The 57,671-nt window shown below is 34.7% G+C and carries 45 protein-coding genes (1 of these 45 running past the window's edge); 11 read left to right on the forward strand and 34 right to left on the reverse strand.

Features of this window, described 5'->3' with window-relative positions:
* Positions 1-347: 347 nt before the first annotated feature.
* On the forward strand, positions 348-959 hold the full coding sequence (locus CLV62_RS09160; protein WP_110310485.1) for a SagB/ThcOx family dehydrogenase: 612 nt from the start codon (positions 348-350) through the stop codon (positions 957-959).
* A gap of 87 nt (positions 960-1,046) precedes the next feature.
* Here the strand turns inward: CLV62_RS09160 and CLV62_RS09165 are convergent, their stop codons facing one another.
* The 4 genes from CLV62_RS09165 to CLV62_RS09180 all read right to left on the reverse strand — a co-directional run bounded on the left by CLV62_RS09165 (position 1,047) and on the right by CLV62_RS09180 (position 7,302).
* Positions 1,047-1,958: a dihydroorotate dehydrogenase gene (locus CLV62_RS09165; protein ID WP_110310486.1), complete on the reverse strand. Its 912-nt coding sequence runs from the start codon at positions 1,956-1,958 to the stop codon at positions 1,047-1,049.
* Complete coding sequence (locus CLV62_RS09170) at positions 1,946-2,725, reverse strand: dihydroorotate dehydrogenase electron transfer subunit (RefSeq protein WP_110310487.1); 780 nt, start codon at positions 2,723-2,725, stop codon at positions 1,946-1,948. Before CLV62_RS09170 ends, CLV62_RS09165 begins: the two co-directional genes overlap by 13 nt.
* A gap of 130 nt (positions 2,726-2,855) precedes the next feature.
* A complete protein-coding gene (locus CLV62_RS09175; RefSeq protein WP_110310488.1) occupies positions 2,856-3,341 on the reverse strand; it encodes a helix-turn-helix domain-containing protein in 486 nt (161 codons plus the stop codon).
* Between the two features lie 586 nt (positions 3,342-3,927).
* On the reverse strand, positions 3,928-7,302 hold the full coding sequence (locus CLV62_RS09180; RefSeq protein WP_110310489.1) for an AAA domain-containing protein: 3,375 nt from the start codon (positions 7,300-7,302) through the stop codon (positions 3,928-3,930).
* A 228-nt stretch (positions 7,303-7,530) separates the two neighbouring features.
* Between CLV62_RS09180 and CLV62_RS09185 the strand changes: the two genes are divergently transcribed.
* The 3 genes from CLV62_RS09185 to CLV62_RS09195 all read left to right on the forward strand — a co-directional run bounded on the left by CLV62_RS09185 (position 7,531) and on the right by CLV62_RS09195 (position 10,887).
* Entirely contained in the window at positions 7,531-8,133 is a 603-nt protein-coding gene (locus tag CLV62_RS09185) for a TetR/AcrR family transcriptional regulator (RefSeq protein ID WP_245904064.1), read from the forward strand.
* Positions 8,134-8,362: 229 nt separating this feature from the next.
* Positions 8,363-10,390 carry a TonB-dependent receptor plug domain-containing protein gene (locus CLV62_RS09190; RefSeq protein ID WP_110310490.1) on the forward strand — a complete coding sequence of 676 codons (2,028 nt, stop codon included), beginning with the start codon at positions 8,363-8,365 and terminating at the stop codon, positions 10,388-10,390.
* A gap of 98 nt (positions 10,391-10,488) precedes the next feature.
* Positions 10,489-10,887 carry an acyl-CoA thioesterase gene (locus CLV62_RS09195; protein WP_110310491.1) on the forward strand — a complete coding sequence of 133 codons (399 nt, stop codon included), beginning with the start codon at positions 10,489-10,491 and terminating at the stop codon, positions 10,885-10,887.
* A gap of 57 nt (positions 10,888-10,944) precedes the next feature.
* Here the strand turns inward: CLV62_RS09195 and CLV62_RS09200 are convergent, their stop codons facing one another.
* The 4 genes from CLV62_RS09200 to CLV62_RS09215 form a co-directional block, all read right to left on the reverse strand.
* Complete coding sequence (locus tag CLV62_RS09200; RefSeq protein ID WP_110310492.1) at positions 10,945-11,775, reverse strand: energy transducer TonB; 831 nt, start codon at positions 11,773-11,775, stop codon at positions 10,945-10,947.
* A gap of 496 nt (positions 11,776-12,271) precedes the next feature.
* Positions 12,272-12,799, reverse strand: a complete 528-nt coding sequence (gene rimM / locus CLV62_RS09205; protein ID WP_110310493.1) for a ribosome maturation factor RimM — start codon at positions 12,797-12,799, stop codon at positions 12,272-12,274.
* A 3-nt stretch (positions 12,800-12,802) separates the two neighbouring features.
* The gene (locus tag CLV62_RS09210) at positions 12,803-13,399 is read right to left on the reverse strand and encodes a DUF4290 domain-containing protein (protein WP_110310494.1); all 597 of its coding nucleotides are present in this window, start codon (positions 13,397-13,399) and stop codon (positions 12,803-12,805) included.
* Positions 13,400-13,556: 157 nt separating this feature from the next.
* Positions 13,557-15,323 (reverse strand): S41 family peptidase, encoded by a 1,767-nt coding sequence (locus CLV62_RS09215; protein WP_110310495.1) that lies wholly within the window; start codon positions 15,321-15,323, stop codon positions 13,557-13,559.
* Positions 15,324-15,569: 246 nt separating this feature from the next.
* Between CLV62_RS09215 and CLV62_RS09220 the strand changes: the two genes are divergently transcribed.
* From CLV62_RS09220 to CLV62_RS09230, 3 genes are all read left to right on the forward strand, one after another.
* On the forward strand, positions 15,570-17,414 hold the full coding sequence (locus CLV62_RS09220; RefSeq protein WP_110310496.1) for a 2-oxoacid:acceptor oxidoreductase subunit alpha: 1,845 nt from the start codon (positions 15,570-15,572) through the stop codon (positions 17,412-17,414).
* Between the two features lie 103 nt (positions 17,415-17,517).
* Positions 17,518-18,546: a 2-oxoacid:ferredoxin oxidoreductase subunit beta gene (locus CLV62_RS09225; RefSeq protein WP_110310497.1), complete on the forward strand. Its 1,029-nt coding sequence runs from the start codon at positions 17,518-17,520 to the stop codon at positions 18,544-18,546.
* A 195-nt stretch (positions 18,547-18,741) separates the two neighbouring features.
* The gene (locus tag CLV62_RS09230) at positions 18,742-19,575 is read left to right on the forward strand and encodes an energy transducer TonB (protein ID WP_170120042.1); all 834 of its coding nucleotides are present in this window, start codon (positions 18,742-18,744) and stop codon (positions 19,573-19,575) included.
* Between the two features lie 105 nt (positions 19,576-19,680).
* Here CLV62_RS09230 and purL read toward each other — a convergent pair whose 3' ends face one another.
* Positions 19,681-23,367 carry a phosphoribosylformylglycinamidine synthase gene (purL, locus tag CLV62_RS09235; protein WP_110310499.1) on the reverse strand — a complete coding sequence of 1,229 codons (3,687 nt, stop codon included), beginning with the start codon at positions 23,365-23,367 and terminating at the stop codon, positions 19,681-19,683.
* 235 nt (positions 23,368-23,602) lie between these two features.
* Positions 23,603-23,917 (reverse strand): hypothetical protein, encoded by a 315-nt coding sequence (locus tag CLV62_RS09240; RefSeq protein ID WP_050710906.1) that lies wholly within the window; start codon positions 23,915-23,917, stop codon positions 23,603-23,605.
* Positions 23,918-24,058: 141 nt separating this feature from the next.
* Here CLV62_RS09240 and CLV62_RS09245 point away from each other — a divergent pair, with 141 nt between their 5' ends.
* A complete protein-coding gene (locus CLV62_RS09245) occupies positions 24,059-24,412 on the forward strand; it encodes a cupin domain-containing protein (RefSeq protein WP_110310500.1) in 354 nt (117 codons plus the stop codon).
* Positions 24,413-24,578: 166 nt separating this feature from the next.
* Here CLV62_RS09245 and CLV62_RS09250 read toward each other — a convergent pair whose 3' ends face one another.
* From CLV62_RS09250 to tsaD, 16 genes are all read right to left on the reverse strand, one after another.
* Complete coding sequence (locus CLV62_RS09250; protein WP_110310501.1) at positions 24,579-25,865, reverse strand: solute carrier family 23 protein; 1,287 nt, start codon at positions 25,863-25,865, stop codon at positions 24,579-24,581.
* 78 nt (positions 25,866-25,943) lie between these two features.
* Positions 25,944-27,065, reverse strand: coding sequence for an aspartate aminotransferase family protein (locus CLV62_RS09255; RefSeq protein WP_110310502.1), 1,122 nt, complete (start codon positions 27,063-27,065; stop codon positions 25,944-25,946).
* Positions 27,066-27,135: 70 nt separating this feature from the next.
* Positions 27,136-28,512: a MutS-related protein gene (locus tag CLV62_RS09260; RefSeq protein WP_185144253.1), complete on the reverse strand. Its 1,377-nt coding sequence runs from the start codon at positions 28,510-28,512 to the stop codon at positions 27,136-27,138.
* 17 nt (positions 28,513-28,529) lie between these two features.
* Entirely contained in the window at positions 28,530-28,940 is a 411-nt protein-coding gene (locus tag CLV62_RS09265) for a GNAT family N-acetyltransferase (RefSeq protein WP_110310504.1), read from the reverse strand.
* 33 nt (positions 28,941-28,973) lie between these two features.
* On the reverse strand, positions 28,974-29,942 hold the full coding sequence (gene argC / locus CLV62_RS09270) for an N-acetyl-gamma-glutamyl-phosphate reductase (protein ID WP_110310505.1): 969 nt from the start codon (positions 29,940-29,942) through the stop codon (positions 28,974-28,976).
* A 121-nt stretch (positions 29,943-30,063) separates the two neighbouring features.
* Positions 30,064-30,405 (reverse strand): cupin domain-containing protein, encoded by a 342-nt coding sequence (locus tag CLV62_RS09275; RefSeq protein ID WP_110310506.1) that lies wholly within the window; start codon positions 30,403-30,405, stop codon positions 30,064-30,066.
* Positions 30,406-30,418: 13 nt separating this feature from the next.
* Entirely contained in the window at positions 30,419-31,618 is a 1,200-nt protein-coding gene (gene argG, locus CLV62_RS09280) for an argininosuccinate synthase (RefSeq protein WP_110310507.1), read from the reverse strand.
* On the reverse strand, positions 31,615-32,220 hold the full coding sequence (locus tag CLV62_RS09285) for a GNAT family N-acetyltransferase (protein WP_185144254.1): 606 nt from the start codon (positions 32,218-32,220) through the stop codon (positions 31,615-31,617). Before CLV62_RS09285 ends, argG begins: the two co-directional genes overlap by 4 nt.
* Positions 32,221-32,249: 29 nt before the next feature.
* Positions 32,250-32,708 carry an arginine repressor gene (locus tag CLV62_RS09290; protein WP_110310508.1) on the reverse strand — a complete coding sequence of 153 codons (459 nt, stop codon included), beginning with the start codon at positions 32,706-32,708 and terminating at the stop codon, positions 32,250-32,252.
* 123 nt (positions 32,709-32,831) lie between these two features.
* A complete protein-coding gene (locus CLV62_RS09295) occupies positions 32,832-33,971 on the reverse strand; it encodes a glycerate kinase family protein (protein WP_110310509.1) in 1,140 nt (379 codons plus the stop codon).
* A 166-nt stretch (positions 33,972-34,137) separates the two neighbouring features.
* Entirely contained in the window at positions 34,138-36,474 is a 2,337-nt protein-coding gene (locus tag CLV62_RS09300; RefSeq protein WP_110310510.1) for a glycoside hydrolase family 3 N-terminal domain-containing protein, read from the reverse strand.
* Positions 36,475-36,636: 162 nt separating this feature from the next.
* Positions 36,637-37,674 carry an acyltransferase family protein gene (locus tag CLV62_RS09305; RefSeq protein WP_110310511.1) on the reverse strand — a complete coding sequence of 346 codons (1,038 nt, stop codon included), beginning with the start codon at positions 37,672-37,674 and terminating at the stop codon, positions 36,637-36,639.
* Between the two features lie 21 nt (positions 37,675-37,695).
* Complete coding sequence (locus CLV62_RS09310; RefSeq protein WP_110310512.1) at positions 37,696-38,916, reverse strand: M48 family metallopeptidase; 1,221 nt, start codon at positions 38,914-38,916, stop codon at positions 37,696-37,698.
* Between the two features lie 55 nt (positions 38,917-38,971).
* Positions 38,972-39,649 carry a cell division FtsX domain-containing protein gene (locus tag CLV62_RS09315; RefSeq protein WP_110310513.1) on the reverse strand — a complete coding sequence of 226 codons (678 nt, stop codon included), beginning with the start codon at positions 39,647-39,649 and terminating at the stop codon, positions 38,972-38,974.
* 18 nt (positions 39,650-39,667) lie between these two features.
* Complete coding sequence (locus CLV62_RS09320; RefSeq protein WP_110310514.1) at positions 39,668-39,958, reverse strand: YciI family protein; 291 nt, start codon at positions 39,956-39,958, stop codon at positions 39,668-39,670.
* Positions 39,959-39,976: 18 nt separating this feature from the next.
* Positions 39,977-40,993, reverse strand: a complete 1,017-nt coding sequence (gene tsaD, locus CLV62_RS09325; protein ID WP_110310515.1) for a tRNA (adenosine(37)-N6)-threonylcarbamoyltransferase complex transferase subunit TsaD — start codon at positions 40,991-40,993, stop codon at positions 39,977-39,979.
* A gap of 233 nt (positions 40,994-41,226) precedes the next feature.
* Here tsaD and gldB point away from each other — a divergent pair, with 233 nt between their 5' ends.
* Both gldB and dnaB read left to right on the forward strand, forming a co-directional pair.
* Positions 41,227-42,243, forward strand: coding sequence for a gliding motility lipoprotein GldB (gene gldB / locus CLV62_RS09330; RefSeq protein WP_110310516.1), 1,017 nt, complete (start codon positions 41,227-41,229; stop codon positions 42,241-42,243).
* A gap of 273 nt (positions 42,244-42,516) precedes the next feature.
* Positions 42,517-43,971 (forward strand): replicative DNA helicase, encoded by a 1,455-nt coding sequence (gene dnaB, locus CLV62_RS09335; RefSeq protein ID WP_110310607.1) that lies wholly within the window; start codon positions 42,517-42,519, stop codon positions 43,969-43,971.
* Here dnaB and CLV62_RS09340 read toward each other — a convergent pair.
* From CLV62_RS09340 to asnB, 8 genes are all read right to left on the reverse strand, one after another.
* Positions 43,913-44,542 (reverse strand): GNAT family N-acetyltransferase, encoded by a 630-nt coding sequence (locus tag CLV62_RS09340; RefSeq protein WP_110310517.1) that lies wholly within the window; start codon positions 44,540-44,542, stop codon positions 43,913-43,915. The two genes, dnaB and CLV62_RS09340, sit on opposite strands and share 59 nt — an antisense overlap.
* Positions 44,543-44,600: 58 nt before the next feature.
* Positions 44,601-45,359, reverse strand: coding sequence for an N-acetyltransferase (locus tag CLV62_RS09345; protein WP_110310518.1), 759 nt, complete (start codon positions 45,357-45,359; stop codon positions 44,601-44,603).
* 207 nt (positions 45,360-45,566) lie between these two features.
* Positions 45,567-47,753, reverse strand: a complete 2,187-nt coding sequence (locus CLV62_RS09350; RefSeq protein WP_110310519.1) for a glutamine synthetase III family protein — start codon at positions 47,751-47,753, stop codon at positions 45,567-45,569.
* Positions 47,754-47,783: 30 nt separating this feature from the next.
* Positions 47,784-49,016 carry an LL-diaminopimelate aminotransferase gene (locus CLV62_RS09355; protein WP_110310520.1) on the reverse strand — a complete coding sequence of 411 codons (1,233 nt, stop codon included), beginning with the start codon at positions 49,014-49,016 and terminating at the stop codon, positions 47,784-47,786.
* Positions 49,017-49,078: 62 nt separating this feature from the next.
* On the reverse strand, positions 49,079-49,918 hold the full coding sequence (gene dapF / locus CLV62_RS09360; RefSeq protein ID WP_110310521.1) for a diaminopimelate epimerase: 840 nt from the start codon (positions 49,916-49,918) through the stop codon (positions 49,079-49,081).
* A 481-nt stretch (positions 49,919-50,399) separates the two neighbouring features.
* Positions 50,400-50,933 carry an O-acetyl-ADP-ribose deacetylase gene (locus CLV62_RS09365; protein WP_110310522.1) on the reverse strand — a complete coding sequence of 178 codons (534 nt, stop codon included), beginning with the start codon at positions 50,931-50,933 and terminating at the stop codon, positions 50,400-50,402.
* A 16-nt stretch (positions 50,934-50,949) separates the two neighbouring features.
* The gene (locus CLV62_RS09370) at positions 50,950-51,588 is read right to left on the reverse strand and encodes a hypothetical protein (protein ID WP_110310523.1); all 639 of its coding nucleotides are present in this window, start codon (positions 51,586-51,588) and stop codon (positions 50,950-50,952) included.
* A 118-nt stretch (positions 51,589-51,706) separates the two neighbouring features.
* Complete coding sequence (asnB, locus tag CLV62_RS09375) at positions 51,707-53,377, reverse strand: asparagine synthase B (protein ID WP_110310524.1); 1,671 nt, start codon at positions 53,375-53,377, stop codon at positions 51,707-51,709.
* 287 nt (positions 53,378-53,664) lie between these two features.
* Here asnB and gltB point away from each other — a divergent pair, with 287 nt between their 5' ends.
* On the forward strand, positions 53,665-57,671 hold the 5' portion of the coding sequence (gene gltB / locus CLV62_RS09380; protein ID WP_110310525.1) for a glutamate synthase large subunit. The gene runs 496 nt beyond the window's last position; only the first 4,007 of its 4,503 coding nucleotides appear in the window; the start codon lies at positions 53,665-53,667; its stop codon lies off the right edge, out of view.

Below are 57,671 nucleotides of genomic sequence, written 5' to 3' on the forward strand. Positions count from 1 at the left end.
TCTTTAAGTATGGACTAGACAATATAGCACAATGGTTGTTAAACCCTTATTGTCAGATAAATACAAATCCTATAAAATTTTTGTCATGTACTTAGACTTTTGTCACCTTTTTAGTCTTTAATTGTTGAATTGTAGGGTTTTATGGAAACGAGAAAAGTAACACTCAATAGTCACCTTTGTAACTTTATTGATTACCTTTTGAAACTTTTGTCACTAGTGTCACCTTAGCAATAAAAATGTCAGAGACCTTAATTATATAAAAAATGCCTACGAAAAAATAGCAAAAAGAAATATTCTTATTAATAAAAGCATATTTTTGTATATATAATTTATAAAACAGAATTAACATGAAACAATTACTCATTGCCGTTTGCTTATTTGCATCCGCTTTATTTGCTTATGCTCAACAAGAAACCATAGAATTACCGGCACCTACAAAAACCGGTGGAAAGCCTTTGTTGGAGGCACTAAACGAAAGACAGTCTTTGAAAGATTTTACAGGAAAGGAATTTGATAATCAAACATTATCCAATTTACTTTGGGCTACATACGGATTTAACCGTCCTGATAAAAGAACAGTTCCTTCGTCACAAAACCGTCAGGAGATTGATGTGTATGTAATGTTTAAGGATGGGGTGTATTTTTATGATGCTAAAGAAAACAAATTGAAATTGCATGTTAAAGGCGATTTTAGAGATGGTCTTGGTTCACAGGCTTATGTGAATGATGCTGCTATAAATTTAGTATTTGTGGCCAATTTAGATAAAGCATCTAATAGAGAAGCTGCATTTATTGATACAGGTTACATCTCTCAGAATGTATATCTATTTTGCGCTTCAGAGGGTAATCTGGGAACAGTTGCCAGAGGTTCATTTAGCAGAACAAAACTTCCTCCGGCTTTAAAGTTGACTGATAAACAAGAAGTTACTCTGGTACAAGCTGTTGGCTATGTTAAGTGATTGATATATAAATGTATATAATAAAGAAAGGGTTGCAAATTTGCAACCCTTTCTTTATTATATCGTAAATTACTTATTTACAAATGTTTATACTTTCAATTGTCCTACCAGATCTTTAATATCTGCGATATTGTATTGATCCATATAGTTTTTTATGCCTTCTAAAACTTTAATTGATATAGTTGGGTCAATAAAGTTATATGTACCAATTTGGATGGCAGATGATCCGGCAAGTATAAATTCGATAGCGTCCTGCCACGATGATATACCTCCCATGCCTATCACGGGGATTTTTACGGCATTATATGTCTGCCAAACCATCCGTAGTGCTATTGGCTTCACACAAGGTCCTGATAAGCCCCCTGTGACTGTCGACAAGATTGGTTTTTGCTTATTAATATCAATAGCCATGCCTAGGAGAGTATTAATCAGAGAAACAGCGTCGGCTCCTTCTGATTCTGCTGCACGGGCTATCTCGGTAATATCTGTTACATTTGGTGATAACTTAACTATCAGTGTTTTATCATATACCTTTCTAACAGCCCTTACTACATCTGCTGCCGAACAAGCAGATGTTCCGAATGCCATACCACCTTCTTTTACATTGGGGCACGAGATATTTAATTCTATTCCGGGAACTTTATCTAAATGGTTAAGCCTTGAAGCACATTCTGCATAGTCTTCTATTGTTGAACCTGATACATTTACAATGATATGAGTATCAAAGTCTTTAATTTCAGGATATATATCTGATACAAAGTAATCAACACCTTTATTTTGTAGTCCTACAGCATTAAGCATTCCCGCAGGAGTTTCTGCCATGCGAGGATAATCATTGCCTTGACGATCGTGCAAAGTAGTTCCTTTTACACAAATTCCGCCCAGTTGAGATAGATCGATAAAATCTACATATTCTTTGCCATAGCCAAAAGTTCCCGAAGCAGTCATCACGGGATTTTTTAAACTGAGGTTACCTATATTTATTTTTAATTTATCCATTTCAGTTCTTTAATATTAAATACCGGTCCTTCTGTACACACACATATATTACCTCGTTTTGTATTTTCTATACAGCAGAGGCATACACCAAAGCCACAAGCCATTGTATTCTCTAATGAAACCTCACAATTTATTTGCTTTTTATGAGCATAGTTTGCTACAGCCATCATCATGGGTTTAGGGCCACAAGTAAATATGTGGGAAAAATTCTTTTCCTCTAAAACCGAATGATTGGTTACATATCCTTGCTCTCCATGGCTGCCATCCTCGGTAGTAGTATATACTTCTCCATATTTTGCGAATTCATCTAGTTGAAGAAGATCCGCAGAAGAGCGTGCTCCTAATAAAAAGTTAGGCTTGAAGCCTTTCTCTTTTAATTCAGCACCCAGATATAACATAGGGGCAGTACCTACGCCGCCACCAATAAGTAAAACTTCACTATCGGTATGTTCAGGAGTGGTAAATGAATTACCTAATGGCAGTAAAAGATTTACAATATCTCCTTTTTTATATTCAGCCATACGTCTGGTACCATCTCCAATTTTTTGGATTAATAGCCAAAGTTCGTTTTTAGATTTATCTATATAATTTACAGATATAGGCCGTCTAAGGAAAGTGGTAGGAGAATCAGCTACATGAACCTCGACAAATTGTCCCGGATACATATCGGGGAGTATAGTGCCATCAGTAGTTGATAGTTTTAAGAGGATGTAATTTTGATTTAGCTGATCATTGTCGACGATAATCAAATCAAGCATTTTTTTCATTTGCACAAATTTTCTAAGGTCATAGACCTTTTTATTGCTTTGGTTAGTATAATAAGCTTATATAGATAGTTTATCATACAAAGTTAATCAAAACTTATGCTTTTTCAGAATAAACGGTTTAAGAAAATTGTCACTGACCGGGAGTAAAAGCCTCAAAAGTATTATCCGTATAATAAATTATTATTTGTTTAACTTTCTTAGATGGCGCTTCTTTGTATATAACTCTTTCTTTTATAGTTTCTTGTGCCTCTGATTGATGTAGATCAACTATATTCTCTTTACGATATTTATTATCTTCTGTCTCTTTGGTCGAATATATTGGATTGTCATTCTCTTGAGATAGTTGAGAAAATAAATCTGGAAAGCTGCTTTGATTTTTTGTGTCTGTACTATGATTGCTTATTTCGCTTTTATACATAGTACCTGTACCCGTCAATAACCATTGAGAGTCTATGTCTGGCATTTGAGTCAGGATGCGTGTTATCACATCTAAACTAGGGTTGTTCCTTCCGTTTAGAATATGAGAAATAACAGCTCTGCCTATTTGCAAACTATCGGCAAATCTGGCAGGAGTCATATTTTCAGAGTCCATTATCTTTTTTATGCGCTCTTTCATACCTCATTTTTATCTATAAAATGTAAACATATGTGACAATACAAATGTATAACAAATATTTCACAAATCTAAATAGTTATAATGTATATTTGTATACGTTTACGGTATTCAATTGTATATCAGTAATCATATATAATTGTATACATAATTAAATTGTGATAAAGTGTATATTTATATTATACATATAAAATATTAGTTATTATATTAATAAGTTATATAAAATATATGTAATTTTCTGTATCCCGTCATTAATGCATGAATGGCTGGCTTTTATTAAATCTTTAGTTTATAATATATAAGTTAAACTACTTATATATAGTTACATATATTAATAATATTTATATTTATTAGTCATTTACATAAGTAAAATATACAGATGTTTAACAGATGTATCTTGTAAATTTATGAATCATATTTATATATAAAACAAATATAATATACAAATGTGTTGATATATTATTTGTATACAGATGTTATTTTAATTCTAAAACATACATATGTATACTGATATATTATATTGTGAAAAAAAATAGTATCTACATTAGATGCAAATACTATTTATATATTGAAAATAAAGAGAAGATTATTATTGTAGTGATTTAATATATTCTATTAGTTTTTTGTAAATAGGATTTTGAACTAATATATATTCATTGCCAATAAGGAAAAGTTGCTGTCTGGCACGGGTGATTGCAACATTTAGCTTTCTATCAACTGTTTCATCATTATTCAAATTACAGAAAAAATCTAATTGATATGGTTTATTAATACAGAATGATAAAATTATAATTTCGCGTTGACTACCTTGAAAGCGCTCAACAGTATCTATCATTATATTCTGAAGCTCCGGAATTCCGGTTTCGTGTAATTTGTGCTTAATCAAGGCAATCTGATTTCTATAAGGTGTTATAATACCTAAGGTTTTAAGTGGATCAAAATACTGATTATTTGCCTTGTAGGTTTTGAGTATAGTCTTTGATAATTCAGCTACGATTTCAGCTTCTTTATAATTAACCTTATCACTAACGGTATTAGAATTATCATTGTAATTAATGAATTCTAAACGTTTTTTACTAACTATTTTTTCATAAATATTCTGATAATCAGTTATTTCTAAAGATAGTTGTTCTTTTTGCCATTCATTAGCAGGCAAAAGTATATTATCATAAAATAGCTTATTAGGGAACTCCGCTAATGTCTGGTGCATTCGTCCTTGATAAACTAGAGTATCATAAGCTTGCTCCCATTTATTCGATTGACAGACTCTATATAGACGTTCAAATAGTGATTCTCCGCAATCATATAACTTTATTATGTTTAATAATTCATTATTAGATCTTGCTTTGTCTTTGCTCTGTAATGTGATAGTTGATAATTGCTTGTGATCTCCTATCATAATAAATTTGTCAACCTTAGGAAGAATACCTATTATCTGTGGTTCAAGTATTTGAGATGCTTCATCTATTATTGATAAATTAAATTTCTTAATATCAAATATCTCAGGCTTACCAACAATAGATGCTAATGTACCTATAAAGATTCGATGCTTAGCTAATGTTTCTCGAAGTTCTTCCCTACTTTTTGCCTTGTCAGCTATATTTTGTAACAATCTGTGTCTATAATGATGGTCACAAGATAATTCTGTGCCTATCCGGATATATGCGTCACATTCCTTGTTATTACAGCTAAATGCTTGATTTATAGATTCACATAATTCATCTACAGCTCTATTTGTGTATGCAATTATGAGAATATTATCTTGTGTATTGTTGTAATAATGCTCAATTAGTCGACGAGCAAATATGGATGTTTTACCTGTTCCGGGAGGTCCTACAATTAAGAAATAATCTTTAGATTTGATTGCTTTATTGATTATTACATCCTGCTTATGCTCTTTAGTATATTGTTTATCTGATGTTTGACTGTATAATGATTGAGGTTCTTTGAGGCCTAATAATGTTTCTCGTTTATCCGCAGGAGAAGATAAAAATGTATATAAACTTTTGTACATATTGGTATAAGCATGATCTAATTTGTCATGCTCAATAGCCCAGGAAGAGTATTTTTCGAAGAATATTTTATTTTTTTGTTTATATCGAAATCTCAGAACGATATGTGTAGGGGAAATTTCGGCTATTGTCCCTTTTAATATTTGGTTGGTAAGTACAGAATCTGTTATTTCTTCGTGTGGGTATAGTATACAGATTTCACCTTCTCTGAAATTTATAAAATCTGAAGAGGTGTTTCTTTCAAAGAGAATCTTCATATCCCGCTCGGTATCATCAATCTCTTTGATTTTGAGATCTGATATTAAATCGAAAGATTCTAATCTATCACTAAATTCTGTATTCCAAAGACTAGCAGTAGATCGGCTAGATTCGAAATAGTCATCTCCTACTTTTTGAATATATAATTCTCTAGCCAGAAATATTATATATCTAAAGAAATATTGTTTTTCAATTTCAGTAATATTTGAAATCGTTTTGTGAAAATCAGCTATTCGATTAATGAAAAAATTAGGAGTCCTCCCGTAGTTCTCCAAATTGCATATATCAGAAAATAATTTTTCTACAGTTTGTGAATTACCCAAATATAAATCGTGTTCAGTAGTAACAATTAGATTCCTTATATTAATAATATCTTTCTCTAAAGTCTTATAGACAGCTGCCAGTCGGAGATTTTCTCCGCTATTTTCGGCTGCTGAATACAGTATGGCAGAGGTAATTTTCTTTTCATCGTATCCGAAAACACTTTGAATTATTAGTCGATAGATTGCTGTTTGCACTTCATGGTTTATCGCTATTTTACCGCTATCCTCTTTGGGATAAGGCAAACCTCCTGACTTTAATTCTATTATTTTACTATTATTGTTTTCATCAGGAGATAGTTGAAGTAGGTCTAATCGTCCTTGAAATCCAAATTTTTCACTAAAAAAAGAAGGCTCTAAAGTACATTGATGAGTATCTATATTGTTTAAAGGAAAGTCATGGGTTATTACCCGCTGTATATTAGCAAATTGAGTTCGGGCTTTTACCATAAAAGCTCTAAAATCTGTGGTTTGTTTTATATCATTACAACTTGTAAATTCGAAAGGTTTGTCTTTGAAAGCTTTAAGGAATACATCATTGAATTCGAGTAGTTCAGGTGTGTCGGAAAAAATAAGTTCATCCAGAAAAAAGTTTGCTAAATTTCCAAGAAGTATATGTTGAGAATTAGCTGTTTGTTCAAACTTGCGACGGAAATAATGTAAATGGGATCTTCCGTAATTCTGAAAACATTCTGCCAATGCGGATGCATCAATCAGATAATCGGGCTCTAAAACTATAAACTTAGGAATGTAGTTTTCGTTTTTGTCAATCTTACATTCCAATAAATTGAGCTGTGCTCCTATCCACAACCGTTCAATGGTTTGATTGAAAGCATCATTTATATTTTTGACGTTGTATTTTATACAAATCGTAGAATGTGAAATGGAATCACTCACACCTGTAATTACCTCATTATCCCTATCTATTTCAATTACTTGTATTCGGATGTAATCCAGATTTGGAGTTTTTTCATTTTTGTTTAATAGTTGGGGATTTTCATCTCTATATGTATTTTGACTAGCATAAATTATTGATATAAAATTATTTATACTCTCATAAGAGCTATTGTATTGAATTTGTGAAATAATATTTTGTTCGTTTCGTAGTAGAAATGAGCTTTTTACGCGTATGTTTTGTAATTCCCACTCAAGAGATTGTGGTAGTTTGTATATCTGAGAAATATAAACCAGGCGTGCAAATAAAGAAGGAAACTGCAAAGCCTCTTTAGTGGTGATCTCTTTGCAGCTTCTTTCTAATATTCGTTTTATCTGGATGTATTTTTCTCTAAGAGAAATTTCTGAATTGTTATTCTTTTCAATTTCAGTTATAATCTCTTGATATTTTTTTTCTTTATTCTCCTCTAACAAGTGCATCTAAATTTATATATGTTCTCCTTGGCTTATTATTCAATTAACCTTTTGCAGAAACTTTTTCTATTGTAGTTCTTTAATAATTTAAAGGAAGCAAATATAACGAAAAGAGATGACGTGAGCATATTGTATTAAATATGATTAGTATCATCCTTATTTATTTGCTTTCAAGCTTGATTGTTACTTATTGGTTACATATCTTTGTAACCAATAAGTAACACATGGAAATTTATGATGGAAAATATTAATAATGAAAAAGATAGAGAATCTACAGAGAAAAGATTATTAGAGGCTGTAGGGGATATAATAATAAAGCATGGTTTTGATAAGGTTGGTGTAAATGCAATTGCTTCAAAAGCAGGTGTTTCAAAGGTTTTGATATATCGATATTTTGGTTCGATAGATAATATAATTGTGGAATATCTCTCTCAGAATGACTTTTGGGTGAGTTTCTCTGTAGATTTTCCTAAAGATGAAAGTCTCAAAGAGTTTATAAAAAAGATGTTTCGGGATCAAATTATTCAATTGAGAAGTAGTAAATTAGAGCAAGAGCTATATCGATGGGAATTGACAAGCCATAATGGTGTCATTGAAAAATTGAGGCTTAAACGGGAAGCTAAGGGAATCACTCTTATTACTATAATTAGTCAACTGGCAAAACATCCTCAGGAAGAAGTTGCTGCAATAGCTACGTTATTGAGTGCGGCGATTAGTTATTTGGTTCTGCTTAGTGATAATTGTTCTATGTATAATGGTATAGATTTACAGAGCGATAAGGGCTGGAATCAGTTAGCATCAGGTATCGATTTGTTGGTTGATAAATGGTATGATTAATAAGAAATACAGAATATTATCTTTGAAATAAAAGGTGGAATACCCTACTCTACTTTTGCTTATTAAATAATTCGGTGTTTAATTTTAACAAACAACTACATTGTTAATTTGTAGTTGTTTATGGTTTGTCTGATAATTTTTATAGTCTATATAATCGTTTTTTTTAGTTTTCTAAATCAGAATTACTTAGTTTTGCGATGAATTAATTTTATTAATAATAATCAAAATTATGAATCAGAAACAATTTGGTAAGCCACGAGCTTTTCGCTTTAAGCGATTTTCTCATAAGGCTTACAGCGCATTTAACAGTATGCGTAAAGTCGTAAACATTGGTGTTGTAGCAGGGTGTGTGCTAACTTTTGCCCATGCAACAGAAACATCAGCTCAATCGAGTCTTAACTCTCGTGAGTCGGAAAAGATTACAGAGAAGGAACTCGATGAAGTCACCGTTACTGCTTCTCGAATAGAGCTTTCTGTTAATCAGGCAGCAAAGCAAGTAACGGTAATAACTCGTAAAGAGATTGAGCAGGCTCCTATCCAGAGTATTCAGGATTTATTAAACTATGTATCAGGCATAGATGTGCAACAGCGCGGAGGGCATGGAGTCCAAGCCGACGTTTCGATCCGAGGAGGATCTTTCGATCAAACAGCAATTCTACTAAATGGAGTGAACCTCTCCAATCCACAAACAGGTCATTACAGTTTCGATATCCCTATCAACTTATCCGACATTGAACGTATTGAAATCGTCTACGGGCCATCATCTCTCATTTATGGTGCAAGTGCTTTTTCGGGTGGTATCAATATCATAACAAGAAAAGATCCTGGTCACAAAGCGTATGCTAGAGTTGAAGCAGGATCTCATAATTTATTGAACACCGAAGCCAGAGGTGTTCTTAAGAATGATATTGTGACTACACAATTATCAGCCGGATATATGACTTCTTCAGGTTATATAAATAATAGTGATTATGATATATTTAATTTGCTCTCTCAGACGAGATTGAATATTGAAAAATCGAAGATCGATGTGCAATTAGGCTTTAATGATAAAAAATATGGCGCTAATACGTTTTATTCAGCCGCCTACCCTAATCAGTATGAAGAAATCAATTCTTATCTGGCTTCCGTAAAAGGTGAAATGGGTGGTAAATTAAAGTTTATACCTCAGGTATATTGGAACAGACACAACGACTGTTTTCAGTTGATAAAAGGCGATGAATCTAAAGTTCCTTATAACTATCACAAGACCGATGTATATGGTTCTAATCTTAATCTGCAATATACATCGCAATTGGGCATAACCAGTTTTGGTGCAGAATTTAGAAATGAAGGTATTATGAGTACGGTGTTAGGTAAAAAGATGGATGAACCTAGCGGGAAATTTACGCACTCAGATAATAGAACTAATATAAGCTATGCTTTGGAGCATAATTTACTTTTAGATAGGTTTACTCTTTCTGTTGGTATATTGGCTAATTACAATACTTATTTAAAGAAGGATTACATGTTTTATCCTGCAATAAATAGTAGTTTTAGGATATCAGATAATTTCAAAGTGTATGCTTCATGGAATAAAGCTACTCGGATGCCTACATTCACCGATTTGTACTATACTACTGTTACTCATATTGGTAATAGTGATTTAAAGCCAGAAGATTCGGAATCGATAGATCTGGGTTTTAAATACAATACACCTTTTGTAAAAGCACATATTACGAGCTATCTAATGAAAGGTAAGAATATGATAGACTGGATAAAAGAGAATCCTGACGATAAATGGGAATCTCGGAATATAACACAAATAGATAAAAAGGGATTAGATATGGGAGCTACTTTCTTTTTTAAAGAGTTATTTCCATCTATCGATCCATCCACTACATTACAATTGGGATATTCTCGTTTACACCAAGATAAAAGTTCGGGAGAATTAATCTCCAATTTTACTCTTAATTATTTGAGAGACAAGTTTACAGCTCAGGTAAATCATCCAATTTATCAAGGGATTAGTGCAAACTGGAATTTTCGTTGGCAAAAGCGTATGGGTACATATCTCAAATATGAGAACCTAAAACCTACAAGGCAAGAACCCTACCCTTCTTTCGCTACTTTAGATCTACAGATCAACTGGAAATTAAAAGATTTTGTAGCTACTGCAACTGCTAATAATATATTTGATCGAAAATACTTTGATCTGGGAAATATTCCACAAGCCGGTTTTTGGCTGATGGCGGGAATTTCTTATACTTTAAAGTAAGGTCTCGGACCTTTTTATTATGTAAAATAGGACATTAAGTCTGATTTTTTGACTTTCTAACTTTTTAAAGATACTTTTGTATAAAAAATACATTAAAGATGGAGCCTGTTTTTCAGTATAAGATGAAAGTTCGCGATTATGAGTTGGATGCTCAAGGTATTGTTAACAATGCAAATTATCAACATTATTATGAAGTAACACGACACGAGTTTCTTGAATCTTGTGGAGTAAGCTTCATGGAAGTTCATAATCAGGGAATAGACCCTATTGTTTCGAGTATAACTATTAAATATAGAAACTCACTTGTTGGTTCTGATGAATTTATTTGTACTATCAATCTTGAAAAGAAAGGGATCAGATATTATTTTAATCAGCAAATAATACGAGTTTCGGATAATGTTTTATGCTCAGAGGCTCGAGTAGAGGTTGTTTGTTTAGTGAATGGGAAGATAGGTAGACCAGATCTTTTCGATAAAATATTAGAAAAATATCTATAATATGAAAGAGAGGCAAATTCTAAAATTTGTCTCTCTTTTTTCTTTATATAAAGAAGGTTATCTTTGCAGTTTAAATAGTACAGGAAGTGTATAGTATACAGAAACATTTCGTCCATTTTGCATTCCTGCAACCCATTTGGGCATCATTTTTACAACTCGCATAGCTTCTTTGTCACAAGCCGGATCAAGGGTTCTTACTATTTCAACGTCTGATACTCTCCCATCTTTACCTATCACGAATCGTATAATTACACGCCCTTCAATTCCATTTTCTACAGAAATAGTAGGGTATTTAAGATTACTACCAATAAATCTCATAAGCTCTGCATCACCACCTGGAAACTGAGGCATTTGCTCTACACTCAAAAATGGTTTATCTTGTTTTACAGGTCCTTCAATAATTGCTGTATGCTCTTTTACATCTGCGATGTCTACTGCTCCGGGGGCATTGCTGCCTTCAATAGTTGCTTTAGATATTGGAGCTGGACTGTCTAAAAGTGTTCCTATAGCTTTCATTTCTTTCTCAGGGTCAACAACAGATACTATTGCCGGAGGTGTAAATGCAATTGTCGATTTTAGAATTGGTTTGGGTGGGGCTATTTCTTGAAGAATTAGCTTTTCTTCGGGTATTTGCTCCTCTACCTTTGCTATTGTAGACAGTATAAATTCATCATCTATACCTTTTACAATAGAGCTGTTGGCTTTAACTGCTTCCAAAAATGATGGTAATGCAGCTACTGCTCCAACAAAAAGCACCATAACACCGAAAGCCAAAATGTGCCTTTTTGAAGAGCCTTGACGTAAGGTATACGCTCCATAGGATTTGTTTTTGCCGGCGAAAACTATATCACACCAGTCAGAAGAATTCAGTTGGATATTGCGTGCCATAACTTTAGGTTTTAGAGTGTTTGTAATTAGTGTCTCTTTTCCTAATAGATAGAACTGGTATGAGTTATTCCATAAATATCTTAATAAATATTTTAGTGTATTTAATTGATTTGTTATTATCTATCTTGTTATTAGTTGGTTATGTTTAATTTTTATTTTGGAAATAGATATGGTTTATGTTAACATTGAGAAAAACAATTAAAAAAACATGTTTTATAGCATTAAATATTTGGAGGATGAAAATATATCATATATCTTTGTCGTATAGAGTTAAGGAATTAGTGTAAAGCTAGGTAAGAAGATTGAAAATTGGTTATTATTGGACTCATCCAATAAATTAGGTTTAAGGTTTAAGTGTTTAGGTTATTAGTAATATTTTAAAATCTCGTCAATCATTAGGATTGAGAGATTTTTGTTTAGATTAGTTTTGTGGTTTGGTAAGAGGAAGTTAAGCTATCCTCTTTTTTTTGTGTCTATACGAAAATAGTAAATTTTATTATTCTATATCAATCAGACCAGCAGGTAGGTCTACATATAATATTTTCTTTTCGGAATCTATATCTGTAATGAAGTCGTCAGATGCAGGGATAATAATGTCATCCCCATTTCCTTTCTTTTTCAGTAAAAATAAGGTGTTTATAGTAGACTCGTCTACATCGGAAATAGTACCGATTTCGCCAAGTTCTTTATCAATAACAATGAAGTCTATGAAGTAATTGAGGGTGAATTCTACCTCCTCATTTTCATCAAAATATTTACGTGGGAAATATACACTCAATCCGTTGAAATGTTTTGCTTCAATTTCAGAATTTATGTCTTCAAAAAGAATCAATGCTGTATCGCTACCTTTAAATCTGCGTGATTTAACGAAAAAAGGTACTAAAATATTGTCAACAGAGCAGATTAAATAAGGACAATCAACTCTATCGAATATATCATTATCAAAGGCGAAAGTAATTTCGCCTTTGATACCATGAGGTTTAATAAATTTCCCTATTTTGAGAACTTCGTCTTCACGAATCATATATTATTTCTTCTTTTGCTGTGGGCTGTTATTACGCTGTTGCTTCCTTTGATTAAGATCTTTCATGTCTGCTAACTTCATATCAGAGTTACGTTTATCTATTTTTCTATCAGATAAATCATACAAATCTTGAAATAATTTAGCATCATCTACTTCTTTGTTCCATTGGATATATGTTTTCTTCATATGGTTAAGAACTAACCATACCAATTGCTCTTTTTCTTTTCCTTCCGGATATTCTGCAGCTAGTGCTATCAGTTTTTCGAGCGTCTTACCATAGTGTTTAAAAAACATGGTAGGGCGGCTATACTCAACTTTTCCGGGTTTAGAGAATAAGTCTTCTTTCTTTATGATTTCATAAGGATAATCGATGTCAAGTTCGAAGTTAGACATGATAGCCAGATGATCCCAAAGTATATGTTTGAAGTCGTTCACATCACGTAGATGTGGAAACATGTTCCCCATAATATTGATAATCGTATTAGCGCATCTTTTGCGTTCCGCACGATCATCGATAGTCAGACAAAAATCGACCATGTTTTGGATATTTCTTCCATATTCAGGAAGAGCAAGCTTTTTTAATTGCGTGTTATAATCCATGTATAAAATAATCTATATAAGTGAGAATAAGAAAAGTATAAACGAAAGTTCTTCTAAAGAAGTAGTTCTTAAGTCTTGCAAAGATAATAAAAAAAGTATCCCACCGATAAGATGGGATACTTTTTTATAGGTTTTTGTCTTAAAACGTTATATCGAATTATAGATTTTCGGCTTCTTCCTCCGAACCTGTTTTGCTGGCCAGATCTATAATTTTACGACCCGGAGTAAATATTTCTTTATATTGCTCGGGATTGTTCAATAATTCAATAGCTTGCTTCACATCTTTATCTGTTTTTAAAGACTCAATACGTTCTCCTCTTTGGAAATAATTGCGTTTGGCAATCTCCATATTCAGAAGCTTTTTTATATCATCTTTAAAGTTATCTAAATCTCTATCAAGATTGGGAACAAGTTTTGCTTCTAAAGCTTTGTATTCTTCATCAGCTGTTTTTGAATAGCCTTCAAAGTCCATCACATCTTTCAAGGTCTTTAATCTTTTTTCGCTAAGTCCGTCGTATTTAAAATCTTTTTTAGATTTCACAAAAGTCTTGAAGCTTTCGTAATCTTCGTCAGTAATACTAAATTTATCCAAAGGACCAATTTTAGGATTTTTGATAACCCAGTCGGTAACCCAGTCATTTACGATGTATTGGTTTAGAAGATAATATGTAATACTAGGTATTTTTATCTCTTCCAGTTTAATATCAGGTGTTACTCCCCCACCATCTCGAACTTCACGTCCGATGGATGTTTTGAACACTGTTGTTAAACTATCAGGTATACGACCTACACTTCCGTCTTCATTGTGGTGTTTATAATCTATTGCCTGAATACAACGACCACTTGGTATATAGTATTTAGAGGTAGTTACTTTAAGACTTCCTCCATAAGGCAAATCTCTTGGAGCTTGTACCAAACCTTTACCATAGGTGCGTTGTCCCATAATTACAGCCCTATCCAGATCTTGCAACGCTCCTGATACGATCTCAGAAGCTGAAGCCGAACCTTTATCTACTAAAACAACCAAAGGAATATCGGCATCAATAGGATCTAGTGTTGTACGGTGGATTCTATCCCATTGTTTCATTTTTCCTTTAGTACTCAGAACAACATGTCCTTTTGGTACAAAGAAGTTTACTAATTGTATAGCTTCTTCCATAATACCTCCACCATTTCCTCTAAGGTCTAGGATCAAAGAAGTCATACCTTGTTTCTTTAGATCCAGAAAGGCATTTTTTATTTCTTGAGCACACTTGTCTGTAAATCCGGTGAGAACGATATATCCAACATTGTCTTGAAGTAATCCATAATATGGAACAGAAGAAATCTGTACATTTTGACGTACAATTTTCATCTCAATAGGTTTCTTTACTCCCGGACGTTCCACTTTAACAGTAATTTCAGTACCGGCTTGTCCTTTAAGTCTGCTGGTCACTTTATTCGAAAGGGTTTTGCCATAAGGTTCTCCTGCAACTTTTTCGGCAGAAGTCATGTCTTCTCCATTAATAGAGAGTATAATGTCACCTGCTTTTAGTCCACTTTTAGCGGCAGGCATATTTTCGTATGGTTCTACTATGTAAACAATATCACGTCCGTCTAAATTTCGAGATGAAATTATAGCTCCTACTCCTGCATATTCTCCGGTAGTCAATATTGTAAACTCACTAACTTCTTCTTCAGTCATATAGTTAGTGTATGGATCTAAACCGGCCAACATATTCACAATACCCGATTCTATAGTTTTTTCTACATCCAATGTATCTACATAAAACATATCAAGTTCTTTGATAACCGAATTAAAAACTTCGATATTTTTATTGATCTCAAAATACCGTTTTTCGGCATTGCCTTTGTCTTGAGCATACATTGACGATCCACTTAGGAGAAATGTTGCAAAAACAAGAAATCCAACTCCTTTTTTCATCTACTTTTATATGTGTTAATCTATTATTTAATAGTGATTTATATTCAATTTTTGTTTAAGCCTGTAAGGCTGTGATTTTAACAAACCCGGGCAAAGTAACAACTTTTTTTACAAACGAGGATTTATTTTTTGTTATTATGTATTTAAAAACAAAATAGTGAGCATAAAAGTTTTTAATTTCTTATTATTACTTGCTTATTCGAGCACTCTTTTATTCCTTTGCTAAAGATATAAAACTAAAAGACAATGTTGGAAAAAATACAAGTTAACGATGTGCAAGATATTGTAATACGCTTTTCGGGAGACTCGGGAGACGGAATGCAATTATCGGGTACTTTATTTTCGAATTTATCTGCTATTTTGGGAAACCAGATATCTACATTTCCCGATTTTCCGGCAGAAATACGAGCTCCTCAAGGTACATTAAGTGGGGTTTCTGGCTTTCAGATGCATATTGGGACTCAAGTCTACAACTCAGGTGATAAAGCTGATGTATTGGTAGCTATGAACCCTGCTGCATTGAAAGTAAATGCAAACCAATTAAAAACAAATTCAATAATACTTGTTGATACAGATTCTTTTCAGAAAAGAGATTTAGAAAAGGCTTTGTTTAAAACAGAAGACCCTTTTCTTGAATTAGGGCTTACTACCCAACAAATAGTTGCTATTCCTATTACAACATTAACAAAAGATAGCTTAGCTGCTTTTGAACTGGATATGAAGAGTAAGATCAGATGCAAAAATATGTTTGCTCTGGGTGTCGTTTGTTGGTTATTCAACAGACCGATTGATATTGTAAATGAGATGCTTTCTACCAAATTTTCGAAGAAACCTGTTTTGGCTGATGCTAATTTACAGGTTTTAGCGAATGGATATAATTATGGACATAATACTAGCCTGTCTGTTTCTTCATATAGAGTAGATACCCTGCAAATGGATAAAGGTTACTATATGGATGTGAACGGTAATTCGGCGACAGCTTTCGGTTTGATCGCTGCTGCTGAAAAAGCTAATCTTCAATTATTTCTAGGATCGTATCCTATAACTCCTGCAACAGATATTTTGCATGAGTTAGTAAAGAGAAAAGACTTAGGCGTAAAGGTTGTACAGGCAGAAGATGAAATTGCCGGAATATGTATAGCTATTGGAGCAAGTTTTGCCGGTAGCTTAGCTGTTACTTCAACATCCGGACCGGGACTTGCCCTGAAAGGAGAAGCTATTGGTTTAGCGGTTATGGCAGAATTACCCTTAGTAATAGTAGATGTACAACGTGGCGGACCTTCAACTGGATTACCTACCAAAACAGAGCAAACAGATTTGCGTCAGGCATTATACGGACGTAATGGAGAAAGCCCTATTGTAGTTATTGCAGGATCAAGTCCTACTAATTGTTTTGATACAGCATATTGGGCTTCAAAGATAGCCTTAGAGCACATTACTCCTGTTATTTTATTGACTGATAGTTATATTGCAAATGGTTCTTCTTCATGGAAAATACCTAATATGGAAGAATATCCTTCCATCAAGCCAAACGATATCAGCTTATATACTGGAGACGAATGGACAGTGGCTGCCCGAAACGAAGACAATTATGCACGTTATTGGGCTCCGGCAGGTACAGAGGGATATACTCATCGTATAGGTGGTTTGGAGAGGGATTACTTTACAGGAGCGATCTCTACAGACCCTGATAATCATCAAAAGATGGTTGATACCCGACAAGCTAAAATAGATAGAATTGCAGATTTCATTCCTGAGTTAGAAGTATTAGGAGATACTGATTCTAAGACTTTAGTTGTTGGTTGGGGTGGTACTTATGGCCATTTAAGAGAAGCTGTTGAAGAAATGAGCAAAGGAGAAAATAAAGTTGCTTTGGCTCACTTTAATTTTATAAGTCCTTTACCTAGAAATACCGAAAGCGTATTAAGGAAATATGATAAGATAATTGTAGCAGAGCAAAACAATGGTCAATTTGCCGGATATTTATCCGAGAAATTCAATAATCTGCCTATGATTAAATACAACAAAGTAAATGGTCAGCCTTTTGTTGTTTCTGATTTAATTGACTTTTTCACACAAGAAATAAAGTAACAGTTAGATTCTGATATAACCATTAAAAGTAATAACTATCAATAGTTGTTATACTTGGATAAGTAATAAATAGGTCTTAGACCTTAAAAAATAAATAAAACATATGGATACAATAACTAATCCTATTGTTCATGACACCAGAAGTTATAAAAGTGATCAGTACGTTCGTTGGTGTCCCGGATGCGGCGATCATGCCGTATTAACATGTCTGCATAAGGCAATGGTGATATTGCAAATAGAACCGCATAATCTGGCTGCTATTTCGGGTATTGGGTGTTCTTCCCGTTTACCTTATTATATGAATACATATGGCTTTCATACTATTCATGGACGTGGAGCTGCCGTCGCAACAGGTGTAAAGGTTGCCAAACCCGAATTGTCGGTGTGGCTTACGACCGGTGATGGCGATAGTTTGGCAATCGGAGGTAACCACTTTATACATACAATCAGACGGAATGTGGATATTAATATCTTACTTCTAAATAATAAAATATATGGTTTAACTAAAGGGCAATACTCTCCTACTTCCGATAGAGGGTTCGTTTCAAAGTCATCGCCTTATGGCACCGTGGAAGATCCTTTTCATCCGATAGAACTTGCTTTGGGAGCAAGAGGAACTTTTTTTGCACGTTGTATTGATATTGATTTGAAAAATACTACAGATGCATTTGTGCAGGCAGAGCAACATAAAGGAACCTCGGTTGTAGAAGTACTTCAGAATTGTGTTATATTTAATGATAATATACACAAAGAAATTGTAGATAAAGCCTATAGAGATGACCGCACCATTTTATTAAAGCAGGGCGAAAAGATGATTTTCGGAGCTAATATGGACAAAGGGCTGGTGCGGGATGGCTTTAATCTGAAAGTGGTTACTATCGGACAAGATGGCTACACCATCGAGGATGTATTAGTACATGATGCCACAACACAAGATAATATATTGCATTTGAAATTAGGACTAATGGCTCCTGAAAACGGATTTCCTGTAGCTATTGGTGTCATTCGCAATGTCGAAGGGCTGTGTTACGATCAGGAAGTAAAGAAAATGATCGATGATGTTCAGGTTAAAACAAAGGTACGCACACTAAATGATTTTCTGATGAGTGGCGAAGTTTGGGAAGTTAAATAGAACCCACATAAGTACTATAATATATAAAAGAAACAGCCCGTTTGCAAATAGTAAACGGGCTGTTTCTTTTTATGTCAAGTTTTTATCAATAATTTCTGAATTTTTTGTTTTGTCTTATGGAATTTGTTAAATATTTCTATCTATTAGGCAAAGAGGGAATGAATATGTAGTAATAACCATTTAAATTATATGATTATGGCACGTAACATTCAACTAAATTCTTCAGACTGGTGCGATATAGTATTCACCGGTAAAAACAAAACCTATGGGGCGTATGCTTTACGCCAAAGTTCTTCAAAAAGGCATCTTCTGGCTTTTTTTATTGTTGTCATTTTTGTGGGAATCGTTGCAGGGCTTCCTTCATTATTGAATGCGGTTAATCCTCCAAAGGTAGTTGATGCCGGTTTAGTCGGTCCTTATATTATAGGTGAATATGAAGATACCGAAGAGCAGGAACAGCCTATCGTAGAACCATCGACTACCCCACCCCCTCCTCCTATTATTGATTCACAACGATTTACTCCTCCAGCAATAACAGCTGATGATATGGTAGATGAGTCTAGAGAATTATTGTCTCAGCAGGAATTAAATGAGAGTAGCTCGTTAATAACTACAGTAACAGTAGAAACAGGTAATTCAGTAGGTATTGATCCTGGAGAGCTACAGAGAGAGCAACGTCTAATAACCAATCAACCGCCACAGGAACCTAATCAAATTCACGATATTGTGGAAGTAATGCCTCAATTTCCGGGTGGAATGAGTGAGTTGATGAGATATTTAGGTGCAAATATAAAATATCCTACAATTGCTGCTGAAAATGATATTGAAGGGCGTGTGGTTCTTAAATTTGTAGTTGGTAAAGATGGTACCATATCTAATATACAAGTTATACGACCTCTTGATCCCTCTTGTGATAAAGAAGCAGTAAGAGTTGTAAAAATGATGTCTAAATGGATTCCCGGTATGCAAAATGGACATCCTGTGGCTGTGTACTTTACTTTACCTGTATTATTTAAATTGCAGAGATAAGGTTGCATATTCTTAATACTTGTAAATTAAATGCTTATATAAAATACAAAAAAGACCAATACTTTAGGAAGTATTGGTCTTTTTTAATAATAGGTTTTAAATCTATTAAGATTTATGTTTTTCTACCCAGTTTTTAGCATTGATAAATGCTTCCATCCAAGGTGTAACATCATCCTTACGATTTTCGAATGGATAATAGGCACATTGCCATGGGAATATTCCTCTTTCAGGGTGTGGCATTATTGCTAAGTGGCGACCGTCTTTAGAACAAACCGCAGCCGTCGAAAAATCAGATCCGTTAGGATTGCCCGGATATTCGTCGTATGCATATTTAGCAACAATATTATATTCTGATTCTGCTTTAGGAAATGTAAAACGTCCTTCACCATGAGCTACCCAAACACCAAGCTTGCTACCTGATAGTGAGCCAAACATCACCGAGTTATTCTTAGGTATATCAACAGATAGAAATGTAGATTCAAACTTATGTGAGGCATTATGATTCATCTTAGGTTTTTCATCGTGTTCAGGATAAATTAATCCTAACTCCATTACCAATTGACAACCATTACAAACACCTAAGCTTAAAGTATCCTCACGAGCATAAAAATTACGTAAAGCAATTTTAGCTTTTTCATTATACATGAAGCTACCAGCCCACCCTTTTGCAGAACCTAGTACGTCGGAGTTAGAAAATCCACCACAGAAAACGATCAGGCTTATATCTTCTAACGTTTCTCTTCCTGATGCAAGGTCGGTCATGTGTACGTCTTTTACATCAAAACCAGCCAGATATAAAGTATAAGCCATCTCACGTTCGCCATTAGTTCCTTTCTCTCTGATAATAGCTGCTTTAACTCCCGATTTTCCTTCTCTCGTTGGTGTAATTCCCAAATGAGAAAATTTACCATTGAAAGAACTATTTATTTTAAACTCTACAGGTTGGTTCTTGTAATTTTCATAACGTGCTTTGGCTAAATCTGCTCCACTTTGGATCTTATCTAATAAATAAGATGATTCGTACCAGATATCTCTTAACCCGTCAATATCGAATTCTTCATAGAATTCGTCTTTCTGAATAGTTAGTTTTCTATTTTCAGTTGGTCTGGCAACTATTGCATAACCAATACCATAATCATCCAGTATTTTTTCAACTAAATGATGATGTTTTACCTGAATAAGTACTCCCGGATTTTCAGAGAATAATACTTTGATAAGATCTGCATGATGCAATTTATCTAGTCTAGCCTCTAATCCGCCTTGAGGATTTGCAAAACACATTTCTAACATGGCAGTAATCATACCTCCGGCAGAAATATCATGTCCGGCAAGAACCAGACCTCTTTCAATTAATTCCTGAATACAAGTAAACGCATCCTTGAAGTATTCTGAGTCTTTTACAGTAGGCACTTCTTCACCCAATTTACTCATTGTTTGAGCAAGGGCAGATCCTCCCAATTTGAAAGTATCAAAAGAGAAGTCAATATAATACAGATAAGTTCCTTTGATATATGCTAATACGGGAGATACGATCTTGCGTATATTCTTAACTTCGGCAGCAGCAGATATAATTACTGTACCAGGAGCATATACTTTATCATCTCCGTATTTTTGAGTCATTGATAGTGAATCTTTTCCTGTTGGAATATTGATTCCTAATTCACAAGCAAAGTTAGAACAAGCTTCTACTGCTCGGTATAAACGAGCGTCCTCTCCGGGGTTTTTACAAGGCCACATCCAGTTTGCACTTAGTGATATACCTTGAATTCCATCTTCAAGAGGTGCAAATACTATATTTGTCAGAGCTTCTGCGATAGCTATTACAGAACCTGCTTCGGAGTCTACCATTGCTACTTGAGGAGCATGACCGATAGATGTTGCAATACCCGAACGACCTCTGTAATCGAGTGCAACAGCACCAAGGTCACTCAAAGGAAGTTGTATTTCTCCCTGACATTGTTGACGTGCAACTTTTCCTGTAACAGAACGGTCTACTTTATTTGTCAACCAGTCTTTACAAGCAACAGCTTCGAGTTGAAGAACATTCGATAAATGTCCTTTCAAGCTTAATAATTTATAATCGGGATTAGTGAAATACTCTTCTATAGTTTCATCACGCATAATTGTACGTGGTGCTTTTCCGAAGAAGTCTTCTAAACTTAAATCTATAGGACGTTTACCATCAGCTTGTTCAAAAACAAACTTCTTGTCATCTGTAGTTTTGCCAACTACATACATTGGCGAGCGTTCGCGTTCTGCTATTCTTTTTATAGCTTCGGCTGTTTCTGCAGGCACTATCATACCCATTCTTTCCTGACTCTCGTTACCTACAATTTCTTTAGAAGATAGAGTTGGGTCTCCGACAGGAAGTTTCGATACATCTATAATACCACCGGTTAGCTCTACAAGTTCCGAAAGACAATTTAAGTGTCCTCCTGCACCATGATCGTGGATTGATACAATAGGATTATTATCTGATTCTGATAATGTACGGATAACATTCGAAACACGTTTTTGCATCTCAGGGTTAGCACGTTGAACTGCGTTCAATTCAATACCACTCGAATATTGACCTGTATCAACAGAAGATACAGCACCACCACCCATTCCGATACGATAATTATCACCACCTAGTACAACAACACTCTCTCCTGGTTCAGGTTCATTTTTTATAGCATCGCGTTTGTTGCCAAAGCCAACACCTCCGGCTAACATGATAACTTTATCGTATGCAAATTTCTTTTGATTCTCGAAATGTTCGAGGGTTAAAACGGAGCCACAAATCAGAGGTTGTCCAAAATGGTTACCAAAGGTGGATGCTCCGTTGGATGCCTTTATTAGAATTTCTTCGGGAGTTTGATATAACCAATCTCTTTCAGCCATAGTTTCTTCCCACACTCTATCTTCTTTGGTACGTGGATAAGCTGTCATATAAACGGCAGTCCCTGCAAGAGGTAACGATCCTTTACCTCCGGCAAGGCGGTCGCGTATTTCACCTCCAGAACCTGTTGCAGCACCATTAAATGGTTCTACTGTGGTAGGGAAATTATGAGTTTCGGCTTTTAGTGAGATAACAGATTTAATTTGTTTGGTCTCAAAATAGTCTGGTTTATCCCCACTTGCAGGAGCAAACTGTTCTATTTCGGGTCCATCATTAAATGCAACATTATCTTTATAAGCGGAGATTAGTTTATTTAGATTGACTTTTGATGTCTTTTTTATCAGTTGAAAAAGGGAACTTTCTTTTTCCTCACCATCAATAATAAATGTTCCGTTGAATATCTTATGACGGCAATGTTCTGAGTTTACTTGTGAAAAACCAAAGACCTCGCTATCTGTAAGTTTTCTATTCAGTTTAGCACTTAAACCATTTAGATAGTCTATTTCTTCTGAACTTAGAGCCAAACCTTCTTTGGCATTATATGCTGCAATATCATCGATTTCTAGAATCGGATCGGGTTTTTTATCAATTGTAAACAAAGTTTGTCCTAACCCATTGTAGCTTTGTTGAAGCATCGGGTCATATTTAGAATCTTGCTCAGCAGAAAAGAATTCTTCAATACGAATAATACCCGTAATAGCCATATTTTGAGTAATCTCAACAGCATTGGTACTCCAAGGGGTAACCATCTCTTTACGAGGGCCTACGAAATGTCCTTGAAGCTCTGAAGATTCAACTAGTTGAGCTTCATCGAAGAGCCATTTTAACTTTTGGATATCAGAAGATTCGATTGGAGAAGATGTTTCTACTGCAATGACGTTTTTAGCAGAATTAAGGAAAAAAGATACCATATTGATTAAGCTATATTATCACTTTATTAATCTTCGACAAAGTTAATCAAAAGTATACAACTAATAAAGACAAATTTCTTTATTTAAGACATAAAATAAAAAAGGTTGATAATTAAATTACCAACCTTCCTATATAAGTGACCCATGATATTTATTTACTATATTTCATGGATATAACAGTCTTTAGTTATTACACCTACCAAAGCAATAAAAAGGTCTGAGACCTTAATTGACTTTATTTTTTCTTTTCATCGTCCAGATAGTCGCTTGCTTTCTGAGACAGATCACGGGCTGTGCGTTTTGCTTGTATGGTGAGATCTTCTACTTTGTCTTCAATTTTATCTGAGTACTCACGTGCTTTATGTGAAATTACATCGAATAACGATTTGGCTTGCTCTCTGAGATCACCATATTTTCCTTTGAAAAATTTATCCCAATCTATTTCAAGACCTTCTTTATCCATAAAGTCTTTAACTATCGTTACAACTTTTACAGCTTGTTCTTCTGATAAACCAGCTTCTTCTTGTAATCTCTTTAATAAGTTTTCCATATTATTTTATATTTAATTATTCTCTTTCTCTTATAACGTCAATATATAAAAAATAGTTTAACAAACTAGAGTTATAATCGCGATTCATTTGAATATTTTCAGATAAATATCTACCTTGTTCTGAAATATAAATACAAAACAATGGAACAGATTAAAAGTAAGCCTTTCTTTCTTAAAGATGACGAGCCTGTATATACTGCAGATAAGGGTATAACACGCCAATTTGTAGGATATAATAATGAAATAATGACAGTAAAAGTAATCTTTGAAAAAGGCGCTATCGGTTATCAGCATTCGCATCCTCATGTACAAACTGCCTATATTGAATCAGGAGTATATGAAGTTACAATAGATGGTGTGACTAAAACTTTAAAAGCAGGTGATGGCTTCTTTGCAGAACCTGATATTAAGCATGGCTTAGTTTGTTTGGAAGCAGGAATAATTATTGATAGTTTCAGTCCGGTAAGAGAAGATTTTTATGCGACAATAAAATAAAGAACTTAAATAGCACACAAATTACACTGAAATAACAGAAAATTCTGAGTTTTATTTTTATATCTCACTAGTTAATAGTGATTTACAAAATATAAAAAATCTGTATTATCAGTGTATTCTGTGTGCTAAATCTCTTTTGATACACTCTCTTCTTTATTTAATTGCCTTACTCACCAAACATATCTTTAAAATCGACAACTTGTTTTCCCGGTAGTATTTGATTCAATACTACACCAATAATAGAAGCTAATGCCATACCTTCGAGTGAAAAATGACTCCCTATATGTATTGCTGCTCCACCTATTCCGATAACAAGAATAACGGATGCTATAATGAGGTTTCTCTTTTGAGAAAAATCTATTTTATTTTCAACAAGCATTCTCAATCCGCTGGATGCAATGATTCCAAATAGAAGTATAGATACTCCTCCCATTACAGGCGTTGGAATAGAAGATAAGAGAGCGGATATTTTTCCACAGAATCCAAAAAGGATGGCAAAACAGGAAGCACCAATAAATAAGTATATACTAAATGCCTTGGTGATAGCCAATACCCCGATATTTTCGCCATAAGTAGTAACAGGAGGTCCTCCAATACAAGAGGCAATTATGGATGCTACTGAATCACCAAATAAAGACTTATGCAATCCCGGATCTTCTAATAAATCTTTCTCTACTACTTTACTCAATACCAATTGATGTCCGATATGTTCTGCAATAGGAACAATAGCTACAGGAACCATTAGTAAGAATACTTTCCATGTGAAGTGAGGTGTAAAATGTACAAATGGAATTTCGAAAGGAGGTACTTCAAACCAACTGGCTTCTATTACCCTTTGAAAGTCGACAATTCCCATTATTAGAGCAAAAATATATCCACCGATAATACCCATCAAAACAGGAACTACACTTAAAAATCCTTTGGTGTATATGGCAAATACAATAGTAATAACTAAAGTTACAAGCCCCACCAGTACATAGTCTATATCATATCCTCCATGATGATTGGTAACCATACTGACCGCTACGCTCGATAAGCCTAACCCAATGACCATAATAATTGGTCCTACAACAATGGGAGGTAATAATTTCATTAACCATTTGATTCCTGTTTTTGCAATAACCAAAGCAACAATGGCATAAACAATTCCTACAAGAAAACTACCTACCATTATACCAGCAAATCCCTCAAATGCTTTTATGGCAATAAGCGGATTAATAAAAGCAAAAGATGATCCTAAATAAGAAGGAACTTTACCTCGTGTTATCAAGATGAAGGCTAATGTACCTAAACCACTTGAAACGAGAGCTACAGCCGGGCTCATTCCAGTAAGAGCAGGAACTAAAACTGTTGCTCCAAACATGGCAAAAAGGTGTTGGATGCTTAGTAATATCCATTGAAGGAATTTAGGTTTTTCATCTATACGAAGGACTATTTTACTGGAAGGTTTCATGGTATGGTTCTGGTTTGTTTAATTTATTTTTTAGGCAATAAAAAAGCACCGCTAAAATAGGTGCTTTTTTAATAGGAATTATACTATCTGCTTAAATTTAGTCAGAAATACATCGGCTTGCTCTTTAGTTAAGCATAATGGAGGCAGGAGACGAAATACATGAGTTCCCGTTGACCCTGTAAATATCTTATCTTCGAATAGAAGTTTTGACCTTTTTTCTTTTATTGGTTCGTTCATTTCGATACCTATAATAAGACCACGTCCACGTACTTCTTTTATTCCTGATAATTTCTTTAATTCGGTGATTAAATATTCTCCTACATTCAAAGCATTTTCTACTAATTTTTCTTTTTTCATTATGTCCAATACTGCAATAGCAGCAGCACAAGCTAAATGATTACCGCCAAAAGTGGTTCCAAGTTGTCCGTAAACAGCTTTAAACATAGGGTTAATTAAAACGCCAGCCATAGGGAAACCATTACCGATACCTTTAGCAACAGTTATAAGATCAGCAGTTATATCAGCATACTGATGTGCAAAGAATTTACCACTACGTCCGTAACCTGATTGGATTTCGTCCAAAATAAGGATTGTTTCGGTTTCCGTACAAACATCGCGAAGTTCTTTTAGAAACTTATCGTCTGGAATGTGAATACCTGCAACTCCTTGGATACCTTCTATGATTACAGAGCAATATTCTTTTGTTGCCAATTCTTTTTTTACGAATTCAATATCGTTGAACGGAGCAAATGTAACATTTGAATTATCATTTACAGGAGCAGAATATGCAGGAATATCTGTTGTTGCGACAGTTACAGAGGTCCGTCCGTGGAATGCTTTCTTAAAAGCTAGAACCTTTTTTCTTCCATTGTGAAAAGAAGCCAACTTTATTGCGTTCTCATTTGCTTCGGCACCCGAGTTGATAAGAAAAAGGAAATAATCAGGATAACCGCATTGTTCTCCTAATTTCTGAGCGACCTCTTGTTGTAATTCATTAATTACAGAGTTTGAGTAAAAACCCAGTTTATTTAATTGGTCGGTTATTTTTTCTACGTAATATGGATGCGTATGACCTACTGAAATTACGGCATGTCCGCCATAAAGGTCCAGATATTCATTCCCTTTTTCATCATATACATAACATCCATTCCCTTTTACTATGTTAAGGTCAAATAATGGAAATACATCGAATAATTTCATTTTTATACTTTATATTATAAGGTCGCAGACCTATTTATTACTTATTCTTATTTCTATTTTAGAAAGTAATCTAATTATTAGTTTCTATATTTTCACTTTTGGGTTCGGTTGTCAATACTTCGTTTATCATCTCCACTACCCTTTCTTTACGTATTATATACATGCCTAATCTATCGGTCGATATACCATCTTTTAACTTGTAGGTATATGTCGGGTGTCCATCTACTTCACGTATTTCGAAACTTCGGAAACTTATATTATCATTTGCACTTAAACTTTCGGCAGCTTCTATTATATGTGTTGATATAACAAAGAATGAACTTTTGATGCGTGCAAATGCAGATACTATAGCCAAAGTTCCATCATAGGCATCTTTTACATTTGTTCCTCTGAATAGTTCGTCGAAAATAACCAGTAGATTATTGTTTTCTTTCAACTGATTAGCAACATACTTTACTCTCAGAACTTCTGCATAGAAGTGACTGTAACCCGAATGTAAGTCATCGGATATGTTGATGGTAGTACATAATCCGGAGATAAGACTTAATCTCATACTTTTGGCAGGTACAGGGAATCCTGCGTGTGCCAAATAAGCAGAAACACCTAAGGCTTTTAGAAAAGTTGATTTTCCAGCCATATTGGGTCCGGTGATGAATAATAGATTTGATTCTCCTCCAAAACTAATGTCATTTGCTACCGCATCTTCTACAAAGGGGTGAAATAGTCCTTCGAGTTCAAGACAATTTGCTGATTTGGGTAAAACTTCGGGATAACAAAGGTTGTACTTATCTGCCGCATTGGCTATAGCCTGAAAAGCATCATATTCATAGATGAGATTAATCAAAAATTGAATATTCCGACTTTGCGAGTGTCTAAATATAGAATCATACACATCAATATCGTAAGCCTTTAGGCTTTTCAAACCCAGAGCACTCTGAAATTCAGATAAAGCGAATATTTCCAGAACTTTATCATTGTCTTTCTTTAGTAATATAGGACAATGATTAGCTTTTTCTTCATTTACCAAATTCAGAGAGAATTCATATAATGATTTTAGAATCACAATCATAGAGCTTACTCCGTTTTTTACAACATAGTAGCTTTCTGTCGGGTTCAATGTATTCATTATTTTCCGTTCAGCCGACCATACCTTTGATGCACGCCTGATAGAAGATCCCCTGTCTTTTAGATAGTATACTGCATAATCCAGAGCATCCTTATCTATAATTAATCTTGATGTTACATGATGTTGAAAGAATAGAACGGCTTCTTTTCGTTCTTTTATTTTCTCAAGATCAGTCATCGGCTCTGCCAAAAAACGATATAGTTTGTCTTGACCACCTTTGCATGTACTCAGGTTAAATAAGTCAAATATCGATTTTCCACTTTTGTATGTGCCAAAAATGTCTAGATCCTTTTTCGTCTGGTCGTCTATCTGAAAGGGCATAGGCACGATTTTTTTAATTAATAAATCTGGTATTGCATACCTGGAGCATTCAGCGGTCGTTCGATAAAATTATTTTTCAAGTAAAATTCTTTTTTATCATTAGCACAAAAAAGCTGGATATCGCTAATACCTGCCTTCTGTGTATAATCTACTAAACGATTCAGTATCTCAGTACCAATTCCTTTTAATTTATATTCAGGAGAAATAATTAGGTCTACAATAAATGCATGTAATTTTCCATCTGAAATAACTCTTCCGAAACCTATTAATATTTCATCCGAAAAAACAGATACAATATACCAACTATTCTTTATAGCTTCATAAAGATCTTCTTTTGTTTTTTCAGCATCTTCATTCCATCCTGTAGATTCATAAAGGGTAAAGAATGAATTTATGTGTGGTATTTTATCAGAATATTTTATTTCCATATAACTAATTCTAAAAAAATATTTACCGTAGCCTCAAAATCCTGTTGCTTTCAGTTTCAATCCTTGCGTTTCGTCTAAACCAAAGATAAGATTCAAGTTATGAAGAGCTTGCCCTGAAGCACCTTTCACTAAATTGTCGATACAAGAAAGAATAAGCAGTTTATTACCATGCTTCTCTACATATAGAACACATTTGTTAGTGTTGACAACTTGTTTTAAATCAGGATTTTTATCAGTTACTATAACAAAAGGACTATCCTTGTAGAAGTCTTCGTATAGTTTACGAGCATCTTCTTCCGAACCCTCGAAATTTAGATAGATACTTGCAAATATACCTCGAGTAAAGTTACCTCGAACGGGTATAAAATTAATATCTTCCGTGAAATTATTTTGAAGCTGAGTCAACGATTGACGAATTTCACCTAAATGCTGATGTTCGAAAGCTTTGTATACAGAGATATTATTCTCTCTCCAACTAAAATGTGATGTTGCCGAAGGTTTAACCCCCGCCCCTGTTGATCCGGTAATTGCATTTACATGAACTTCGGTATTTAATAATTGAGCATTAGCTAAAGGCAGTAAAGCCAATTGTATAGCTGTTGCAAAGCATCCGGGATTGGCAATCCGTTTTGCTTGCTTAATTCTCTCTTTATTCAATTCGGGTAGACCGTATACAAATTCATGCTCTGCTGATTCTTTACGGTAATCAGTAGACAAGTCTATAATTTTTAAATTCTCAGGAACTTTATTTGTATCCAAGAATTTCTTAGTGTCACCATGTGCTGTACAGAAAAATAGTACATCTATTTCGTTATATGGAAGTTGATCTGTGAATTTCATATCAGTTTCGCCCAGTAAACCTCCATGAACGTCGGTCAGCTTATTTCCAGCGTTACTGGTACTATTTACGAAAACCAGTTCTACTTGAGGATGATTAATTAATAAACGAATCAATTCTCCTGCTGTATATCCTGCACCTCCTATTATTCCTGCTTTTATCATTTTCTATGTACTTTATTCATCTTTAAGCTCGCAGAGCTTTTTATTGCTTTGGCAAGTGTAACAATTCGAGGCTGTTACAATCATAAAATGTAGCAATAAATATTTAAAATTACTTAATCGGTTAAAACCGATCATTATTTGTTGTAGGTTGAGAAATAACTAAAAAATCAATAGCTTCATCACTTTTATTCTCTATAAAATGTATTGTCTGAGGAGGTATTAACAATCCTTCCTGAGCCAATACCGTAACAGATTCATTTCCATTGATATGAAATAGAGCCTCTCCTTTGATTAAATAGAAAAACTGAGAAGCTTTTGCATGATGATGAGCATTTTCTCTAGTATTTGGAGGCATACTTTCTAGTTTAACAGATAAAGTGTCCTTGTCCACAAACACCCAACTATCACATCCATCGCCCCAAATATAATGAACAGCTTCATTTTTAGATACTTTCTTATACATCACTTATAGTTAATCACTTTCCGTTTTTCTTTTGTACGCTATGAAATACTTTTGTTGGAATAGAATAAATCTTAGTGAAACCTTTCGCATCATCTGCACTCCATGCTTTATTTATTTCTCCATATTCTCCAAATTCAGCTTTCATTAAGTCGAAATCGCTGTCAACTCCTACTAATACATAGTGATAAGGCATAAGTTTAATAGTAACTGTACCTGTCACATTTTCTTGTGAACTGATAAGGAAAGCTTCGATATCACGCATTACAGGTTCAAGGTATTGGGCTTCGTGTAAAAACATTCCATACCAATTACCTAATTGTTCTTTCCAATATTGTTGCCATTTGGTAAGAGTATGCTTTTCGAGCATTTTGTGTGCGTTGATAATTACCAACGGTGCAGCGGCTTCGAAACCTACACGTCCTTTAATACCTATAATAGTATCACCAATATGCATATCACGACCTATTGCAAAAGCCGAAGTTATTTCTTCGATCTTATTGATAGCTTCAATTTTATTAGTGTATTTTTTTCCGTTTACTCCTGCTATCTCTCCTTGTTCAAAATCAATGGTTAGAATCTCCGATTCTTTTTTAGTCAATTGAGAAGGATATGCTTCTTCGGGTAAGGTTTGGTTCGATTTCAATGTCTCTTTACCACCTATACTTGTTCCCCAAAGACCTTTATTTATAGAGTATTCCATTTTAGTGAAATCTGCTTCATAACCATGTCTTTTAAGATAATCAATCTCATATTCACGGGTTAAGATCATATCACGTGTTGGAGTAATTATTTCTATTTCGGGAGCCAATACGTCAAAAGTCAAATCGAAACGTACCTGATCGTTACCTGCACCTGTACTGCCATGTGCAACTGCATCAGCGCCTATTTCTTTAGCATAATTAATAATGGCTATTGCTTGAAATATACGTTCAGAACTTACTGAAATAGGATAAGTTCCGTTTCTCAGAACGTTTCCAAAAACCATATATTTGATACTTTTCTCGTAATACTCTTGTGTAACATCTAATGCTACGTGTTTCACCGCTCCTAATTTATAGGCTTTTTCTTCAACTATTTTTAGTTCGTCCGGCGAGAAACCTCCGGTATTAGCTATAGCTGTATATACTTCGTATCCTTTTTCTTCGGATAAATATTTGGCACAAAATGAAGTATCTAATCCTCCACTAAAAGCTAAAACGACTTTCTTTTTCATTTGTCAGTATCTTTTAATTTTTTCAGTAAATCTTTAATTTCCGGCTTATCCTCATGCGCTTTAGGATCGTAAAGCATTGCAGTACAGATACAATATTTGCGGTCTGTACGAGTCAATACATCATAATTAACACAGCCCTGACATCCTCTCCAGAAAGCTTCGTCATCCGTTAATTGGGCAAAGGTAACAGGCACATATCCCAAATCGGTATTGATTTTCATCACGGCAGCACCCGATGTTAACCCAAATACTTTAGCATCAGGAAATCTATGACGACAAAGAGCAAAAGCCATTTGCTTGATACGTTTAGCTAAACCATGCCCTCGGAATTTGTCAACAACAATAAGTCCCGAATTGGCTACAAATTGTTTATTACCCCAAGTTTCGATATAACAAAAACCTGCAAATTCTTTTCCGGCAAGAGCGATGATCGATTTGCCTTCTTTCATTTTAAGCTCCACATATTCGGGTGAGCGTTTGGCTATACCTGTACCACGCACCTTTGCGGCTGCTTCTATTGTATCTAATATAGTCTGAACATATTGAATATGTTTATCGCTGGCTATTTCGATAGTTATTTCTGGTTCTAATTCTTCTTTCATTTTTTTATCTGTCGATAAAATATTGTTGATCATTTCATATTTGGAATAAATGAGGAAAGAGATGCTAACACCTCTTCTCTGCTTATATTATCTTTGGGTATTATTAATATCGTATCATCTCCGGCAACAGTTCCCAGTATCGTTTGGTTAGCCTTTGAATCTATTTCTCCGGCAATAGCCATAGCATATCCGGGACGGGTTTTTATGACAGCCAATTGCCCTGAGAACTCAATACTCAGAAATCCAAAGGATGATAAAGGCATGATATTGTCCTGTGAGTTTACAATTGCATCTGCCAACTGATATGCATAATTACCTCTTAGTGTTGGTGCTTTTATAATTTTCAGCTCTTTTATATCACGAGAAAGTGTTGCTTGTGTCACATCAAACCCTTTGTTTATTAGGGCATTTAGAAGCATATCCTGATTGGTTATATCCTCAGATAATATAACTTCTTTGATGGTTGTATGTCGAATTTTCTTTCTCATTTTGAATAAATATACATTTTATTCTGCAAATTTATACATAATATTGTATATTCAAACATATTTGAGATTATTTTTTGTATATATTGATGCTAAAAACCGATTTTATATTAAGTAAAGGTTCTTTTATTTAATTAGAAGTATGCGGACAATATTTTCGATAGTTCTTTCAACATTTTCTTTTCCTTTAAAAAGAGCTTCTTCCAGAGAAAGAGCTTGTGGTAAAATTCCCAAAATAGCATCAAAACCACAGCCATATAATTGCTCTATACCTTCTCCTATATATCCGGCAATTGCAATCACTTTTTTGTTCTCAGATTTGGCTACTTGAGCGACTCCATAAGGCGTTTTTCCGTATTGTGTTTGAAAATCAATACCACCCTCACCTGTAAATACAAAATCTGCTTGCTTGATAATTTCTTTCAAGTTGGTGTAGTTGATGATAATATTTACACCTCGTTCTAGTTTTGCATTTGTAAATGCAAGAAGGCCTGCACCCAGACCTCCGGCAGCTCCTGCACCGGGAATGTTTGCAATATCTTTATTTAGTTGTTGTTTTATTATTTCAGAATAATGATAAAGTGCATTATCTAAGATTTCCACCATCTGAGGAGTAGCTCCTTTTTGAGGACCAAACACTCTAGATGCTCCCGTTTCGCCATACAAAGTATTGGTTACATCACAAGCAACCTCTATTTCAATATTTTCTAAACGAGAATCAAGGTTCGATATATCAATTCTAGCAAGTTGAGATAATGCTTCGCCTCCAAATGGTAATTCACGATCTTGTTTATCTAGGAAGCGTGCTCCTAATGCTTGGGCAAGCCCTACTCCACCATCGTTGGTTGCACTGCCTCCTATACCTATAATTATCTTTTTTATGCCTTTATCTAAACATGCTGTGATTAATTGACCCGTTCCATATGTTGTAGTAATTAATGGATTTCGGGTTTTCTCATTTATATACTGAATTCCACTGGCTGATGCCATTTCTATCGCGGCTGTTATTCCATCTCCTAATATTCCATATTGGGCAATAACAGGAGTATTTAGAGGACCTACAACTTCAAGGTTATATATTGTACCATTGGTTGCATCTACTAATGATTGAACTGTACCTTCTCCCCCATCTGCCATCGGAACTTTGATGCAGTTTGCACTGGGAAGCACTTTTCTTATGCCTTTTTCCATAGCCTCACATACTTCTTGTGCAGTCATAGAGCCTTTAAAAGAATCTGGTGCTAAAACAAATGTTAGATTTTCCATCGGTATTTTTATATAAAGTCTGTTTGTCCTTAGAATACAATATAAAGTTAATAAAAAAGCTCCTGAAATAATTTTATTTCAGGAGCCTTTTGTAAATGATGTACTTTCGATTTATAACCGATTATTTCTGTTGTGCTATGACTAAAGTAATAAAAGGTCTGAGCCCTTAAATAGTCTCAATGTTTATTACATCTTCTAATTTAATATCTTCAGAAGAAGAGCCTATCATAATTTTAAATTTTCCGGGTTCTACAATTCGTTTCATTTGCTGATCAATGATTGTGAAATCATTTTCGGAAAGTTCAAATGAAACAGTTTTACTTTCCCCTTTCTTCAAATTAATACGAGAGAAGTGCTTTAGTTGTTTTACCGGACGAACTGTTGATGCAACTTCATCGCGTATATAAAGTTGAGCAACTTCATCACCATCAAAGTTACCTGTATTTGTAATTGTAAATTCTGCTGTATAGCGTGTATTATTTACTTTGCGAATAACGAGATTATTATATTCAAAAGAAGTATAGCTCAAACCAAAACCAAATGGGTAAAGTGGAGCTTGAGTCATTTCTACATAATCATGGCTCTTTGGATTTCTCTGATTGTAATATACCGGTAGTTGACCAACTGAACGAGGCACAGAAATAGGTAAACGACCTGCGGGGGTATAATCTCCAAATAGAATATCAGCAATAGCGTTTCCTCCTTCTTGCCCCGGATACCATGCTGTAAGAAGTGCGTCTGCATTTTCATCAGCCCAATTCATATTTAAGGGGCGACCTTCAATATATACTAGAATAATCGGTGTTCCTGTTGCTTTTACAGCTTTTAATAGATCAAGTTGTTTTCCCATTAAGTCAAGTGATGCTCTATCGTATCCTTCGCCACTTTCCATATCGCTGATATTGTCTTTTGAAGCAACGGCAGCTCCTGTGTCGATATATTTTGTTTTGAAGTCGCGAGCGCTTGATCCTCCTACTACAATTATTGCAACATCTGCATTTTTTGCAGCAGCAACAGCCTGCTGAATTTCTAGGTTTGTAGTATCTCTTATTGCTGTTCCTTTTACATATTCAATCTGAGCAGTACTCAGTTTTGATTTTATTCCATCTAAAACAGTCTTTATATTGTCTCTTTCCTGAGGTGCTGTATAGTCTCCTAATTGATTGTATATATTATCTGCATTAGGACCTATTATAGCTATTTTTTTGATGTCTTTGTTTAGAGGCAGAATATTATCGTCGTTTTTAAGAAGGGTAACAGATTCTTGTGCTACTTTACGAGCTAAATCGATATGTTCCTGATTTCGTACATTTTTAGCTACTTGTTTTACATCTACATAAGGATTCTCAAAAAGCCCCATTGCAAATTTCAATCTTAGAACATGGCTTACAGCTTCATTAATTACAGATTCTTTTATCTTATTATTCTTCACTGCGTCAATCAATAAGAAGAAAGCATTTCCACCTAAATCAACATCTAAGCCTGCATTAGCAGATAGAATAGCTGCATCTTGTATGTTCTCTACAACATGATGGCTTCCTTTTAAACCTTCGATACTACCAAGATCTGAAACCGTAAAACCATTAAATCCCCATTCTTTGCGAAGCACATCTTTCAATAGGTATTCATAAGAAGTACAAGGAATACCATCGATAGAATTGTATGCAGTCATCACAGACAAAGCTCCTGCTTTTACTGCTGCTTGGAAAGGAGGCAGATAATTTTCTCTAAGGTCTCTCATACCTACACTGTTTGGGTTTCCATTATGACCACCTTCGGGTACACCATAGGCTACAAAATGTTTAAGGGTTGATATAAGGCTATTCTCTTTCGTTAAATCGCCACTACCGAAACCTTTTACAAATGCTTCGCCCATGCGAGCTATCAAGATTGGATCTTCTCCATATGTTTCTTCGGTGCGAGACCAGCGAGGTTCTCTGGCTAAATCTAATACAGGGCCATAGCCTATATGTGAGCCTTGTAAGCGAGCCTCTTGTGCAATAGTAGAACTCATTTTAGTTAATAACTCAGGATTCCAAGTGGCAGCCTGACCTATTGCAGTCGGAAAAACGGTTGTTCCGATAGCCATATGTCCATGAGGACATTCTTCAGCTAAAAAGATAGGAATTCCTAAACGGGTATTTTCTATGATATATTTTTGAAGAGCATTTCCTGCCTCGGCAGCTAAAGTGGGATTTAATCCGTTTTCTAACGTTTTTTGAGTCCATGGATCAGCACGGAAAGTTGCCCATAACATACCGATTTGTCTTTCTTTTACGATATTTTCAAATTTCTTTGATTGTGTAACTTTGTTGCCTTGTTTTTCGTACATCTCCCATCCCAGTGGGCAAAGTAGCTGACCTACTTTTTCTTCGAGAGTCATACGGCTAACTAAATCCTGAGTTCGTTCTTCAACACTCAACTTAGGGTTTTTATACTTTGGCTGTGAGTATGTAGGCCCCATAGACAGAGCTATACATAAAAGCAGTAATGTGTATTTCATCAGATAATATTATTTAATTATTATGTAATTTAAAGTGAGATTTCAAACTTATCTATAGTTTCGATAAATATAAAACTATAATCAACCATTAAATACCATTTATTTATTAAATGATATGGATTAGCCATTAACATAGTATTACAGTAAAGTGGCAATTTCTTCTTAAGTATTTCTATTCTTTAAAGGAAAAATTTTACTCATAAAAAACTTATTGAGCTTCGGATAAATGACCTTTTCTACTAAATAGCTAAAAATAAGACAGATTACGAAATATACGAGATAAACTAATCGGCTTCTTCCGAATAAGAAATGTAAGAAAGTAGCTTCGTGAACAAGAAACCAATGAGAAATATATACAACATACGATACACTTGCAAAGGGAAGAAAAAGTCCTATTGTTTTATCAAAGAATTTCCAATTTGCTTTATACCATAGTAAACCTACACATATAGCAAATAAGCCTCTCCAAAGGTGTGTATTGAATAAGAATTCTTTTCCTTCGGTAGGCTCAGTAAAGGTTATAATTAAAACAGAAGCAAGGAGTACTAACAGAGGATATTTTAAATTAATAAAGGATATTTTCTTATTCGATAAATATAATCTGGCCAAATCTACACCAAACCACCAAATAACCATATCTATCATTAGTTGTACTATAAAAACAGGATAAAATTGATATAATATACTTGAGATGATACCCAAAGAATAAATAATGGCTGAAGTCTTAGTCTTATCTTTTATTTTGTTGATGATAACGAAAAAGATCATATAATACCACCACTCGTATGCAAGAGACCACAAAGGTCCATTATTGAAAAGAGGAGCAAATATGGAGTCCGGACTATTCGTATTTTGGAGCATTAAAAGGTTTGTTATTAATCGGGGTATTGTAAAACCTTCTACTCCAAATTCTATTAATTGTACAAAATAGTTTGCAATAAAAACAAATATCAATGGAATGTATATTCTGAAGAATCGTTTGAAAAAGTAGGGTTTAAATGATTTATCTGTAGATCGTTCGTATGATAGTTGAATAACAAATCCTGATATAATAAAAAAGATGGCAACTCCTAAATCACCATAATTCCAGATGAAATTGTATTCGGCTAAAGCATAAGATCTATCATGAAAAACGTGGGCAAAGGTTACATATATTGCAACAAATCCTCTAAGAGCTTCTATTTTGGTTATTTTGTTCATTCTGGAATTTCCTACAATTAATTATTTCTTTAGTCGCTCGATTCGTTGTAAAAGAGTTGGGTGTGAATAATAAATAAATACATTCCAAGGATCGGGATTTAGATTGCTTAATGATTCTACAGAAAGTTTTTTTAAACCATTGATTAGAGAATCTGCTAACCCAAAGCTTGCTGCATAAGCATCAGCTTCATATTCGTTTTTACGACTTGACATGTTCATGAATAATCCCAATAATAAGGATATGGGAGTAAACAAGATTGAAAAAGCGATGATTCCTAAATGAAAGGATGGTATTTCACCACCCAATGCTAAAGCCAAAGCCGGGCTGGTTAAGAAAAATGATAATATAAATAGTAATGCTCCTGTATACAATACTGAAGTAACCAAGTGTTGTATAATATGTTTCTTCTTGTAATGTCCTATTTCGTGTGCCAGTACAGCTACTATCTCATCTGTGGTTAGATCATTTATTAAAGTATCAAATAGGACAATCCTTTTTTTACTGCCTAAGCCCGTGAAATAAGCATTTGCTTTGGTTGATCGTTTTGAAGCATCCATTACATAAACGTTGGTAAGTTCAAAACCTGCTTTTTGAGAAAATTCTTCAATGGCATTTCTAAGCTCTCCGGATTCTAGTGGTGTTTGCTTGTTAAAAAGAGGAACAATAATATTAGAATAAAATAATGTCATAAATAAAGAGAATGCTGTAATAAGCCCCCAAGCATACAGCCATGCATACTTTCCAAAACCATCATAAAACCAAATTAATAAAGCTAAGATCGCCCCTCCTAATAATATGGAAAGAAGTAGCCCTTTCAGTTGATCAATCCAAAATATCTGTGGTGTAGATTTATTAAATCCGTACTTTTTTTCTATAACGAAAGTGTCATAAAGAGAGAAAGGTAATGATATGAATTCGTTACCAATGTACAGGATACCAATAAATGCCAGAGATACCAAAATACTATTATCGATATATCCTCTTACATATTGATCCAGATAACCGAACCCATTGAATACAAGAAGCAATAAAATTATTATAAACGATACAAATCCTGAAAATAGGCCAATTCTACTATTCTCTTTCTGGTAAGCTTGTTGTTTTTGGTATTTCTCCTGGTCATATATTCCGATTAATTGTTCAGGAATATTAGGGCTCATTCGTTTTCTATTTCTGTATGCCAGATACTGAGTCCATATAAAATCAAAAATAACGAATAATAAGATTGTGTAATATATCATATAATAATTTAGGTTCTAATAGGAGCATTTCTTTATTATTGGAAAGCTATTAATATCACTTGGGATCGCTCTTTATCGAGCAAATGTATCCCGTATATATGGCTATGCCATAAAACACTAGATCCATAAATTGAAATGTTTCTTTTACGATCATAATTATTGTATCACTATCAAGACTGGAAAATACTTCAGAGTAACTAATATTTACTTCATCAGCAATTAAGCAAACCGAACTGATAAGATTACCGATAAAGCATGTCAGTAAAGAAAGTATTGCCCCTATTACACCATATATAGGTGTTATTCCTTTCCCTAGTTTCTGGATCGAAAATCCGACTGCAAAACCTACACCTATAGCCATGTAAGTGATTTGATATTTTGTTAGTACAGTTATTAACGACCATACTGCAATACATAGAATTGAAGCTAATATTCCACCAACTAATCCCATTGGTAGATTTTGTTGTGCTCTAAGCTCTTCGATACTGATTGTATTTACTGCACTGCCCTGAATCATATTCATTGCAGTTTCATTATCAATTACATTTGCATTTGCATTATTATCACCATTTGTAGAAAACAATGATCTGCTGTTGTCAGCCTCTGGCTCATTAATAACAGATGGCTTGTTTAGATTATTGTCGGCTGATATTTCATTGTGAGTAATATCAGTCTCTTCAAAACCTTTGTTGTAATCATAATCGTGAATTTCGTCAAAATCCCTGTTGCTCATAAGTCAAATATTTTAGTGTTAGTGTTCAATCAGAAAGTCCAATTCTTTACATGTCATAGAGGGCGAAAACTCTATTATTTCATAATCTGCAAGATTATTTTGTTTAAATGGATCTTTGTTTAATAGTTGTTCCAACTCTGTTTTACTATCCATCTTAGCAAGTATAACACCCCCTGATCGGGGAACTCTTCTACCTGATGCCAGAAAATTTCCGACTCTGTATTGCTCCTTCAAATATAGGACATGGTTCTCCAAGTGAAATTCAATTTGCTCAATCGAAACTTTATACGTCAGAACGATTATAAACATAATTTTAGGTGTATTAAACTAGACTGTTACTCGGGCAAAAGGGGCAGCATCCATAGAGCAAAACTCATTGTCTAGGTATTTATAGTGTCCGGATATAGCTACCATAGCAGCGTTATCTGTTGTATAGCCAAATTTAGGTATATGAATTTTCCATCCAAAACGTTGGGCATGGTCTTCGAAAGCATCTCGTAGTCCTGAGTTTGCAGAAACTCCGCCGGCTACAGCAACTTCTTTTATATTTAGGTCTTTAGATGCTTTACGTAGTTTATCCATCAATATATCAATAATGGTCTTTTGGAGAGATGCACATAAATCCTCTTTATTATTGTCAATAAAATCGGAATCATTTTTCAGTTCGTCTCTTAAGAAATATAAGAAGGAAGTTTTCAAACCACTAAAACTGTAATTATAGCCTTGAATGTGTGGTTTATTGAATTTGAATTTATTGGGGTCACCTAGGTTTGCCAATTTGTTCACAATAGGTCCTCCGGGATAGCCTAACCCCATAACTTTTGCACATTTATCAAATGCTTCTCCGGCAGCATCATCAATAGTTTGCCCTATAATTTCCATCTCTTTATGAGACTTGACGACAATAATCTGAGAATTTCCACCTGATACCAATAAACATAGAAAAGGAAAAGATGGTTGATTTTGATCGTCTTTATCCTCCTTTATAAAATGCGCTAAAACATGAGCCTGTAAGTGATTTACATCAATCATGGGAATATTTAAAGCAGTAGATAGCCCTTTAGCGAAAGATGTGCCAACCAGTAGAGAACCCATTAAACCGGGACCTCTGGTAAAAGCGATAGCTGTTAGATCCCGTCTTGCTATACCTGCTTTTTTTAAAGCTTCATCTACTACCGGAATTATATTCTGTTGGTGAGCCCTGGAAGCCAGTTCAGGGACAACCCCTCCGTAACTTTCGTGTACCTTTTGACTGGATATGATATTGGAGAGTAAAACTCCATCTTGTATTACGGCAGCGGCAGTATCATCGCATGATGATTCTATACCTAATATATTAATCATAATTATTATAGCCTTTATATATAAAATAGTTATACAAATGTATGGGTTTATTTCTGTTTTTCAAATAGTAAAATCTTCTTATAAATATACTAAGCTATCACAAGATGCTATTCCTCAGGTTATTTATTATTAAGTGTCACTTAGACCTTTTTTTGAAATAAATACATTTTTATAATCAAAAATTTATTTAACTTTGTCCCGTACAGAAATTTTACGCAGATTCTTAAATTAATATGAAATATGTCATTACTTTATTCTTCCTTTTCATTTCATTATCATCATTGTATAGTTGTTCCAACAATAGTAAACACAGGAATGACTTTACATCGATACAAAATCAAGGCGAGCTAATTAGTATTAAACGCTTCGATCAGGATTTATACAGATACTTGCAAGTCCCGTCTTTTCAGCAACAAGACTCTTTAGCCAAATCATATGGAAAGTTCTTGGAAGCATTCGGAACTGTAACTATTAATAATAATGATGTTAGTGGTACGTCTTATTTTTCTGATTTAAAAGGGTATTTTTCAAATCCGATGCTTTCTCAAATATATAAGGATGCTTTGGATACATTTCGTGTGGTGCTTCCATATGAGAAAGAATTGTCGGTTGCAGATGAGTTGATTCAGAAGTACTTTGCGGGTAAGCAATTACCAAGATTAGGGATGCACGTTTCGGGGTTTAAAGCTAATACAATTGTTTTAGCAGATTTTATTTCAATTTCAATTGACAGATATCTGGGAGCTGATTATTCGGGTTACAAAGATTTCTTTGAAGATTACCAACGTCAACAAATGAAACCTCAAATGATTAGCCGGGATTATCTCAAAGCTTGGATTCTTACAGAAATGCCGACATCTAATAAGCGTAAAGATTTATTATCTGAAATAATAAATGAAGGAAAAACCCTATATGCTTTACAATTACTTTTACCTGATTGGAACGAAGCCGACCTGATAGGTTATACTCCCGAGCAATTGGAATGGAGTAAAAATAAAGAGAAAGAAATATGGAAAGCTACAATTGATCAGAATTATCTGTTTAGTACTGATTATATGACTATTCTAAAGTACTTGGAGGATGCACCGTATACGGCAACAATTTCAACAGATTCTCCCGGTCGATTAGGTGCATGGATAGGTTGGCAAATAGTGAAAGCCTACGCTGCAAATACGAGTGCAAGTTTAGATTCGATAATTAAAGAATCGGATATGCAGAATATTCTTAAACAATCAAAATACAATCCTTGAAATATAGACAGATATTTAAGTGAAATATCAAATAAATAAAGTTATTGACAATTGGTGTTGATAACTTTATCTTTTTATACGAATAAATTTAATGTATCTAAAGTATCTTTGATAACAGATAATATTTAATCGTATATTTTTACAGTATAACAATTCTATTACTGTTGTACTTCCCCTATTAATAAAAAGGTCTGAGACCTTAGGTAACAACTCATCATGGAAAATAATAAGAAAGGTCAGCAACGTAAAGGAGGTCGTGCTAAAGATAATGCAATGCAAAGTCCTGAGATAGGACGCATTCAACCACAAGCCAGAGAATTAGAGGAAGCTGTGCTAGGTGCATTAATGCTCGAAAAGGATGCATATTCATTAGTAAGTGATATTTTGAAACCTGATAGTTTCTATGATAATATACATCAGATTGTATATCGTGCGATTGTTAGTCTAATCTCAAAACAGGCTCCTGTAGATATGCTGACTGTTGTTGAAGAATTGAAGAAAACAGGAGAATTAGAATCCGTAGGAGGTCCTGTTTATATTGCTCAACTGACTGAAAAAGTGGCTTCTGCGGCGCATATTGAGTTTCATGCCCGTATTATAGCTCAAAAATATTTAGCACGTGAATTGATCGGTTTTTCTTCCGAGATAACTAATAAAGCTTTTGATGAAACATTTGATGTGGATGACTTGATGCAGGAGGCAGAGAGTAAACTATTCGAGATGTCGCAAGGAAACGTAAAAAAGGATGTGCAACAAATTAATCCTGTTATAAAGGAAGCATTACAGCTTTTAGAAATAGCAGCTAACCGCCCTGAAGGATTAAGCGGGTTACAAACAGGTTTTAATAATTTAGATAAAGTTACTTCGGGTTGGCAGAATTCCGACTTGATTATTATAGCTGCTCGTCCTGCGATGGGAAAAACAGCTTTCGTATTATCTATGGCTAAAAATATGTCAGTGACATATAATTACCCGGTAGCATTGTTTTCTCTGGAGATGTCAAATGTACAGCTGGTAAATCGTTTGATTGTAAATACATGTGAGATTCCCGGTGAGAAGATTAAGAACGGACAGCTTGCACCATATGAATGGGAACAGCTCGACTTTAAAATAAAAGAATTATATGATGCTCCCCTATTTATAGACGATACCCCGAGTTTATCTGTGTTTGAATTAAGGACAAAAGCACGTCGCCTTGTTCGTGAACATGGTGTGAGAATGCTTATTATTGACTACTTGCAGTTGATGAATGCCAGTGGAATGGCTTATGGTAGCCGTGAGCAAGAGGTGAGTATGATTTCTCGTTCGCTTAAGGGGTTAGCTAAGGAATTGAATATTCCTATCATCGCTCTTTCGCAGCTTAACCGTGGTGTTGAGGGACGTACAGGTATTGAAGGTAAGCGTCCACAGTTATCTGACCTTCGTGAGTCGGGAGCTATTGAGCAGGATGCGGATATGGTATGTTTTATACACCGTCCTGAATATTATAAAATATTGGAAGATGAGAAGGGTAATTCTTTATTAGGAATGGCCGAAATCATTATAGCGAAACACCGTAATGGTGCAACCGCAGACGTTTTACTTCGATTCAAAAGTGAGTTTGCCCGTTTTCAAAATGTGGAAGACGAATACAATGCCGATGGAGCACAATTCATGTCGAAGATGAGTGCTACTCCTTCTGCTGAGAGTTTTCCTCCGATGTCCGGAAATGATGTTGTTCCGTTCTGACTTTATATTCCGAAGTTATATTCCATTCATTTTCTAGTAGCGAATAATACAATCGGCTGATATATTTATCGTCCATATAAAAGTAGTCGCGTAAAGTGCCTTCATATTTGAAACCCACTTTTTTGATTACGCCTTGCGATGCAATATTATTTTCTTTGTGGCATACTTGTATTTTATGAAAGTTAATCTCTTCAAATCCATAACTCATAATGTTTCTCACAGCTTCTGCGGCATATCCTTTTCTCTGGAATTTGCTTCCTATGCAATATTCTATTTCTCCAAAATGATTTTTGTTATCCACAAGAAAGAATGCTATTTGCCCAATACAGATTTGGGTTGATTTTTCGATGATTGCCCATCTGTAATAACTATCAAGAGGATATGAATTTATATAATTAGTCAATAACTTTTTGACTTCCTCTTTAGTCGTGTATATTGGTTCCGAATACATAAATTGTATATTAGGATCACTTATCCAATAATTTAGCATGTCTTCGTTATCATAATGTGAGAATCTTCTTAATACTAGATTTTCAGATTCGATTGTTTGTGTTCCGCAATGTGTAAGCATAATTTATTTGTATTAAAGATTTTTAAAATAAAGGAGATATACCTATGATGCATTTAAGCTATTGATTTTTATTTTTGAGTATTCTCTTTAAGTAGGCAACATCTAATAAATTCACTGTCTCAAAAGTTCCTTTATAAAACACAGCCCAATTATTGAAAACACAAGGTAATTCCTTTGCTTTTTGTAGTGTATCCACTTGAATTAAAGATACAGGAACGTCTTTCATTTCACAATATTGTTTAATCATTTCAATGTTTTGATAGATAAAGGGGCATTGCATATCATAATAAATTGTCAGCTCTTTGTTTGCAATTTTTTGTTTTTTAGCATTCTGTGCGAACTTTGGCGTTGTTCCATAAAAAGAAAGTGCAAGCAATTCATATCCATTATCTGTAGTATCAACAACCTCAAAGCCGAAGCTTTTCGCAAATGATTGGTCAGAAAGCCAAGATTTTTGTTTTTTTGCTCCGAGCATACAAATGCCGGATTTACCCCTTTCCTTTGCATCAGCCAAACAATACTTCATCAGCGATGTCCCATACCCTTTTCCTTTGTAATTGCCCAAAATCCATAAGCAATACATATAATAATAGTTGTCACCGATTATGGGAACCCAAGCGGTTTCAAGAGGAGCATATTCAATAAAAACCGTACCTTTTGTATTTAACTTTCTGAAGACATGGCCTTCATTTAGTCGTTCGGAAAGCCATTGTCGCTTTGCGTCAACACCTTGATGGGGCTTTTTACTGCGGATAATGCAGCATAGATGCTCATTGTCAAGGTTTTTTGTTGTTAAGTTTATAAAATCAGCATCCATGCGTAATTCGTTGAAAATTAGATATTATTAATTGTCCGGTCGTAATGGTGTTGCTTTATTATCATTGTTGATAGATTACGAAGTGCAATATAGTGAATTTTTTAGTTCATTTTGTCTAAATGTACCACAGGTAAGGAGATAGAAAAAGAAAGGACTATCTTAATTATCTAAGATAGTCCTTTTATATAACTTATTAAAGAAGAAGCATTATCTCAAAAATAATAGTTCTCTATACTTAGGAAGAGGCCACATATTATTATCGATAATAAGTTCAAGCTTATCAATAGGATAACGGATCTCATCTAAAAATGGAGCTACCACATCATGATATTCAATTGCTTTTTCGCGTTCACTTTCAATGTTATTTGCTTTTTTACGAGCATCAATCATCCCATGTACTTTTGCATTGATTGCATTTACGTGGATCGAAATTTTTTCTATTAAGCGAATTTGTTCTTCTGCCATTTCCTGAAATTTTGCAGGATCGGTAAATATCTTTTGCAAGTTGGCTACATTTTCCAATAAAATAGATTGGTATGTAATTGCTACAGGAATGATATGGTTAAGAGCTAAATCTCCCAATACGCGTGACTCGATCTGAATTTTCTTAACGTAAGTTTCCCATTTCACCTCATTACGAGCATGAAGTTCCACTTCGGATAGGATATTAGCGAAAGTTTTAATACTTTGTTTCGAAGTATAGCTATCGTAAATAACAGGCACACTTGTTTCGCAATCCAAGCCTCTTTTCTTCGCTTCAACTTTCCATTCATCGCTATATCCGTTACCATTGAATCTGATAACTCTCGATTCTTTGATGTATTTTTTCAATACTTCATACAAAGCCTCTTCTTTAGACTTACCTTTATTGATAAGCGTATCTACTTCAATTTTGAATAATCTTAATTGTTCGGCAACAGATGCATTCAATGCAGTCATAGCAGAAGCGCAGTTTGCAGATGATCCTACAGCTCTAAATTCGAAACGGTTACCTGTAAAAGCAAAAGGAGATGTTCTGTTACGATCGGTATTGTCAAGTAAAATCTCAGGAATTTGACCTACACCTAAACTGATACCTTTTTTGTCGTCTACAACGATAGCATCTTTTACACTGCTGCTCTCGAATTTATCAAGAATATCGCTTACTTGTGTTCCTAAGAATACAGATATAATTGCAGGAGGAGCTTCATTAGCACCTAAGCGGTGAGCATTGGTTGCAGAAGAAATAGATGCCTTTAGTAAGGCATTATTTTTATGAACAGCCGCTAAGATATTTACAATAAATGTAATAAATTGAAGGTTTTCTTCAGTATCCTTACCCGGAGAAAGAAGATTAACTCCTGTATCTGTTCCTAATGACCAGTTGTTGTGTTTACCCGATCCATTGATTCCTTTGAATGGTTTTTCGTGAAGAAGTACACGGAAAGAATGGCTACGAGCAATTTTTTCCATCAATGACATAATCAATAAGTTTTGATCTACTGCCAAGTTACATTCTTCGTATATCGGAGCTAATTCAAACTGATTAGGAGCAACCTCGTTGTGGCGTGTTTTTACAGGAATACCCAATTCGTATGATTGGTACTCAAGATCTTCCATAAATTTCAACACACGTTGTGGAATTGATCCGAAATAGTGGTCTTCCAATTGTTGATTCTTAGCACTCTCGTGACTCATAAGAGTTCTACCTGTCAATGCTAAATCTGGACGTGCAGCAAATAGATCTTCATCTACAAGGAAGTATTCTTGTTCCCATCCTAAGAAGGAATATATTTTAGAAACTTGAGGATCAAAATAATGACATACGTCCATTGCTGCTTTACTTACAGCTGAGATAGATTTCAATAAAGGAGTCTTATAGTCAAGAGATTCTCCTGTATATGATATAAATATAGTTGGTATGCATAGTGTATCACCAATGATAAATGCAGGTGAAGATGGATCCCATGCCGAGTATCCGCGAGCTTCGAAAGTATTACGAAGACCTCCTGATGGGAAGCTCGATGCATCCGGCTCTTGTTGTGCTAATATTTTTCCACTAAACTCTTCAATCATACCACCGTTTCCGTCATGCTCAACAAAAGCATCATGTTTCTCGGCGGTACCATCGGTCAACGGATGGAACCAGTGAGTATAGTGTGTAGCTCCATTTTCTAAAGCCCACATACGCATACCCGCAGCTACATGCTCGGCTATTGCTCTGTCTATAACTTCTCCTTTATCAATAACTTTAGTTATAGCTTTGAAAGTCGCTTTAGACAAATACTGAATCATTGTCTTGCGGTTAAATACTTTGTTACCAAAGTATGCTGACGTCTTTTCTTTAGGCTTCTCAACCTCTACGGGTTTTCTGTTTGCAGCAGCAGCAACAGCTTTAAAACGTAACTTTGACATATTAAGCTAGTTTAATTGGGTTTTGTTATTTTAGAGTTTTATTTTTTTTAATCGAAGAACAGCTTCTTTTGTATTTTCGAGTGTACCAAAAGCAGTCAGACGCAGATATCCTTCTCCACTGGGTCCAAATCCTACTCCGGGAGTCCCTACAATATTTAATTCATTAAGTAGGTAATCGAAAAATTCCCAAGAAGACATTCCATTAGGTGTTTTCACCCAAATGTAAGGAGAGTTTACACCTCCATATACTTTTAATCCCTGCTCAGTAAGACCTTCTCTTATTATTTTGGCATTGTTTAGATAATATTCGATTGTATCTTTTACCTGTTTCTTTCCTTCGGGAGAGTAGCAAGCTTCGGCTGCACGTTGAATGACGTAAGGTACACCATTAAACTTGGTTGTATGACGGCGATTCCATAATTTATTTAAAGAAACTTCTTCGCCTTTGCTTGTATATGCCATCAAGTCTTTAGGTACTACTGTGTATGCACAACGTGTACCTGTAAATCCTGCTGTTTTAGAAAAACTACGAAACTCAATAGCTACTTTTTTAGCTCCCTCTATCTCATAGATACTATGAGGAACATCATCTTCTGTAATATATGCTTCGTAGGCAGAGTCAAATAGGATTAAAGCTTTATTTTCCAATGCATAATCAACCCAGACTTTCAATTCGCTTTTAGTAAGCGTAGTTCCCGATGGGTTGTTTGGGTAGCATAAATAGATAATATCAACTTTAGTCTTTGGTAATTCAGGTACAAAGTTATTCTCTGCTGTACAGGGTAAATATATTATTTTGGTCCATTTACCATCTGTTCCTAAATCGCCTGCACGCCCTGCCATTACATTTGTATCAATATATACAGGATATACGGGATCTGTAATAGCTACAATATTGTCAGTGCCTAAGATATCACCAATATTACCAGTATCGCTTTTAGATCCGTCACTAACAAATACTTCGTCAGTCTGAATATTTAACCCGTGAGCTTTATAATCGTTTTCTACAATTGTATTTACAAGAAAGTCGTAACCTTGCTCAGGTCCATATCCTCTGAAAGTTTCAGCAGAAGCCATTTCGTCAACAGCCTTATGCATTGCTTCAATAGATGCCTGTGGAAGTGGTTTAGTTACATCGCCAATACCCAATCGTATAACATCTGCTGTTGGGTGGGCTATTTTAAATTCGTTTACTTTTCGAGCTATTTCCGAGAATAAATAACTTCCCGGTAGTTTCGTATAATTTTCGTTTATCAATACCATTTGTACTAACTATTTTATTGGTATATTTTTCAATTAAAAACAATTTTATAAGGTCTGAGACCTTATAAAATTGTTCCTTCAAATACTGTTACGGCTTCACCGGTCATATATACATGATTGTTACTTTCACGCCATTCTATGTCTAAATCTCCGCCTAACAAATGTATTTTTATTTTTCGGTCACAATGATTATTTAAAATAGCAGCAACAGCCGCTGCACAAGCACCTGTTCCGCAAGCAAGGGTCTCCCCTGCCCCACGTTCCCAAACACGCATGTTTAAAGTGTTGCGATCTACAATCTCTATAAATTCGGTATTTGTCTTACGCGGAAATATAGGGTTTGTTTCAAACTTGGGACCTAATACTGGTAAGTTAAAATCTTTAATTCCTTCTGTAAATACTACAGCATGAGGATTTCCCATAGATACACATGAAATTTTCCATTCTTTTCCATCTATATTTAATGGATAGTTAAGAACGGGATTCTGAGTAATATTTACGGGGATTAGAATTGGATCGAGAATTGGTTCTCCCATATCTACTGTTACTTTACGAGTTTTAATGTCTCCTTCAAGTAAGGTAATGTATTTGGTTCCGGCTTTGGTTTCTAATGTAATTTCTTTTTTGTCGGTCAGTTTGTTGTCATAAACATATTTACCAACACATCGGGTTGCGTTTCCGCACATTTCAGCTTCAGAGCCATCAGAGTTAAACATTTGCATTCTGAAATCGCAACTGTCTGATGGTAATATCAGAACGAGACCATCTGATCCTATTCCGAAGTTTCTGTTGCTTAAGCTAATTGCAAGTTGAGAAGCATTTTCTATATTTTCTGTCAATCCGTTGACATAAATATAGTCATTTCCTGCACCATGCATTTTTGTAAATTTCAAATTCTTCATCCTTTTAAACACCCACTTTTTAGTCTGATATTTTTTCTACTACAAAAGTGATATAAATTATTTAATCTTGCAAGATTTAATGTGTAAATTTTATGTTTATTATAATAAAAATATCATTTTGAGACTTTTTGTTTTTTATTTGTTTCAAAAAGATAGTTTGGTGGCTTGTTCTTTAAAATTGAGATAACTCATTATATTATAGATAGATGTTTTCAGATTCTGTAATATAGAATTATATAAAACATATTATGATTTCTAAGTATGCAAATCGCTATCCTATGTGGAGGCTATCATTTCTAATTATAACTGTCTGGTTTTTCCTGAAATAATAGAAATACGAATATGATTAATGCTAATTTCCTTACATATTTAAGATTGATATAATCTATAGACTAAAGATTCTTTTGAAATTTGAATCAAAATACCATCTTGATAGATTTTTCTTGATTAAGTTGTCATAATATAAGTGTGGAGTATAATTTTAATCACCTAATATTTCTTGATATAATCTGTAATTCTCATCATCAAAGCATATAAAAATTACAGTCTTTAGATGATGGTTTTCTGATTCTAGAAAAGATCTTACAGAGTTAATAGCAATATTAGCCGCTTCTTTTTTTGGAAACTTGTAAACACCTGTGCTTATATTGGGAAAAGCGATAGAAGTTACTTGTAGATTTTTTGCGATACTCAATGAATTGTAGTAGCAATTTGTAAGAAGTTGGTTGTTCTTATTATTTTCTTTACTCCAAACAGGACCAACTGTGTGAATAACATACTTTGCTGGTAACAAACCTGCTGTGGTATAAACCGCCTCTCCAGTTTTGCATCCGCCTTGTCTATTTCTTATAGCTTTACATTCTTCCAAAATTTGGCTGCCACCTTTTCGGTGAATAGCCCCATCTACCCCACCGCCCCCTAAAAGAGACGAATTTGCGGCATTTACTATGGCATCAACTTCTATGGTTGTAATATCTCCTTTTATTAACTCTATAGTTGTGTTTTTAATTTTCATGTTGTTTCAATTACAATTATTCCAACTCCAACTGATTATTCAATTTATTAATAGTCTCTACAAAATTTTTGTCGAATGTAATTTTTGAACTATCACTCTTAGCTAAATTTATTAAAGTCTTTCCAATTTCTACTAACTGTCTCATTTTTGGTGTTTGGGGAGACCATATCATACCCGTCTTAAGTCCGTAATCCCATGCGAAAAAATGATAATTAATCCCATCACGTCCATCTATCTCATTTTCCGGATACTTTGTTTGCTTAATAGCTTTAAGAAATAAAGATTTTATTAATTGAACAGATGCAGAATCAATTTCAGTTTTATATTCTTTTACTTTTACTTCTTCGTTATTTTTGTTAGAATCTATCATCTTTTCACAAATAGGATAGATTAAATAAAAATTGCCGTCTTTATTGTCTTTTTGAATATCCAATACATTTTTAGGGGTAAAAGATGGCATAACTATAAACCGTATTTCGGGTCTATCTGATAAGCCATTGAACAGAATCGTTCTTATATTTGAATAATAGTCAAACTGACGATCAGATATGCTATAAATGTCATTACCGGGAGTTAAATGGTCGTAATAGCTATAACCTTGAGCCTTAACTAATATGGGTATGAGAATAAACAATAGTAAAAATCTAAATTTCATAGTATTTGAATTGTTTAGTTGTTCATACAAAATTACTTAATACTATCCTATATAAACGAAAAAAGCAATATAGAATTTTATCCATATTGCTTTTTATAGGTGAAAAGGTCAGTGACCTTTAATTTTCGTAAGCTTCAGCATGAACTGTTTTTACGGCACGTCCTGATGGATCTATTCTGTTTTTGAATGAAGCATCCCATTCCAATGCAACTGCGCTACTACAAGCTACCGAAGGAACGGAAGGCACTGTACTTGCTGCCGATGCGGAAGGAAAATGTTCTTCAAACATAGTACGATACCAATATTCTTCTTTAGACATAGGGGGATTAATTGGGAATCGTTCTGCTGCTTTTTCCATTTGCTTGTCAGTTACTTTTTTACTGGCAACTTCACGTAAAGTATCAATCCAATTGTAGCCAACACCATCCGAGAATTGTTCTTTTTGTCTCCAGGTTACACTTTCGGGCAAATATCCTTCGAATGCTTTACGTAGAGCATATTTTTCCATCTTTTCGTTTCCACATATTTTATCCTGTGGATTCATCCGCATGGCAATATCCATAAATTCTTTATCAAGAAAAGGTACACGCCCTTCAACTCCCCAGGCAGCTAATGTTTTGTTAGCGCGGAGACAGTCGTATAGGTGTAGTTTATCTAACTTGCGAACAGTTTCTTCGTGTAATGCTTTAGCATTGGGTGCTTTATGAAAATATAAATATCCTCCGAATATTTCGTCTGATCCTTCACCCGATAATACCATTTTTACTCCCATAGATTTAATAAAACGGGCAAGCAGGTACATCGGAGTCGATGCACGAACGGTTGTTACGTCATACGTTTCGATATGATAAATAACATCACTTAGTGCATCCATTGCTTCTTCTACGGTGAAGTGTATTTCGTGATGTACGGTTCCTATATAATCTGCTACTTTTTGGGCTGCAATTAAATCGGGTGCACCTTCTAAACCAATAGCAAAAGAGTGCAATTGTGGCCACCAAGCTTCGGTCTCATTGTTATTTTCGATACGTCTGGCTGCAAATTTCTTAGCAACAGCAGATATAATAGATGAATCTAATCCTCCTGAAAGTAATACTCCATAAGGTACATCCGACATTAATTGACGATGAACAGCATCCTCAAGTCCTTTTTTAAGAACTTCTAAGTCTGTGTCATTGTCCTTTACATTGTCATACTCCATCCAATCACGTTTATACCATTGCTTAAGCTCTCCATCGCGACTATCATAATAATAACCTGCCGGAAATTCTTTAATATTAGGACATATACCTTCTAAAGCTTTTAGCTCGCTGGCTACATAAAATTGCCCAAAGTCATCATATCCCATATATAAAGGTATGATGCCCATGTGATCACGACCAATCAGATATGAATTATTATCAATATCATAAAGAGCAAAAGCATAAATACCATTGAGTTCATCAAATAGTGCTACACCTTTTTCTTGATATAAAGCCAGTAGAACTTCACAATCTGAATTAGACTGAAATTCATATTTGCCCTTAAATCTATTTCGTATATTTTGATGATTGTATATTTCACCGTTTACAGCTAATACAAGATTCTTATCTTTATTATATAATGGTTGACCACCTGACTTAATATCAACGATAGAAAGTCTTTCGTGTACTAATATTGCTTTTTCGCCACAATAGATCCCAGACCAGTCTGGACCACGATGACGAATACGTTTTGCCATTTTTAGTACCTGAGAACGTAGATTAGTTAAATCTTGCGTTAAATCAAATGCTCCTACAAATCCACACATGTTATTAATTTAGATTTTTTAGTCGAAATTCCGACAAATATATGTTATTTTATTTTACAATTATGCTTTTTAGTAGAATAAAAACACTTAAATGCTGTAAATAGTTCTCAAAAAGTAAATTATGCGCTCTTTAATTCTATTGTTTTGTTAAAATTTGAATTTTTGACTAAAAAAACAATTTAAAAGTAACAAAATATATTATATTTGCAGATATTATTGTCGTTTTAGTCTTTTAGGTGGGCTAAAAAGAAAATATTGATTCACTTATCTTATATCAACTAAGTAATATGCAAAACTTATCATTAGTAGAGCAAAACGGGTTATACGACCCCACATATGAACACGATGCTTGTGGTGTTGGTTTAATTCTGCATCTTAAAGGTGTAAAATCACACGCCATTGTAGAAAATGGTTTACAAGTATTGGAAAATATGACGCACCGTGGAGCTGAGAGTGCCGATAGCAAAACTGGTGATGGTGCAGGTATTATGCTACAAATACCACATGAATTTATTCTTCTTCAAGGTATTCCCGTTCCCGAAAAAGGACATTATGGTGCTGGGCTTGTATTTCTTCCTAAGGATGAGATTGAAGCAGAGATCTATATGATTACCCTGTCGGATCTTATTGAGAGAGACGGATTAAGTCTTTTAGCAGTAAGAGATGTACCTGTGGATAGTGATATTTTGGGCGAAACATCAAAAGCCAGTGAGCCGACTATCAAACAGATATTTGTTACCGGAGAAGGTTTGTCCCAAGATCAATTGGAACTGAAACTCTATTTGCTAAGAAAAAAGATAGAGAAAGTCATTCTGAGTTCTACAATCAAAGACAAACGTAATTCTTATATTGTCAGCTTATCAACTAAGAGGATTATATATAAAGGGATGCTTACCTCTCTTCAATTGAGACACTATTTCCCCGATTTGTTAAATCCCAATTTTACAAGTGGAATAGCTTTAGTGCACTCACGTTTTAGTACTAATACATTTCCTACTTGGGATTTGGCTCAACCATTTAGATTGGTTGGTCATAATGGTGAAATAAATACCATCAGAGGTAACCGCCTATGGATGGAAGCACGTGAGAGTGTTGTTAAATCCGATTCTTTTGGAGATATGAAAGAAATATGGCCTATCGTACAACATGGTATGAGCGATAGTGCTTCGTTTGACAATGTGCTCGAGTTTCTAGTGATGTCGGGTAAATCATTACCTCATGCTTTGGCGATGATGATTCCTGAATCTTGGAATTTCAAGAACCCTATATCATCCGATCTTAAAGCATTCTATGAATATCACAGTATATTTATGGAACCTTGGGATGGTCCTGCAACGATATTGTTTTCGGATGGACGTTATGCAGGAGGTTTGTTAGATAGAAACGGACTTCGCCCAGCACGTTACCTTATCACTCACAACGATATAATGGTAGTAGCTTCCGAAACGGGAGTTCTTCCTTTTGAACCTTCCGAAATAAAGGAAAAAGGACGTTTAAAACCGGGTAAAATGTTGATGGTAGATACTCAGGAAGGAACTATCCAATATGACCCCGAATTAAAAGAAAGCCTAGCGAAAGCTTATCCATACAGAGATTGGTTAAATAAAAATAGAATTTCCTTAGATGATATTTCTTCAGGAAGAAGTATTAAATACTCCTTGGATAATTATTCTCAACATCTCAAAGTTTTCGGATATTACAAAGAAGATATTGAGAAGGTTATCACCCCGATGGCTGTTGATGGTAAAGAGCCGATAGCATCTATGGGTAATGATGCCCCTGTTGCAGTGTTGTCGAGCAAACGTTACCGTTTATTTACTTACTTCCGTCAGCTCTTTGCACAGGTAACCAATCCTCCAATTGATCCGATTCGTGAAGAGTTGGTCATGTCATTATCAGGATATATAGGATCGCTTCATAAAAATATATTAGAGCCTATGCCCGAACATTGCAAGATGGTTGGCTTGTCGCATCCTATTATTACTAATCGTGAGCTTGATCTTTTAGTACATATCGAATACAAAGGCTTCAAGGCTGAAACCCTATCATTATTATTCAATCCGAAAGATGGAGCAGCAGGCTTAGAAAAAGCTATCGAAGATTTATGTTTGAAAGCTGAAAAAGCAGTAGATAAAGGTAGTAACTATATCATTATTTCGGATAGAGGTATTGACGAAAATCATGTGGCTATACCTTCATTGTTGGCTGTATCTGCGGTTCATCATTATTTGATAGATCGACGTAAACGTATGCAGATTGATATTGTAGTAGAATCTGCCGAACCTCGTGAAGTGATGCACTTCGCTCTATTGTTTGGATATGGTGCAAATGCAGTCAATCCTTATTTAGCATTTGCAGTTCTCGAAGACTTGGTGAAAAACGGAACGATTCAGCTAGATTTCCATACAGCAGAAAAGAACTATATTAAGTCTATCGACAAAGGACTGTTGAAGACTCTTTCTAAAATGGGTATCTCTACATTGAAGAGTTATCTGGGAGCTCAACTGTTTGAGGCAATAGGAATTAGTTCCAGTGTTATAAATAAATACTTCAAGGGTACAACTTCTAAAATTGAAGGTATAGACTTGAAAGATATTGCAACTGATACGATTGAAGCTCATAACGAAGCGTATGAAGTTGATTATATTGACAGTTCGTTAATTAATCAAGGAATATATGCTTGGAGACGTGATGGCGAAGATCATGCTTGGAATCCCGAAACGATAACTAAATTACAATTAGCTACACGTTTGGGTAGTTATAAGAAATTCAAAGAGTATACAGAGTCAATTGATAAGAAAGAAGAAAAACTATTCTTACGTGATTTCTTAGATTTTGATACAAATAATCCGATCAGCATTGACGAAGTAGAACCGGTTTCCGAAATAACAAAACGTTTTGTAACGGGAGCTATGTCTTTCGGATCAATCAGCCGTGAAGCTCACGAGGCAATGGCGATTGCGATGAATGCTATTGGAGGAAAAAGCAATACAGGTGAAGGTGGAGAACTACCCGAACGTTTTGCTACAAATGCCCGATCGGCGATCAAGCAAGTTGCCTCAGGTCGTTTTGGGGTAACTACCGAATATTTAGTAAATGCAGATGAAATTCAAATAAAAATAGCTCAGGGAGCTAAGCCCGGAGAAGGTGGTCAGTTACCTGGATTTAAGGTTGATAAAGTGATTGCTAAAACACGTCATTCTATTCCTGGAATTTCGTTGATCTCTCCTCCCCCACATCACGATATTTATTCGATTGAAGATTTAGCACAGCTGATTTTTGATTTGAAAAATGTCAATCCACAAGCTATTGTAAGTGTGAAACTGGTATCTGAAAGTGGTGTTGGAACTATTGCTGCCGGAGTAGCAAAAGCAAAAGCTGATCTTATATTGATCAGTGGATGCGAAGGTGGTACAGGAGCAAGTCCTGTGAGTTCAATCAAACATGCAGGTTTACCTTTGGAAATCGGATTAGCCGAAGTTCAACAAACACTTGTAATCAATGATTTGCGTGGACAAATACGTTTGCAAACCGATGGACAATTAAAAACAGGTCATGACATTATAGTTGCCTCTATGCTTGGAGCAGAAGAATTTGGGTTTGCTACAAGTGCGTTGATAGTTCTAGGTTGTATAATGATGCGTAAATGTCACATCAATACTTGCCCTGTAGGTGTTGCTACTCAAGATGAAGAACTGAGAAAGAAATTTATCGGAAAAAGTGAGTACTTGATTAACTATTTCAGCTTTTTAGCACAAGAGGTGCGCGAGCATTTAGCTGCTCTAGGATTTACTTCTTTAGATCAGGTTGTCGGACGTACTGACTTGCTGAAATATGTGAAAGATAATTCCAGCAGTAAACTAAGTAAATTAGATTTGTCTCGCATCATCTATTCTCCCGAAGCTGCTAAAGTAAATGCTGTAAGACAAGTAAAAGGACAGGATCATAAGTTACATGAAGTAATGGATGTTGAATTGATAAAAACTTCACGTCCTGCCATTGAAAAAGCTATGCCGGTAGAATTGTCTCGTTCTATAAAAAATACAGATAGAGCTGTTGGATCTATGCTTTCGGGTGAAATAGCAAAACGCTATGGCAATGACGGATTACCAACTGATACTATCCAATGTACCTTCAAAGGATCAGCCGGACAGAGCTTTGGAGCATTTCTTTCTCATGGGGTGACCTTCAAATTAGAAGGTGATGCTAATGATTATGTTGGTAAAGGTCTTTCGGGTGGTAAATTAGTGATTGTTCCCCCTGCTACATCAACTTATAAACCTCAGGATAATAT

This window comes from Indolivaga alginatilytica (assembly GCF_003201355.1).
Taxonomy (GTDB): Bacteria; Bacteroidota; Bacteroidia; order Bacteroidales; family Dysgonomonadaceae; genus Dysgonomonas_A; species Dysgonomonas_A alginatilytica.

Coding starts and splice junctions, on each gene's coding strand:
- CLV62_RS09160 (WP_110310485.1), top strand. CDS start 348: ATGAAACAATTACTCATTGCCGTTTGCTTATTTGCATCCGCTTTATTT.
- CLV62_RS09165 (WP_110310486.1), bottom strand. CDS start 1,958: ATGGATAAATTAAAAATAAATATAGGTAACCTCAGTTTAAAAAATCCC.
- CLV62_RS09170 (WP_110310487.1), bottom strand. CDS start 2,725: ATGAAAAAAATGCTTGATTTGATTATCGTCGACAATGATCAGCTAAAT.
- CLV62_RS09175 (WP_110310488.1), bottom strand. CDS start 3,341: ATGAAAGAGCGCATAAAAAAGATAATGGACTCTGAAAATATGACTCCT.
- CLV62_RS09180 (WP_110310489.1), bottom strand. CDS start 7,302: ATGCACTTGTTAGAGGAGAATAAAGAAAAAAAATATCAAGAGATTATA.
- CLV62_RS09185 (WP_245904064.1), top strand. CDS start 7,531: ATGATGGAAAATATTAATAATGAAAAAGATAGAGAATCTACAGAGAAA.
- CLV62_RS09190 (WP_110310490.1), top strand. CDS start 8,363: ATGAATCAGAAACAATTTGGTAAGCCACGAGCTTTTCGCTTTAAGCGA.
- CLV62_RS09195 (WP_110310491.1), top strand. CDS start 10,489: ATGGAGCCTGTTTTTCAGTATAAGATGAAAGTTCGCGATTATGAGTTG.
- CLV62_RS09200 (WP_110310492.1), bottom strand. CDS start 11,775: ATGGCACGCAATATCCAACTGAATTCTTCTGACTGGTGTGATATAGTT.
- rimM (WP_110310493.1), bottom strand. CDS start 12,799: ATGATTCGTGAAGACGAAGTTCTCAAAATAGGGAAATTTATTAAACCT.
- CLV62_RS09210 (WP_110310494.1), bottom strand. CDS start 13,399: ATGGATTATAACACGCAATTAAAAAAGCTTGCTCTTCCTGAATATGGA.
- CLV62_RS09215 (WP_110310495.1), bottom strand. CDS start 15,323: ATGAAAAAAGGAGTTGGATTTCTTGTTTTTGCAACATTTCTCCTAAGT.
- CLV62_RS09220 (WP_110310496.1), top strand. CDS start 15,570: ATGTTGGAAAAAATACAAGTTAACGATGTGCAAGATATTGTAATACGC.
- CLV62_RS09225 (WP_110310497.1), top strand. CDS start 17,518: ATGGATACAATAACTAATCCTATTGTTCATGACACCAGAAGTTATAAA.
- CLV62_RS09230 (WP_170120042.1), top strand. CDS start 18,742: ATGGCACGTAACATTCAACTAAATTCTTCAGACTGGTGCGATATAGTA.
- purL (WP_110310499.1), bottom strand. CDS start 23,367: ATGGTATCTTTTTTCCTTAATTCTGCTAAAAACGTCATTGCAGTAGAA.
- CLV62_RS09240 (WP_050710906.1), bottom strand. CDS start 23,917: ATGGAAAACTTATTAAAGAGATTACAAGAAGAAGCTGGTTTATCAGAA.
- CLV62_RS09245 (WP_110310500.1), top strand. CDS start 24,059: ATGGAACAGATTAAAAGTAAGCCTTTCTTTCTTAAAGATGACGAGCCT.
- CLV62_RS09250 (WP_110310501.1), bottom strand. CDS start 25,865: ATGAAACCTTCCAGTAAAATAGTCCTTCGTATAGATGAAAAACCTAAA.
- CLV62_RS09255 (WP_110310502.1), bottom strand. CDS start 27,065: ATGAAATTATTCGATGTATTTCCATTATTTGACCTTAACATAGTAAAA.
- CLV62_RS09260 (WP_185144253.1), bottom strand. CDS start 28,512: ATGCCCTTTCAGATAGACGACCAGACGAAAAAGGATCTAGACATTTTT.
- CLV62_RS09265 (WP_110310504.1), bottom strand. CDS start 28,940: ATGGAAATAAAATATTCTGATAAAATACCACACATAAATTCATTCTTT.
- argC (WP_110310505.1), bottom strand. CDS start 29,942: ATGATAAAAGCAGGAATAATAGGAGGTGCAGGATATACAGCAGGAGAA.
- CLV62_RS09275 (WP_110310506.1), bottom strand. CDS start 30,405: ATGTATAAGAAAGTATCTAAAAATGAAGCTGTTCATTATATTTGGGGC.
- argG (WP_110310507.1), bottom strand. CDS start 31,618: ATGAAAAAGAAAGTCGTTTTAGCTTTTAGTGGAGGATTAGATACTTCA.
- CLV62_RS09285 (WP_185144254.1), bottom strand. CDS start 32,220: ATGAAAGAAGAATTAGAACCAGAAATAACTATCGAAATAGCCAGCGAT.
- CLV62_RS09290 (WP_110310508.1), bottom strand. CDS start 32,708: ATGAGAAAGAAAATTCGACATACAACCATCAAAGAAGTTATATTATCT.
- CLV62_RS09295 (WP_110310509.1), bottom strand. CDS start 33,971: ATGGAAAATCTAACATTTGTTTTAGCACCAGATTCTTTTAAAGGCTCT.
- CLV62_RS09300 (WP_110310510.1), bottom strand. CDS start 36,474: ATGAAATACACATTACTGCTTTTATGTATAGCTCTGTCTATGGGGCCT.
- CLV62_RS09305 (WP_110310511.1), bottom strand. CDS start 37,674: ATGAACAAAATAACCAAAATAGAAGCTCTTAGAGGATTTGTTGCAATA.
- CLV62_RS09310 (WP_110310512.1), bottom strand. CDS start 38,916: ATGATATATTACACAATCTTATTATTCGTTATTTTTGATTTTATATGG.
- CLV62_RS09315 (WP_110310513.1), bottom strand. CDS start 39,649: ATGAGCAACAGGGATTTTGACGAAATTCACGATTATGATTACAACAAA.
- CLV62_RS09320 (WP_110310514.1), bottom strand. CDS start 39,958: ATGTTTATAATCGTTCTGACGTATAAAGTTTCGATTGAGCAAATTGAA.
- tsaD (WP_110310515.1), bottom strand. CDS start 40,993: ATGATTAATATATTAGGTATAGAATCATCATGCGATGATACTGCCGCT.
- gldB (WP_110310516.1), top strand. CDS start 41,227: ATGAAATATGTCATTACTTTATTCTTCCTTTTCATTTCATTATCATCA.
- dnaB (WP_110310607.1), top strand. CDS start 42,517: ATGCAAAGTCCTGAGATAGGACGCATTCAACCACAAGCCAGAGAATTA.
- CLV62_RS09340 (WP_110310517.1), bottom strand. CDS start 44,542: ATGCTTACACATTGCGGAACACAAACAATCGAATCTGAAAATCTAGTA.
- CLV62_RS09345 (WP_110310518.1), bottom strand. CDS start 45,359: ATGGATGCTGATTTTATAAACTTAACAACAAAAAACCTTGACAATGAG.
- CLV62_RS09350 (WP_110310519.1), bottom strand. CDS start 47,753: ATGTCAAAGTTACGTTTTAAAGCTGTTGCTGCTGCTGCAAACAGAAAA.
- CLV62_RS09355 (WP_110310520.1), bottom strand. CDS start 49,016: ATGGTATTGATAAACGAAAATTATACGAAACTACCGGGAAGTTATTTA.
- dapF (WP_110310521.1), bottom strand. CDS start 49,918: ATGAAGAATTTGAAATTTACAAAAATGCATGGTGCAGGAAATGACTAT.
- CLV62_RS09365 (WP_110310522.1), bottom strand. CDS start 50,933: ATGAAAATTAAAAACACAACTATAGAGTTAATAAAAGGAGATATTACA.
- CLV62_RS09370 (WP_110310523.1), bottom strand. CDS start 51,588: ATGAAATTTAGATTTTTACTATTGTTTATTCTCATACCCATATTAGTT.
- asnB (WP_110310524.1), bottom strand. CDS start 53,377: ATGTGTGGATTTGTAGGAGCATTTGATTTAACGCAAGATTTAACTAAT.